The sequence below is a fragment of the Marinococcus luteus genome (assembly GCF_900106595.1).
In the GTDB taxonomy this organism is placed as follows: Bacteria; Bacillota; Bacilli; order Bacillales; family Marinococcaceae; genus Marinococcus; species Marinococcus luteus.
Genome location: NZ_FNNC01000001.1, coordinates 172,657 through 230,039, shown reverse-complemented (window position 1 = coordinate 230,039; position 57,383 = coordinate 172,657). Strand labels below are relative to the sequence as shown.

Annotated in this window: 54 protein-coding genes and 1 pseudogene; 1 reads left to right on the top strand and 54 read right to left on the bottom strand. The window is 51.8% G+C overall.

Translation table 11 applies throughout. The annotated features are described in order from the left end of the window. Nucleotides 1–83 precede the first annotated feature (83 nt). The 45 genes and pseudogenes from BLV22_RS01140 to smc all read right to left on the bottom strand — a co-directional run bounded on the left by BLV22_RS01140 (nucleotide 84) and on the right by smc (nucleotide 47,943). On the bottom strand, nucleotides 84–1,361 hold the full coding sequence (locus BLV22_RS01140) for a M16 family metallopeptidase (protein ID WP_091610335.1): 1,278 nt from the start codon (nucleotides 1,359–1,361) through the stop codon (nucleotides 84–86). A gap of 85 nt (nucleotides 1,362–1,446) precedes the next feature. Beyond that, the gene (locus BLV22_RS01135; RefSeq protein WP_091610334.1) at nucleotides 1,447–3,549 is read right to left on the bottom strand and encodes a polyribonucleotide nucleotidyltransferase; all 2,103 of its coding nucleotides are present in this window, start codon (nucleotides 3,547–3,549) and stop codon (nucleotides 1,447–1,449) included. A 258-nt stretch (nucleotides 3,550–3,807) separates the two neighbouring features. Further along, the gene (gene rpsO / locus BLV22_RS01130) at nucleotides 3,808–4,077 is read right to left on the bottom strand and encodes a 30S ribosomal protein S15 (protein WP_091610332.1); all 270 of its coding nucleotides are present in this window, start codon (nucleotides 4,075–4,077) and stop codon (nucleotides 3,808–3,810) included. A gap of 136 nt (nucleotides 4,078–4,213) precedes the next feature. Continuing rightward, complete coding sequence (ribF, locus tag BLV22_RS01125; protein ID WP_091610330.1) at nucleotides 4,214–5,170, bottom strand: riboflavin biosynthesis protein RibF; 957 nt, start codon at nucleotides 5,168–5,170, stop codon at nucleotides 4,214–4,216. Between the two features lie 35 nt (nucleotides 5,171–5,205). Further along, a complete protein-coding gene (truB, locus tag BLV22_RS01120; RefSeq protein WP_342706655.1) occupies nucleotides 5,206–6,108 on the bottom strand; it encodes a tRNA pseudouridine(55) synthase TruB in 903 nt (300 codons plus the stop codon). A gap of 99 nt (nucleotides 6,109–6,207) precedes the next feature. After that, nucleotides 6,208–6,558 carry a 30S ribosome-binding factor RbfA gene (gene rbfA, locus BLV22_RS01115; RefSeq protein WP_091610329.1) on the bottom strand — a complete coding sequence of 117 codons (351 nt, stop codon included), beginning with the start codon at nucleotides 6,556–6,558 and terminating at the stop codon, nucleotides 6,208–6,210. Nucleotides 6,559–6,569: 11 nt separating this feature from the next. Then, complete coding sequence (locus tag BLV22_RS01110) at nucleotides 6,570–6,845, bottom strand: DUF503 domain-containing protein (protein WP_022792810.1); 276 nt, start codon at nucleotides 6,843–6,845, stop codon at nucleotides 6,570–6,572. After that, nucleotides 6,842–8,599: pseudogene (gene infB / locus BLV22_RS01105) on the bottom strand (translation initiation factor IF-2); the annotation flags it as partial. The gene BLV22_RS01110 and the pseudogene infB, both read right to left, overlap by 4 nt. A 180-nt stretch (nucleotides 8,600–8,779) precedes the next feature. After that, complete coding sequence (locus BLV22_RS01100; RefSeq protein WP_091610326.1) at nucleotides 8,780–9,091, bottom strand: L7Ae/L30e/S12e/Gadd45 family ribosomal protein; 312 nt, start codon at nucleotides 9,089–9,091, stop codon at nucleotides 8,780–8,782. After that, entirely contained in the window at nucleotides 9,081–9,356 is a 276-nt protein-coding gene (rnpM, locus tag BLV22_RS01095) for an RNase P modulator RnpM (protein WP_091610324.1), read from the bottom strand. The genes BLV22_RS01100 and rnpM overlap by 11 nt, the downstream gene beginning before the upstream one ends. Nucleotides 9,357–9,374: 18 nt before the next feature. After that, nucleotides 9,375–10,490 carry a transcription termination factor NusA gene (gene nusA, locus BLV22_RS01090; RefSeq protein ID WP_022792806.1) on the bottom strand — a complete coding sequence of 372 codons (1,116 nt, stop codon included), beginning with the start codon at nucleotides 10,488–10,490 and terminating at the stop codon, nucleotides 9,375–9,377. Nucleotides 10,491–10,530: 40 nt separating this feature from the next. Continuing rightward, nucleotides 10,531–11,001 carry a ribosome maturation factor RimP gene (rimP, locus tag BLV22_RS01085; protein ID WP_091610323.1) on the bottom strand — a complete coding sequence of 157 codons (471 nt, stop codon included), beginning with the start codon at nucleotides 10,999–11,001 and terminating at the stop codon, nucleotides 10,531–10,533. A gap of 189 nt (nucleotides 11,002–11,190) precedes the next feature. After that, nucleotides 11,191–15,486: a PolC-type DNA polymerase III gene (locus BLV22_RS01080; RefSeq protein WP_091610321.1), complete on the bottom strand. Its 4,296-nt coding sequence runs from the start codon at nucleotides 15,484–15,486 to the stop codon at nucleotides 11,191–11,193. Between the two features lie 107 nt (nucleotides 15,487–15,593). Continuing rightward, nucleotides 15,594–17,306 carry a proline--tRNA ligase gene (locus tag BLV22_RS01075; RefSeq protein WP_091610320.1) on the bottom strand — a complete coding sequence of 571 codons (1,713 nt, stop codon included), beginning with the start codon at nucleotides 17,304–17,306 and terminating at the stop codon, nucleotides 15,594–15,596. Between the two features lie 101 nt (nucleotides 17,307–17,407). Beyond that, complete coding sequence (gene rseP, locus BLV22_RS01070) at nucleotides 17,408–18,676, bottom strand: RIP metalloprotease RseP (protein ID WP_091610318.1); 1,269 nt, start codon at nucleotides 18,674–18,676, stop codon at nucleotides 17,408–17,410. A gap of 60 nt (nucleotides 18,677–18,736) precedes the next feature. Next, a complete protein-coding gene (locus tag BLV22_RS01065) occupies nucleotides 18,737–19,882 on the bottom strand; it encodes a 1-deoxy-D-xylulose-5-phosphate reductoisomerase (RefSeq protein ID WP_091610317.1) in 1,146 nt (381 codons plus the stop codon). 40 nt (nucleotides 19,883–19,922) lie between these two features. Then, nucleotides 19,923–20,723 (bottom strand): phosphatidate cytidylyltransferase, encoded by an 801-nt coding sequence (locus tag BLV22_RS01060; RefSeq protein ID WP_091610315.1) that lies wholly within the window; start codon nucleotides 20,721–20,723, stop codon nucleotides 19,923–19,925. A 21-nt stretch (nucleotides 20,724–20,744) separates the two neighbouring features. Next, nucleotides 20,745–21,506, bottom strand: a complete 762-nt coding sequence (locus BLV22_RS01055; RefSeq protein ID WP_091612218.1) for an undecaprenyl pyrophosphate synthase — start codon at nucleotides 21,504–21,506, stop codon at nucleotides 20,745–20,747. Nucleotides 21,507–21,733: 227 nt separating this feature from the next. Then, on the bottom strand, nucleotides 21,734–22,288 hold the full coding sequence (gene frr / locus BLV22_RS01050) for a ribosome recycling factor (RefSeq protein ID WP_091610313.1): 555 nt from the start codon (nucleotides 22,286–22,288) through the stop codon (nucleotides 21,734–21,736). Beyond that, on the bottom strand, nucleotides 22,278–23,012 hold the full coding sequence (gene pyrH, locus BLV22_RS01045; RefSeq protein WP_091610312.1) for a UMP kinase: 735 nt from the start codon (nucleotides 23,010–23,012) through the stop codon (nucleotides 22,278–22,280). Before pyrH ends, frr begins: the two co-directional genes overlap by 11 nt. 123 nt (nucleotides 23,013–23,135) lie before the next feature. Next, a complete protein-coding gene (gene tsf, locus BLV22_RS01040) occupies nucleotides 23,136–24,017 on the bottom strand; it encodes a translation elongation factor Ts (protein ID WP_091610310.1) in 882 nt (293 codons plus the stop codon). A 132-nt stretch (nucleotides 24,018–24,149) separates the two neighbouring features. Next, complete coding sequence (gene rpsB, locus BLV22_RS01035) at nucleotides 24,150–24,938, bottom strand: 30S ribosomal protein S2 (protein WP_091610308.1); 789 nt, start codon at nucleotides 24,936–24,938, stop codon at nucleotides 24,150–24,152. Between the two features lie 155 nt (nucleotides 24,939–25,093). Further along, nucleotides 25,094–25,210 carry a DUF6115 domain-containing protein gene (locus BLV22_RS15275; RefSeq protein WP_425433771.1) on the bottom strand — a complete coding sequence of 39 codons (117 nt, stop codon included), beginning with the start codon at nucleotides 25,208–25,210 and terminating at the stop codon, nucleotides 25,094–25,096. Nucleotides 25,211–25,380: 170 nt separating this feature from the next. Further along, a complete protein-coding gene (gene codY, locus BLV22_RS01030; protein WP_091610307.1) occupies nucleotides 25,381–26,163 on the bottom strand; it encodes a GTP-sensing pleiotropic transcriptional regulator CodY in 783 nt (260 codons plus the stop codon). A gap of 23 nt (nucleotides 26,164–26,186) precedes the next feature. After that, nucleotides 26,187–27,599 (bottom strand): ATP-dependent protease ATPase subunit HslU, encoded by a 1,413-nt coding sequence (hslU, locus tag BLV22_RS01025; RefSeq protein ID WP_091610305.1) that lies wholly within the window; start codon nucleotides 27,597–27,599, stop codon nucleotides 26,187–26,189. A 27-nt stretch (nucleotides 27,600–27,626) separates the two neighbouring features. Then, nucleotides 27,627–28,175: an ATP-dependent protease subunit HslV gene (gene hslV, locus BLV22_RS01020; RefSeq protein WP_091610303.1), complete on the bottom strand. Its 549-nt coding sequence runs from the start codon at nucleotides 28,173–28,175 to the stop codon at nucleotides 27,627–27,629. Between the two features lie 3 nt (nucleotides 28,176–28,178). Continuing rightward, entirely contained in the window at nucleotides 28,179–29,096 is a 918-nt protein-coding gene (gene xerC / locus BLV22_RS01015; protein ID WP_091610301.1) for a tyrosine recombinase XerC, read from the bottom strand. A gap of 104 nt (nucleotides 29,097–29,200) precedes the next feature. Beyond that, nucleotides 29,201–30,514: an FADH(2)-oxidizing methylenetetrahydrofolate--tRNA-(uracil(54)-C(5))-methyltransferase TrmFO gene (gene trmFO, locus BLV22_RS01010; protein ID WP_091610300.1), complete on the bottom strand. Its 1,314-nt coding sequence runs from the start codon at nucleotides 30,512–30,514 to the stop codon at nucleotides 29,201–29,203. Nucleotides 30,515–30,596: 82 nt separating this feature from the next. Next, nucleotides 30,597–32,672, bottom strand: a complete 2,076-nt coding sequence (gene topA, locus BLV22_RS01005) for a type I DNA topoisomerase (protein WP_091610298.1) — start codon at nucleotides 32,670–32,672, stop codon at nucleotides 30,597–30,599. Nucleotides 32,673–32,864: 192 nt separating this feature from the next. Continuing rightward, complete coding sequence (gene dprA / locus BLV22_RS01000) at nucleotides 32,865–33,740, bottom strand: DNA-processing protein DprA (protein ID WP_091610296.1); 876 nt, start codon at nucleotides 33,738–33,740, stop codon at nucleotides 32,865–32,867. Between the two features lie 102 nt (nucleotides 33,741–33,842). Beyond that, nucleotides 33,843–34,757: a succinate--CoA ligase subunit alpha gene (gene sucD, locus BLV22_RS00995; protein WP_091610295.1), complete on the bottom strand. Its 915-nt coding sequence runs from the start codon at nucleotides 34,755–34,757 to the stop codon at nucleotides 33,843–33,845. A gap of 21 nt (nucleotides 34,758–34,778) precedes the next feature. Then, nucleotides 34,779–35,939 (bottom strand): ADP-forming succinate--CoA ligase subunit beta, encoded by a 1,161-nt coding sequence (gene sucC / locus BLV22_RS00990; RefSeq protein ID WP_091610293.1) that lies wholly within the window; start codon nucleotides 35,937–35,939, stop codon nucleotides 34,779–34,781. A 313-nt stretch (nucleotides 35,940–36,252) separates the two neighbouring features. Then, on the bottom strand, nucleotides 36,253–37,035 hold the full coding sequence (locus BLV22_RS00985; RefSeq protein WP_425433770.1) for a ribonuclease HII: 783 nt from the start codon (nucleotides 37,033–37,035) through the stop codon (nucleotides 36,253–36,255). A gap of 13 nt (nucleotides 37,036–37,048) precedes the next feature. Further along, a complete protein-coding gene (gene ylqF / locus BLV22_RS00980; RefSeq protein WP_091610290.1) occupies nucleotides 37,049–37,912 on the bottom strand; it encodes a ribosome biogenesis GTPase YlqF in 864 nt (287 codons plus the stop codon). 19 nt (nucleotides 37,913–37,931) lie between these two features. Then, entirely contained in the window at nucleotides 37,932–38,492 is a 561-nt protein-coding gene (gene lepB / locus BLV22_RS00975) for a signal peptidase I (RefSeq protein ID WP_091610288.1), read from the bottom strand. Between the two features lie 84 nt (nucleotides 38,493–38,576). Beyond that, nucleotides 38,577–38,921, bottom strand: coding sequence for a 50S ribosomal protein L19 (rplS, locus tag BLV22_RS00970; protein WP_022792749.1), 345 nt, complete (start codon nucleotides 38,919–38,921; stop codon nucleotides 38,577–38,579). 125 nt (nucleotides 38,922–39,046) lie between these two features. Continuing rightward, on the bottom strand, nucleotides 39,047–39,745 hold the full coding sequence (gene trmD, locus BLV22_RS00965; protein ID WP_091610286.1) for a tRNA (guanosine(37)-N1)-methyltransferase TrmD: 699 nt from the start codon (nucleotides 39,743–39,745) through the stop codon (nucleotides 39,047–39,049). Next, nucleotides 39,742–40,266 (bottom strand): ribosome maturation factor RimM, encoded by a 525-nt coding sequence (gene rimM / locus BLV22_RS00960; protein ID WP_091610284.1) that lies wholly within the window; start codon nucleotides 40,264–40,266, stop codon nucleotides 39,742–39,744. The genes trmD and rimM overlap by 4 nt, the downstream gene beginning before the upstream one ends. Then, the gene (locus BLV22_RS00955) at nucleotides 40,253–40,672 is read right to left on the bottom strand and encodes a YlqD family protein (protein WP_143030936.1); all 420 of its coding nucleotides are present in this window, start codon (nucleotides 40,670–40,672) and stop codon (nucleotides 40,253–40,255) included. The genes rimM and BLV22_RS00955 overlap by 14 nt, the downstream gene beginning before the upstream one ends. A gap of 54 nt (nucleotides 40,673–40,726) precedes the next feature. Next, on the bottom strand, nucleotides 40,727–40,966 hold the full coding sequence (locus BLV22_RS00950) for a KH domain-containing protein (RefSeq protein ID WP_091610281.1): 240 nt from the start codon (nucleotides 40,964–40,966) through the stop codon (nucleotides 40,727–40,729). 166 nt (nucleotides 40,967–41,132) lie between these two features. Then, entirely contained in the window at nucleotides 41,133–41,405 is a 273-nt protein-coding gene (gene rpsP / locus BLV22_RS00945; protein WP_079476141.1) for a 30S ribosomal protein S16, read from the bottom strand. A gap of 90 nt (nucleotides 41,406–41,495) precedes the next feature. Next, entirely contained in the window at nucleotides 41,496–42,839 is a 1,344-nt protein-coding gene (gene ffh, locus BLV22_RS00940; RefSeq protein ID WP_091610280.1) for a signal recognition particle protein, read from the bottom strand. After that, on the bottom strand, nucleotides 42,839–43,186 hold the full coding sequence (locus tag BLV22_RS00935; RefSeq protein WP_091610278.1) for a putative DNA-binding protein: 348 nt from the start codon (nucleotides 43,184–43,186) through the stop codon (nucleotides 42,839–42,841). The genes ffh and BLV22_RS00935 overlap by 1 nt, the downstream gene beginning before the upstream one ends. A gap of 89 nt (nucleotides 43,187–43,275) precedes the next feature. Then, complete coding sequence (gene ftsY / locus BLV22_RS00930) at nucleotides 43,276–44,367, bottom strand: signal recognition particle-docking protein FtsY (protein ID WP_091610276.1); 1,092 nt, start codon at nucleotides 44,365–44,367, stop codon at nucleotides 43,276–43,278. Nucleotides 44,368–44,379: 12 nt separating this feature from the next. Next, nucleotides 44,380–47,943 (bottom strand): chromosome segregation protein SMC, encoded by a 3,564-nt coding sequence (gene smc / locus BLV22_RS00925; RefSeq protein ID WP_176967581.1) that lies wholly within the window; start codon nucleotides 47,941–47,943, stop codon nucleotides 44,380–44,382. Between the two features lie 235 nt (nucleotides 47,944–48,178). Between smc and BLV22_RS00920 the strand changes: the two genes are divergently transcribed. Further along, the gene (locus BLV22_RS00920) at nucleotides 48,179–48,403 is read left to right on the top strand and encodes a DUF1128 domain-containing protein (protein ID WP_091610273.1); all 225 of its coding nucleotides are present in this window, start codon (nucleotides 48,179–48,181) and stop codon (nucleotides 48,401–48,403) included. Between the two features lie 52 nt (nucleotides 48,404–48,455). On the opposite strand, the gene rnc is transcribed toward BLV22_RS00920, so the two are convergent. The 9 genes from rnc to BLV22_RS00875 all read right to left on the bottom strand — a co-directional run bounded on the left by rnc (nucleotide 48,456) and on the right by BLV22_RS00875 (nucleotide 57,175). After that, nucleotides 48,456–49,139, bottom strand: a complete 684-nt coding sequence (gene rnc / locus BLV22_RS00915; protein WP_091612215.1) for a ribonuclease III — start codon at nucleotides 49,137–49,139, stop codon at nucleotides 48,456–48,458. Between the two features lie 154 nt (nucleotides 49,140–49,293). After that, nucleotides 49,294–49,524, bottom strand: coding sequence for an acyl carrier protein (acpP, locus tag BLV22_RS00910; protein ID WP_027847178.1), 231 nt, complete (start codon nucleotides 49,522–49,524; stop codon nucleotides 49,294–49,296). Between the two features lie 88 nt (nucleotides 49,525–49,612). Further along, the gene (fabG, locus tag BLV22_RS00905) at nucleotides 49,613–50,359 is read right to left on the bottom strand and encodes a 3-oxoacyl-[acyl-carrier-protein] reductase (RefSeq protein WP_091610271.1); all 747 of its coding nucleotides are present in this window, start codon (nucleotides 50,357–50,359) and stop codon (nucleotides 49,613–49,615) included. Then, the gene (gene fabD / locus BLV22_RS00900) at nucleotides 50,356–51,303 is read right to left on the bottom strand and encodes an ACP S-malonyltransferase (protein WP_091610270.1); all 948 of its coding nucleotides are present in this window, start codon (nucleotides 51,301–51,303) and stop codon (nucleotides 50,356–50,358) included. Before fabD ends, fabG begins: the two co-directional genes overlap by 4 nt. Nucleotides 51,304–51,314: 11 nt before the next feature. Next, nucleotides 51,315–52,295, bottom strand: a complete 981-nt coding sequence (gene plsX, locus BLV22_RS00895; RefSeq protein WP_091610268.1) for a phosphate acyltransferase PlsX — start codon at nucleotides 52,293–52,295, stop codon at nucleotides 51,315–51,317. Nucleotides 52,296–52,307: 12 nt separating this feature from the next. Then, nucleotides 52,308–52,880 carry a transcription factor FapR gene (fapR, locus tag BLV22_RS00890; protein ID WP_091610266.1) on the bottom strand — a complete coding sequence of 191 codons (573 nt, stop codon included), beginning with the start codon at nucleotides 52,878–52,880 and terminating at the stop codon, nucleotides 52,308–52,310. Nucleotides 52,881–52,948: 68 nt separating this feature from the next. After that, the gene (gene recG, locus BLV22_RS00885) at nucleotides 52,949–54,994 is read right to left on the bottom strand and encodes an ATP-dependent DNA helicase RecG (RefSeq protein WP_091610265.1); all 2,046 of its coding nucleotides are present in this window, start codon (nucleotides 54,992–54,994) and stop codon (nucleotides 52,949–52,951) included. Nucleotides 54,995–55,126: 132 nt separating this feature from the next. After that, the gene (locus BLV22_RS00880) at nucleotides 55,127–56,779 is read right to left on the bottom strand and encodes a DAK2 domain-containing protein (RefSeq protein ID WP_091610264.1); all 1,653 of its coding nucleotides are present in this window, start codon (nucleotides 56,777–56,779) and stop codon (nucleotides 55,127–55,129) included. Nucleotides 56,780–56,806: 27 nt separating this feature from the next. Beyond that, nucleotides 56,807–57,175 (bottom strand): Asp23/Gls24 family envelope stress response protein, encoded by a 369-nt coding sequence (locus BLV22_RS00875; RefSeq protein ID WP_091610262.1) that lies wholly within the window; start codon nucleotides 57,173–57,175, stop codon nucleotides 56,807–56,809. Between the last annotated feature and the right edge of the window lie 208 nt (nucleotides 57,176–57,383).

Here is a 57,383-nt window from a genome sequence, read left to right as displayed (position 1 = left end):
CTGGTTCATCCATTTCACATTTATTAAAACAAACTTTGCTTTATTTTACCACACTTGTCAGCACTGAAAAGGGCAATTCTGGCTTATTCTTCGATACTCACGCTGAAATTGGAGCTGTTTTTCTTCAATAGCTCCGGCAGATGGCCATTTGGCTGGATAAGTGAGGCGCTCGGCGGCGTCTGCATCATCGCCCGTCCCCGCTCCTCGACGTGTTCGAGCTGCACACGGCTGAGCCTGTCCAGGGTTTCATCGATGCCGGGGTGCCGGCCAAACAGCATTTCATTTCGTGCGTTCCGGGCCATGCGGGCTGCTGACGACTCCAGCCCCAGTACAAAAGCCGATTTCAGCTGCGACCGGTGGTTTTCAATCTCCGTTTCTTTAATGTTTCCGGCGGATAAACGTTCAAACAGTCCATCAATTGTCTCGAGCAGCTCTTCCACCCGCTCTGGAGCCGCCGCGCTGTAAATCGTATGAAAGCCAGTACGTTCAAAGGCTTCAAACGAAGAAAAAATGGAATATGCCAGCCCCCGGTCCTCCCGGACTTCCTGAAACAGGCGGCTGCTCATGGAACCGCCGAGCAGGTTATTCCAGAGTACTTCCGCAAAATAATGGTCATGAAAGCGGGAAACACCCGGGAAGCCCAGACACAGGTGGGCCTGTTCGGTTTCCCTGTGTTTCACTTCTCTTCCCGGCACAAACACAGCCCGCTCCTCCCGGTTTGCCGCCCGGCGCCCATGGCCCCAGCCGGCAAATAAACGTTCAAGGCAGGCTAGCAGCTCCCCGCTCACATTACCCGCAGCCGAAATAACAATTCGCTCCGGCGTGTAATGATCATGAAAAAAATCAAGCAGGCGCTCCCGGGTTATCTCACGGAGCACCGGCCTCGTGCCGAGAATCGGGCGGGCCAGCGGATGACTGCCGTAGGAAGCCTGCCAGAGCATATCGTGAATGATGTCATCCGGCGTATCCTCCACCATGCTGATTTCCTCCAAAATCACGTTCCGTTCTTTTTCCACGTCCTCCGGATCAAAGCGGGAATGAAAAAACATATCGGCAAACACTTCGGCCGTCTGTTCCGCGTGTTCATCGAGCACCGTTGCCTGCAGGCAGGTGGTGTCCTTCGCCGTAAAGGCTTCCATTTCTCCGCCGATACGATCAAAATAGCCGGCAATATCTGCCGCACTCCGTTCGGATGTACCTTTAAACAGCATATGTTCAATAAAATGAGCCATGCCGTTTTCATCTGCCCGTTCCTGTCTCGACCCTGCATCTATCCACAGGCCGAGCGACACCGAGCGCACGTGTGGAATCTGCTCTGACACCAGCCGCACTCCGTTCGGAAGATATTTCGTTTCCACCATCTGCTTGAGCCTCCTTCTTTTATTCTCTCTATATTTATAAAAAAAAGGACCTGGAAATCCAAGTCCCTGCTGATCTATAGCTGGATTACTGAGAAGATGTGTCGGAGCTTTCTTTCGCAAGCAACGCTTTTCTCGATAAGTTAATCCGTCCCTGATTGTCTATTTCTGTTACTTTGACCATAACTTCGTCCCCGATAGAGACAACGTCTTCCACTTTGTTCACACGCTCGTGGTTCAGCTGGGAAATGTGGACGAGGCCTTCTTTTCCTTTAAACAGCTCCACGAAGGCGCCAAACTTCTCGACGCGTTTGACCTTTCCTAAATACGTCTCGCCCGGCTCTACTTCACGAATTAAATCTTCAATGACTTTTTTCGCTTCCTCGTTCTTATCCTGCTCGGTCGAGGAAATAAAGACAGTGCCGTCCTGCTCGATATCAATTTTCACGCCGGTATCTTCAATAATCTGATTGATCGTTTTCCCGCTCGGGCCGATCACATCACGGATTTTATCCGGCTTGATTTGCATGGACATAATTTTTGGCGCATACGGGGAAAGCTCGCCGCGTGTCTCGCTGATCGTAGCGAGCATGTTTTCGAGTACTTTCATGCGTGCAACCTTTGCCCGTTTGAGGGCAAATTCGAGCACTTCGCGGTCAATACCCGCCAGTTTGATATCCATTTGCAGCGCCGTTACGCCGTCTGCCGTTCCGGCTACTTTAAAGTCCATGTCGCCGAGAGCGTCTTCCATGCCCTGAATGTCGGTTAACACGGCCAGGTCGTCGCCTTCTTTCACAAGACCCATCGCAATACCGGCAACCGGCGATTTGATCGGCACACCGGCGTCCATCATGGCAAGCGTGCTCGCGCAGATGCTCGCCTGGGAGGTGGAACCGTTGGACTCAAGCACTTCGGACACCAGGCGGATCGTGTACGGGAATTCCTCCTCGGAGGGCACGACCTTTTCCAGGGCGCGTTCGCCGAGAGCACCGTGTCCGATTTCCCGCCGGCCCGGCCCGCGGATCGGACCGGTTTCCCCGACACTGAAGTTCGGGAAGTTATAGTGGTGCAAAAACCGCTTCGATGTTTCGGTGCCGAGGCCGTCGATGATCTGCACCTCTCCGAGAGCGCCGAGCGTGCAGATGCTGAGCGCCTGCGTCTGGCCGCGGGTGAACAGACCGGAGCCGTGCGTGCGCGGCAGAATGTCCACCTCGGACGTCAACTGACGGATGTCATCCGGACCGCGTCCGTCCGGGCGTATATGCTCTTCCGTAATCAGGCGGCGGAATTCTGCTTTGACAAGCTTTTCAAAGATGTCTTTTACTTCGCTATGCTGTTCCTCATCTTCATACGGCTCGGAGATCTGCGTTTTCAGCTCCTGGATGGCCACGTCGCGTTCTTTTTTATCCTTGACCATTACTGCTTCCTTCACGGAGTCCTGAAACTGGCTGCGGATCGTTTCTTCGAGGTCTTTATCCGTCTGGGACAGCTGTACTTCCATTTTCTCCTGGCCGAGTTCACTGATGATGCCTTCCTGGAATTCCACCAGGCGCTTGATTTCTTCATGGCCGAACATAATGCCTTCAAGCATCGTTTCCTCCGGCACTTCGTCCGCTCCGGCTTCCACCATGTTGATGGCGTCTTTCGTGCCGGCAACCGTCAGTTCAATATCGCTTCTCGCCGCTTCGGATTCCGAAGGATTGACGACAAATTCGCCGTCGACCCGACCGATCACAGCACCCGAAACCGGACCGTAAAACGGAATGTCCGACAGGGAGAGAGCGAGCGACGAGCCGACCATAGCCGCAATTTCCGGGGAGGCGGACTGGTCCACGCTCATCACCATGTTGATTACCTGCACATCATTACGGAAGCCGTCCGGGAAAAGCGGGCGGATCGGACGGTCAATCAGACGGCTGGTTAAAACCGCTGTTTCGCTTGGCCGTCCTTCGCGCTTAATAAAACCGCCGGGAATTTTCCCTGCCGCATACAGCCGCTCTTCGTAATTTACCGTAAGAGGGAAGAACGGAAGATCCTTTGGTTCCTTTGAAGCCGTCACGGTGGAGAGCACCACGGTGTCTCCGTAGCGGATCATGACCGCTCCGTTTGCCTGTTTCGCAATGTGGCCTGTTTCGACGGTCAGCGTCTGCCCCGCCCATTCAATTGAGTATGTTTTCTTTTCTTGTTCCAAATTTCAGGACCTCCTATACGTTTTTTCACGTATACGTCTGCCTGTCCGGATATAAATATTCCATCCCGCCGGTACTGCCTCCTGGCAGGAAACCCTTTCGTGCGCACAAGCTTAGCGCGGAAGCCTCCGCTGCTTACGCGCTAAGCTTGTGAGATGTGCGTAAGGGATCATTCATACCGCACAGACGCATACGTTATGCACATGGTTGTTTTTAGGTAAGAGAAAAAGCGGGAGATACCTCCCGCTTCCCAGTCATTCTTAACGGCGCAAGCCGAGTTTATTAATGATATCGCGGTAACGCGTAACATCCTGATTACGAACGTACGTTAACAGGTTACGGCGCTTACCAACCATTTTTAAAAGCCCGCGGCGGGAATGGTGGTCCTTTTTATGCTCACGCAGGTGTTCGTTCAACGAAACGATCTGCTCCGTCAAAATAGCGATCTGCACTTCCGGGGAACCGGTGTCGCCTTCATGTGTTTTGTACTCTTCGATCAACTCTGATTTACGCTCTGGTGTTAAAGCCATTCAGTCGACCTCCTTTTGTTATTTTGTTTCAACCATTTCCTCGCAAGCCGCAGGAGGCGCGTGCAAGCCAAGAAGTGGTTTCCATACATCAACCATCTTACCTTTTGAGCAGGAAAAACGCAAGAGAAAACGGGTTTTAGTCCCTGATTTCCTGCTGAAGCACCTGCTCGGCGGAACGTTTGTCCTCATGCAGCTGCGAAACAAGCGCGTCGAGAGAAGGAAATTTCACTTCCCCGCGCAGCCGGTCCCGCCACTCAATCCGGACAGTTTTACCGTAAATATCTCCGCTGAACTCAAACAGATGAACTTCAATTTCCGGAGGACCGTCCCGTTCGTCGTGAAACGTCGGCTTGTAGCCGATATTGCACATCCCCCGGTACCAGCGGCCATCGATCAGCGCACGCACGGCGTACACACCGTCGTTTGGAAGCAGGTACGGCTCTTCAGACTGAATGTTGGCAGTTGGAAAGCCGATCGTCCGTCCACGTTTTTCGCCTTCGACGACGGTGCCTTCAAATGTATACCAGCGTCCTAGCAGATGGGCGGCTTTGACCATTTCCCCCTCTTCCACCATCCGGCGGATCCAGGTGGAGCTCACCTTCTCTCCGTCTTCGGTATATGGGGATACGGTGGAAAATGTAAAGACGTCCCTTGAATGATACGGGAGCGTCTCCATTGTGCCGCGCCCGAACTTACCGTACGAAAAATCAAATCCAGCCACCGCGTGCTTTACGCCAAGATCAATAATATAGGCATCAACAAAAGCCTGAGGGTCGAGGGCCGCAAAATTCTGGTCAAACCGCACAATGTACAGCTCTTTCACCCCGAGTGATTCGAGCACGCGCTGCTTTTCCTGCAGCGGGGTTAAATAGAACATATCTTCTTCCGTCTGCTTCGAGAGTACCACCTTCGGATGCGGATGGAAGGTCATGACAGCGAGCGGCAGTCCCCTGTCCTCTGCCGTCTGACGGGCCTTTTCAATCACTTCTGTGTGGCCGCGGTGAACCCCGTCGAAGTAGCCCAGCGCCATCACTTTCGGTTTTGAGAGCGAAGCCGTTAACGTATGTGGATGTACAAGATGATGAACTTCCATTATTTTCACCTGCCGATATTCTTTCATTCACGCTATCAAAGAAGCATTGTTTTTGGTTTGAAAATGCCGGGCTTATCTGGATGCGCCGTATATACGGCCAGCAGCTTTCCGCTCTCTGCCTTCACTGCCATCGTCTGCTCCTGAAACCATTCCGCCGGCAGCACGCGCCCGTGGCTGATCTGCTCTGCCGTCTCCTCCGACACTGTAATCGCGGGAAGATGGTCCACAGCCCAGTCCACAGGGTACACGGCGTCTCCGGGACGGCCTTCGGCAACCAGGGCTTCGAGTTCTTCCCATGTGGAGCTGTGCTCCGGACCAAACCCGCCGGACGCCGTCCGGACGAGCTGCTGCAGGTGCGCCGGATACCCGAGCTTCTCCCCGGCGTCGACGGCCAGGGTGCGCACGTAGGTTCCTTTGCTGCAGCTTACATGCACTTTAAAGGAAAACTCTCCGTCCTGCGGAGCCGCATCCATCCCAAGCAGCCGGAAATCATAAATTTGGGCTTCGCGCACAGGGCGCTCGACCTCTATGCCTTCGCGGGCGTACTCATACAGCTTGCGTCCCCGGACTTTGACGGCTGAATACATCGGCGGCACCTGGGTCACCGTACCGGTCAGCGCTTCAAGCGCTGCTTCGATGCGCTGCTTTGCCGGAGCCTTTTCCACCGGAAGAACTGCCACCGGTTCCCCGTCGGCATCTTCAGTCGTCGTTGTTTTCCCGAGAGTGATGATTCCTTCATATGCTTTGGGAGCTTCGTGCAGGTAATCCACCACTTTGGTGGCTTTTCCGACACAAAGCGGGAGCACCCCGGTCACCGATGGATCAAGCGTGCCGGAATGGCCGACTTTTTTTGTTTTCAGCAGCCGGCGTGCACGCACTACACAATCATGGGACGTAACCCCTGCTTCTTTCCACAAAGGAATGATTCCATCAATCATAGGGCTGTTTCGCTCACTTCCGTTACAGAATTCATATACATAGGAAAAGCTGTTTCAAAGTCAGCACAGCTTTTCCAACTTTAAAACAGCTTCTTTCTTCTACTTCTCCCGCTCATTCAAATCGCGCAGAAGCGATTCAATGCGGTTGCCGTATTCGATCGATTCATCGAAAGAAAAGAAGATTTCCGGCGTTTTGCGAAGCTGGATTCGTTTTCCGATTTCACTGCGGATGAATCCCCGGGCTTTTTCGAGGCCCTGAAACGCTTCCTCTTTGTCTTTTTCTTCTCCGAGAACCGTTATAAAGATTGTTGCCTGCTGCAGATCCCCAGTCACCTCTACGTCGGTCACCGTCACAAACTGCACCCGCGGATCTTTGATTCCGCGCGAAAAAATATCTGATACTTCTTTTTTAATCTGCTCTCCTACACGCTGAGCACGTATATTAGCCATCACTGTTCCTCCTATAACCATTCATAGTGTACGGAGGTTATTTCCCATTCCGTATAACTTTCAATCATATGAATGGCACGCTGCAGCTCTTTTTCCGCCCCGGCCTTTTCGTTATGCACGGTGACGATCGAAAGAGCTGCCCGCTGCCAAAGCTCCTGGTAATCCGTTTCCGCCACGGAGAGATTGCGCTGCTTCAGCTTTGTTTTTACGCTCTGAAGCACCGCCCGTTTCTGCTTTAAGTGACTCGCTTCATAAAGCATGCACTCTACATGGACCACGCCGATCATGTGCGTTTAACTTCCTCCATGATATACGGCTCCATAATGTCGCCTTCTTTAAGGTCGTTAAAGTTTTCAAGGGTCACACCGCACTCGTAGCCGGCTGCAACTTCCTTGGCATCGTCTTTATAACGCTTCAGATCCTTAATGCCGCCGTCGAAAATCACAACGCCATCGCGCACGACACGCACTTTGGAGTTCCGGGTGATTTTGCCTTCGAGCACATAGCTTCCGGCAATTGTACCAACGCGGGAAACTTTAAACAACTGGCGCACCTCAACCTGTCCGAGCACGCGCTCTTCATAGACTGGGTCGAGCATGCCTTTCATGGCTGTTTCAATTTCTTCAATCGCATTGTAGATAACCTGGTGGAGACGAAGATCCACATTTTCTGCATCTGCCGTACGCTTGGCGTTTACGTCCGGACGGACGTTAAAGCCGATAATGATCGCGTTGGAGGCCGAAGCGAGGATAACGTCTGATTCTGCAATCGCTCCGGCACCGGCGTGTACGATATTGATTTTGCAGCCTTCCACTTCTATTTTTTCAAGTGATCCGCGAAGCGCTTCAACAGAGCCCTGAACATCTGCTTTGACGATCACATTGATCTCTTTCATGTCGTTTTCCTGAATCTGACTGAACAGATCGTCCAGGTTGATCTTCGAGGTTTGGGCACGCTCGGCGTCCTTTGCCCGGCTCTTACGCGCGTCGGCAATCTGGCGGGCTTTTTTCTCTTCTTCAAAGACGACAAACGGGTCGCCTGCCTGAGGCACATCGTTCAGGCCGATAATTTCCACCGGCTTGGACGGCCCTGCGCTTTTCACCTGGCGCCCGAGATCATCCACCATTGCCCGGATCCGGCCAAAGGCGTTGCCGACTACAATCGGCTCGCCGACATGCAGCGTACCGTTTTGAACGAGCAGAGTGGCAACCGGGCCGCGTCCTTTATCAAGCTCTGCTTCTACGACGCTGCCGCGCGCCCGTTTGTCCGGGTTCGCTTTGAAGTCTTCCACTTCAGCAACGAGCAGAATCATTTCAAGCAGCTCATCGATGCCTTCCCCGTTAATTGCAGAAAGGTTCACAAAGATCGTGTCCCCGCCGTAAGATTCCGGCACTAACTGAAATTCCATCAGTTCCTGCATCACCCGGTCAGGGTTCGCGCCTTCCTTGTCCATTTTGTTTACCGCGACAATGATTGGCACCTCGGCCGCCTTGGCGTGGTTGATGGCTTCTCTTGTCTGCGGCATGACACCGTCATCAGCCGCGACAACCAGAATCGTAATATCAGTTACTTCAGCACCGCGCGCACGCATGGTCGTAAATGCTGCGTGGCCAGGCGTATCGAGGAAGGTAATCAGCTTGTTGTTTTCTTCCACCTGATAGGCACCGATGTGCTGGGTAATGCCGCCGGCTTCCCCGGAGGTTACCTTCGTGTGGCGGATGGAGTCGAGAAGTGTCGTTTTGCCGTGGTCGACGTGTCCCATAATGGTTACTACCGGCGGGCGTTCCTGCAGCTTTGCAGGATCGTCCTGCTCGACATAGTTATCGATATCGAGTTCATCCACCACTTCTTCCTGCTCCACCGCTACGCCGTAATCCGTGGCGATCAGTTCAATGGTTTCTGCCTCGAGCGTTTCGTTGATGGTCGCCATCACGCCGAGATTCATCAATTTTTTGATGATTTCAGAGCTTTCCTTGTTCAGCTTATCTGCCAGTTCCCCGACGGAAAGACTGCCGGCAAACGTGATTTTTTCCGGTGTGGCCTGCTGCTCTTTACGGCCGCCGCCCGGGCGTTTCTGGGTGGTCTTTTTCTTGCTCGGACCTCTGTTTCCCTGGGTGTTTCTTGTTTTATTGCTTCTCACTTTACTCATAGTGACATCACTTTCCTTCCAAAGATATCGTTCCTGAATATTGTTCGTTTTTCGTCCATCTACACGTCCTTCTTAATTTATTTCTTCATCTATCAATTTTATCAGCTTTTTGGCAAAACCGCGTTCTGTGACGGATAAAATAGTTCTTGATTCTTTTCCAATTGCCGCGCCGAGGTCGGCTTTCGTGCCGGCAACACGAAAAGGGCATGAATAAAAGTCCGTTTTATCCGTGAACTTTTTAATCGTATTGGCAGAAGCATCTCCGGCGACGATGACCAGCTGTGCTTTTTTGGTCTGCACGGTTTTAAGAACGGTGTCATCGCCGCTTTTCAGCTCTCCTGCCCGCGCGGCAAGTCCGAGAAAGGACAATGCTTTATCGTTCATGAGCCGCGCCTCTGCGCTCTTCGAGGAGACGGTCATAGTCTTCGTTTGAGACTTTCACCTTCAGATGGCGGCTCAGCGAATCCTTTGCTTTCGCCTGTAAAAACACATCGTCACTGTCTGTTAAATACGCGCCCCGGCCGTTCTTTTTGCCGGAGCGGTCGACAAAAACGGTGTTATCCGGGTCCCGAACGACTCGCACCAACTCTTTCTTGGGCTTTTCTTCTCCAGTAATAATGCATTTTCTCATGGGAATTTTTTTAACCATAGCCGTTCACCCTCATTTTTACAAATCTTCTGTGTCTAAATCAATGCTTGTGCTTGTCACCGGGATCTCTTCCGCATCCTCCGGCGAGAAGATACCGAGGTCTTCGGCTTCGGTTTCACTTTTAATGTCGATCTTCCAGCCGGTGAGCTTGGCGGCCAGGCGGGCGTTCTGCCCGCGCTTGCCGATAGCCAGGGAAAGCTGGTAGTCCGGCACCACCACAAGCGTGCTTTTTTCCTCTTCATTTACCTGAACATCAAGGGCTTTCGCCGGGCTAAGCGAGTTGGCCACGTACTCCACCGGATTATCTGACCACTGCACGATGTCGATCTTTTCGCCCTTCAGCTCTTTCACGATCGTCTGCACGCGCTGGCCGTTCGGGCCTACGCAGGAACCGACCGGATCCACTTCCGGATCGTCAGCATACACCGAAATTTTCGAGCGGTCGCCCGCTTCCCGTGCCACTGAAATAATTTCCACCGTGCCGTCATAAATCTCCGGCACCTCCAGCTCAAACAGCCGCTTCAACAAGCCCGGATGCGTACGGGAAATAACGATCTGCGGTCCCTTGGTCGTTTTTTCCACTTTGGTGATGTATGCTTTCAGACGGTCGTTATGATTGTACGTTTCATTCTGCATCTGTTCACTCTGCGGCAGCAGCGCCTCTACTTTCCCGAGGTCCACGTAGATAAAGCGGTGGTCCTGACGCTGCACGATGCCGGTCATAATATCTTCTTCGCGGTCGATAAAATCGGAATAGATAATGCCGCGCTCAGCTTCGCGCACGCGCTGGGTCACGACCTGCTTCGCCGTCTGCGCAGCGATGCGCCCGAAGTTTTTCGGGGTGACTTCCATTTCCACTACGTCGTCGAGCTCGTACGACGGGCTGATCGCTTGCGCTTCCTCCTGAGAGATTTCAAGCCGTGGATCAAATACCTCTTCAACCACTTCTTTGCGGGCAAATACGTGAATCGATCCGGTATCACGGTTGACGTCCACCCGGACGTTCTGCGCCTGGTTGAAGTTTCGCTTGTAGGCGGAAATCAACGCGGCCTCGATTGCTTCGAGCACTATTTCTTTATCGATACCCTTGTCATTTTCCAGTACGTCCAATGCTTCCATAAAGTCTGCATTCATGGAATTCAGATCCTCCTTTTTCTCGATGCCCGCCGCACCGTTAAAAAATGATGGCGAGCCTTGCTTTAGCTACTTTACTGTACGGTACATGCACCGTGCGTTCCGTCTGTTTCTGTTTGGTGGAAATCAAAAGCTCTCCGTCTTTGAAGTCACTCAGCTTTCCTTCGAACGCTTTTTCTCCTTCAACGGGTTCATACGTGGTAATGTACACGTTTTTTCCGACTGAACGTCGGATATCTGCTTCGTTATTCAGCGGACGCTCCGCGCCCGGCGAAGAAACCTCCAGATAATAAGCCTCCTGGACAGGGTCCATTTCGTCGAGCTGTTCACTCAGCCGTTCGCTCACCCGTCCGCAGTCTTCAAGATGCACACCGGAGGGGCTGTCCACAAATACCCGAAGGTACCAGTTTTTTCCTTCTTTCTTATATTCTGTATCCACGAGTTCCAGGTCCAGTTCTTCAGCAATCGGCCGCGCCAGACGTGCTGCGAGGTCTTTAATACTTTCTTTCATTACGTACCTCCCTGCTGCTTTGTCATCATCTTCATTTCTTCCAATGATAGTATATAGTTTATTTTATGCAGAAAGCTTCAACCATAAATGAAAGAGTGGGTATCCACCCACTCTTTCGCCGTCTCGATATACCTCTCACTGCCCATTATCATAGCACGATTTGTGCATTTTCGCAAGTCTCGCTGCTGTTTAGAACAGAGAAAGTTGGTTTGTATCCGGCAGGCCGTCGAGGCATCCGTGCAGGTCGAGGTGCTCGATCACTGTTTTGGTTGCCTTGCTGCGCTGCTGCAGGTCTTCCTTGGATAAAAATTCTCCATTGGCGCGCGCTTTCACCACGTTGACCGCTGCGTTCGTCCCTACGCCTTCAAGAGCGTTGAACGGCGGAATCAGCTGGTCGCCGTCGACGACAAATTCACTTGCTTCCGAACGGTACAGGTCCACCTTCTGGAAACGGTAGCCCCGCTCGGTCATTTCAAGCGCAAGCTCCAGCACGGTCACAAGGCTTTTTTCCTTCGGAGAGGCGTCAAAGCCCTTCGCCTGAATTTCATCAAGCTTCGCGCGGATCGAGGTGCTGCCGTTGATCATCGTCGGCAGATCAAAGTCGTCCGCCCGGACCGTAAAGTACGCTGCATAAAACAGGATCGGATGGTGCACTTTAAAGTAGGCAATCCGGACTGCCATCAGCACGTAGGCAGTGGCGTGCGCTTTCGGGAACATATATTTAATTTTCAGGCACGACTGGATGTACCACTCCGGTACGCCGTGGTTTTTCATTTCTTCAATCCATTCCGGATCAAGGCCGCGTCCCTTACGGACGAATTCCATGATTTTAAAGGCGAGCGAATGCTCGATGCCTTTATAGATCAAATACACCATAATGTCGTCCCGGCAGCCGATAACGTCCTTCAGTTCGCATGTGCCGTTCTGAATCAGCTCTTGGGCGTTTCCGACCCAGACGTCCGCGCCGTGGGAAAGCCCGGAAATCTGAACCAGCTCGGAAAACGTGGACGGCTTCGTGTCTTCAAGCATCTGGCGCACAAACCGGGTGCCGAACTCTGGAATGCCGTACGTTCCCGTTTTGCAGTTAATCTGCTCCGGCGTCACACCGAGCACTTCCGGGCCGCCGAAGATTTTCATGACTTCCGCGTCATCGGTCGGAATCGTCTGCGGATCAATGCCGCTTAAATCCTGAAGCATGCGTATGACTGTCGGGTCATCGTGGCCGAGAATATCAAGCTTCAGCAGGTTATCGTGGATGGAATGAAAGTCAAAGTGCGTCGTTTTCCATTCCGACGTTTTGTCGTCTGCCGGAAACTGAATCGGACAGAAATCGTGAATGTCATACTCATCCGGGACGACGATAATTCCGCCCGGGTGCTGCCCGGTCGTCCGTTTAACACCGGTACACCCGCTGACGAGCCGGTCGATCTCCGCTCCGCGCAGATGCAGCTCGTGGTCGCTCTGATAGCCCTTCACAAATCCGTACGCCGTTTTGTCCGCCACGGTACCGATTGTTCCTGCCCGATACACTTTTTCCTCGCCGAACAGTTCTTTCGTGTAATTATGGGCCCGCGGCTGATAGTCGCCGGAGAAGTTCAGGTCAATATCGGGCACTTTATCGCCTTTGAATCCGAGAAACGTTTCAAACGGGATATCGTGGCCGTCTTTAATCATGTCCACGCCGCAGCTGTCGCACAGCTTATCCGGAAGGTCGAATCCGGAGCCGACCGAGCCGTCGTCAAAAAACGTCGACTGCCTGCATTCCGGACAAACGTAATGCGGCGGCAACGGGTTTACTTCGGTAATTTCTGTCATCGTGGCAACAAACGATGAGCCGACCGAGCCACGCGAGCCGACAAGATAGCCGTCCTCGAGGGATTTTTTTACGAGCTTCTGCGAAATCAGGTAGATGACATCAAAACCGTTGCCGATGATGCTGTCGAGCTCTTTATCAAGCCTGGTTTTCACAAGCTCCGGTATCGGGGAGCCGTAAATGCTCTCCGCCCGGCGGTAGCACATTTCCCGTATTTCTTTATCCGAGCCTTCGATGTTTGGCGTATACAGGTCGCTCGGCACCGGGTGGATCGTTTCCACCTGGTCTGCAATTGCCTGGGTGTTTTCCACTACAATCTTTTCTGCGGTACGGTCATCCAGAAAATCAAAGCAGGAGAGCATTTCCCCGGTTGTGCGGAAATGCACCTGCGGAAGCGTCTGGTTGTTCAGCGGGTTCGCCCCGCCCTGCGACGCAATCAGAATCTGCCGGTAGTTGTAGTCGTGCTCATCCATGTAGTGGGCGTTACCGGTGGCAACGACCGGGAGGTTCAGTTCCTCCCCGGTGCGGATGATTTTCTGAATCACATCCTTAACGTCGTCGTGGCTTTTCAGAAGCTCCTTTTCCACCAGGTGCGCATAGTTTTCCGGCGGCTGCACCTCGAGGTAGTCGTAAAATTCAGCGGCTTTTTTCGCTTCATCCTCCGACTTCTGCATCATCGTTTCAAACACTTCGCCTTTGTCACACGCCGAGCCGACGAGTATGCCTTCGCGGTACTTCTGCAGCTTCGAACGCGGGATTCTCGGCGTGCGGAAAAAATACTCCAGATGCGAAAGCGTGACGAGGTGATACAGGTTTTTCAGCCCTTCCTGCGTCTGGGCGATCAGCGTGCAGTGCGACGGGCGCAGCCGGTGAAAGCCGGACTGGCCCATGTTATCGTTCAGCTGTTTATGGTTCGTGATGTCCTGAGCGAGCGCATCCTTCATCATTTTCCAAAGCAGGTACCCGGTCGCTTCCGCATCGTATATCGCCCGGTGATGGCTTACGAGTTCGATATCAAACGTTTTACAGAGCGTATTCAGCCGGTGGTTTTTTAAATTCGGATACAAAAAGCGGCCGAATTCGAGCGTATCGATTACCGGCATGTCTGCCGTTTTACCGATTTTTTTGTATCCCTCCCGGAGAAAGCCCATGTCAAAGCTTGCGTTATGGGCGACAAGCACCGAATCCTTGGAAAAGGCGTAGAAATCTTCAAGCACCGGTTCAATTTCCGGCGCATCGACGAGCATGTCATCTGTGATGCCGGTCAGGTTAATAATGGTGTCGGTCAGGTTTTCATGCGGGTTTGAAAAGCGTTCAAACCGGTCGATAATCTCGCCGTCTTTTACCTTCACCGCTGCGAGCTCGATGATGGAGTCGTACACGACTGATAAGCCGGTCGTTTCCACGTCAAAGACGACATAGGTTCCTGTTTCAAGATCCACGTCCGCCTCGTTGTATGCGATCGGAACGCCGTCATCTACGAGGTTCGCCTCCATGCCGTACAGCACCTTAATATCGTGCTTTTTGCCGGCATTGTATGCTTCCGGAAACGACTGCACGACGCCGTGGTCCGTGATGGTGACCGCCGGGTGGCCCCATTCGGCTGCCCGGGCCACGTATTCCCCGGCGGAAACCGTCGCATCCATCTGACTCATATTCGTGTGGGCGTGCAGCTCGACGCGCTTCTCTTCGGCGTCGTCGGTTTTGGACGCTCCCTGCACCTGGATCACGTCGTTTGCGATCATGACCAGGTCCCGGACGAACGTATCGTCCTGGACGCCGCCCCGGGCCTTTACCCAGATGCCTTTCTGCACCGCTTCAAGCAGCGGCACCTGTTCTTTATCCTTGGAGAACATTTTGATCATAATCGAATCGGTGTAGTCGGTAATTTTAAACGTTAACAGCGTCCGGCCGCTGCGGAGCTCCTTCGTTTCCGCTTCAAAAATGTAGCCTTCCACCGTAATGCGGCGCTCTTCTTCGCGGATATCTTTAAGCGGCACGGCTTCGTCCTTGATCGGATAACCGATCTGAATCGACTGGGACGCACGCTTGGAGTCGGCTTCGGTTTCCTTTTTCTTGCGCTCCATCATCGCTTCAATTACTTTGGAGTGTTCTTCCTGCTTTTTCTTTTCTTCGAACTGTTCCTTTTCTTCATCGCTCGTTTTGGCTTCCATCGTAAAGGCGGCAGCCGGCAGCCCGAACAGCGGCAGGACATCGTTCATCGCCTGCTGCAGCTTCGGCCCGAGCGAATTCATTTCAATATCGCTTTTACACGGGAAAATCAGCTCCCCCTCCCGCAAAAACGGCGCTCCTCCGTTCAGCCTCATGCGCAGGTGGGGGTCATAGCCTTCAAGCTTCTGCATAATCAGCGGCCAGTAGTCCGGGATCGCGTCCACCGGAACAGTCGTGCCTTCTTCGTAATGAAGCGTAAAATCAACAGCGGCAATGCTTTCAAACGCGGACTGCAGTTTTTCTTTCAGCAGCGCATATACCGTAAACGGCAGCGGCGCTGCAAGCGTCAGGTGAAAATGCCACTGCTTCTGTTCTTTATGAATCACAAGCTTTTCGAGGCGGCCTTCTGTAAAATAACGGTTGGTTTCTTCTTCCGGCATGCCAATCTGCTCGAGTAGCAACTCAAAACGTTCCTGTTGGATGTGACGGTCGGTCTGCACGTTTCTCGCCTCACTTCTTCGTTCTTTTGTAATTCATTTTATCAAAAAAATTCATTTCCGGCAGGCTCAGGGAAGAGGGAAACCCCTCCTGGAGTCACCAGAAAGGGTTAATGGATTTCAGCCCACAGCTTTTCTAAATACTGCGGAAGTTCACTGACAGCGACTTCCACGTTTTCACCGGCTGTGCGGGATTTTACTTCCACAATCTGCTCGCCTGCTTTTTTGCCGCAGGCGATACGCACAGGCAGACCGTAAAGGTCCGCATCCTTAAACTTCACGCCCGGCCGCTCCTTCCGGTCATCGAGCAGCACGGACCAACCGCTTTTCTGCAGGCTCTCGTACAGTTCGTCGCCGAGCTGCTGCTGCTCGTCCTGCTTCGGATTGAGCACCAGCAGATGCAGATCAAACGGGGCGGCTGCTTTCGGCCAGCAGATGCCGCTCTCGTCATGGTTCTGCTCAATAACAGCCGCAATCGTCCGGCTCACGCCGACGCCGTAGCTGCCCATAATGATCGGACGGGCTTTGCCGTTTTCATCCAAAAACGTCGCCCCGAGCGCTTCGCTGTACTTCGTGCCAAGCTTAAACACGTGCCCGACCTCAATACCCTTGGCGAAACGGACCGTCCCCCGGCCGTCCGGAGACGGTTCACCTTCCTGGATGAAACGCAGATCTGCGTACTGCCCGACAGGGAAGTCCCTTTCCGGCACCGCGTTCTGATAGTGCCGGCCGTTTTCGTTGGCTCCGCATACGGCGCCTGTCATGCCGCGCACCGCGTAATCGGCAAGCACTTCAACGTCTTCAGGCAGACCGGCAGGACCGATAAAGCCGGGCTCTGCTCCAAATGCTTCTTCTATCCGCTCGGCGGATGCGGGCTCAAGCACTTCAGCGCCCACCGCGTTTGCCACCTTCACTTCGTTAACGTCGTGATCGCCGCGCATAAGCACGGCCACCAGGCGGCCGTCTGCGTCAAATGAGACAGTTTTCAGGCACTCCTCACGCTTGATCCCTAGTTTTGCAGCCACTTCTTCAATCGTGCGCTCCTCCGGTGTATCGACCATGGACATTTCTTCCGCGGCCGGCTCCGGCTTTGAGACGTTATCCGGTATGGCGGCTATTTCAATATTTGCCGCAAAATCGCTTTCGTCGGAATACACGATAGTGTCCTCCCCGACATCGGAAAGCACGGTGAATTCATGGGTTTCGCCCTGTCCGCCCATCGCTCCGGCATCAGCCTGCACCGCCCGGTAGTCCAGCCCCAGACGGGTAAAAATCCGCTCGTAGGCGCGGTACATCGCCCAGTAGCTTTCGTTCTGCGCCTCGTAGGACGTATCAAACGAGTACGCATCCTTCATAATAAATTCGCGTGCGCGAAGCACCCCAAAGCGTGGACGCGCTTCGTCGCGATATTTAGTCTGAATCTGGTACAAAATCGCAGGCATGCGTTTGTATGTATTCATCTCATCCTTTACAAGGGCGGCAATGTTTTCTTCATGCGTAGGGCCGAGCACAAAATCACGCTGGTGGCGGTCCTTGAAGCGCATCAGTGCCGGCCCGTAATTGTCATAGCGGCCCGACGCCTGCCATACCTCTGCCGGCTGCATGGCAGGAAGCAGTACTTCCTGGCCGCTTGCTGCATCCATTTCCTCGCGGACAATGCCTTCAATCTTACGGAGCACCTTGTGGCCGAGTGGAAGGTAGGAATAAACTCCGGCTGCACTCTGGCGAATCAGACCGGCCCGAAGCATCAGCTGGTGGCTCGCAATGTCCGCTCCCTGCGGCACATCCCGGAGAGTGGGACTGAATAAAAATTGTTGTCGCATACTATATCAACCTCTTTCTCTTATACATCTGCGTCTGTAAGCTCTTTGGTTATTTTAACATAAGAACGGTGACGGGGCTTTGGCTCCGTCACCGTTTTTTATTACGTGAATAAGCGGTTAATATCGTTCCACGTCACTGCAATCATCAACAGCAGCAGAAGCGCGAAGCCGAGCAGGTGGATCATGCCTTCCTTCTGCGGTTCGATCGGCTTGCCGCGGACCGCTTCGGCAATGATAAACAGCAGCCGTCCTCCGTCAAGCGCCGGCAGCGGAAGAAGGTTGACGATCCCAAGGTTGACGCTGATCATGGCAGACCACGCAATAAGGGTGAGAAGCCCTGTCGCGATCACCTGATCCGTCGCATCATAAATACCTACCGGACCGGCCAGGTCATCGAGGGAAAATTCGCCGGTCACAATCGTGCCGAGCGTCTGGAAAATCAGCGTGGACACCTCATACAGCTGCGTGCCGCCGTACTGCAGCGATTCTGTGAAGGACCGTTCCGTTTCGGCATAAACACCGATCTGGCCGACTTCCTCACTCGAGCCTTCCTGCACCGGAACGCCGTCGATGGTGACCGTGTCTTCAATTGTCTCTCCGCCGCGTTCAGCGGTGACCGTGACTTCTTCTCCCGGGCGCTCCTGGACAACGCCGGTCATTTCATTCCATGAGTTCACGGACTCGCCGTCCACGGTGGTGATAACATCGCCTTCTTCAAACGTGGATTCACTCAGCGGCGAACCGCCGGCAATCCCCCCGATAGCCGGGGTATCCTGCGGAAGTCCGTTGGCGAGAGCGTAAATAACAAACAGCACGAACGCGAGCACAAAGTTCATGAACGGGCCGGCAAAAATGGCCACTGCTTTTTTCCAAGGCCGCTTGGAGCCGAACTGCCGGTCCCACGGCGCAATCTGTTCACGCTTCTCATCAACAATCAGGTCACACGTCCGGTCGATGTCGTACCGCTTCAGTCCGGATTCTTCTTCATCCTCCACCGCTTCAATATAAAGCTCGCGCTCCATATCGATCGATTCCACGGATACAACTTTTGCTTCCGGGTGCTTGGATTTATTGTTTACGATAATTTCTTTTACTTTTCCTGCATCGTTAAACGTCAGGCCGATTTCATAGCCTGGTTTAATATTGACCGGGTCCGGATCGTCCCCGGCCATTCGCACGTAACCGCCAAGCGGCAGCAGCCGGATGGTATAAACCGTTTCATTGCGCTTCGTCGAAAATATCTTCGGCCCGAATCCAATCGCAAACTCCCGGCACAAAATGCCGACTTTTTTGGCAAAATACAAATGGCCCCACTCGTGTATGGCCACCAATAAGCCGAACATGACAATTACCGCTATCAGCGTATCCAAAGCTTATTCACCTTCTTCTTTTGCTCTTTCTTACCATTATAGAGTGTTTGTGAAAGAACGTCACGTTAAAAGCGTCTGCACGTGTTCTCTAGTTTCCCGGTCCACGCGTAAAATCGTGTCGAGGTCCGGATGTTCAATGCGCTCGTGGCGCAAAAGTGCCTCTTCCACAGCAGTTTCAATTTCAAGGAAAGCACACTGGCTGTTTAAAAACATAGCCACCGCCTGTTCATTGGCTGCGTTCAGGACCGTTCCCATGGAGCCTCCGGCCCTGCCGGCATCGTAGGCCAGCCGGAGGCTGCGGTAGCGTTCAAAATCCGGCGGCTGAAAATGCAGAGTGCCTATTTCCCACAGATTCAGCGATTCCTTGGCCGGATAGTCAAGCCGCTCCGGGTAGGTCATGGCGTACTGAATCGGCACGCGCATGTCCGGCAGCCCGAGCTGGGCAATCACACTTGTATCCTGATACTCCACGAGCGAATGAATGATGCTTTCTTTATGCAGCAGCACATCAATACGATCGTAAGGAATACCAAACAGCCAGTGAGCTTCGATCACTTCAAAGCCTTTGTTCATCATCGTGGCCGAGTCGATCGTAATTTTGGCCCCCATGCTCCAGTTTGGGTGGTTTAAGGCGTCCTCCACCGTGACTCCGTCAAGGTCGCTGCGTGAATAGTCACGGAAGCTGCCTCCCGAAGCAGTCAAAATCAGGCGGCTCACTTCCTTTAACTCATTTCCTTCAAGGCACTGGGCAATCGCCGAATGCTCGCTGTCGACCGGCAGCAGGCGTACGCCGTGCTCCTGTGCTTTTTCCATCACAAGATGGCCGGCAGTGACGAGCGTCTCTTTATTCGCAATCCCGATATCCACCCGGTTTTCGATCGCCCGCAGCGTCGGTTCAAGCCCCATGCTCCCACTGACCGCATTCATCAGAAAATCACAGGAGCTGCCCGCAATTTCCATCAGGCCATCGTGGCCCCAGACGGTGCGAATACGCCCGCCGTATTCCGCCTGAAGCGTTTCGGCATCTTCTTTTGTATGAACCGCCACAATTTCAGGGGAGAATTCTTCAATCTGCTTTCGTACGAGGTCTACGTTTCTGCCGGCAGCAATCGCCGTTATCCGGAACCGTTCCGGATGCAGACGAACAACGTCGAGCGTTTGTGTACCGATGGATCCGGTGGACCCAATCAATGCTATTCGTTTCATGGTTTAAACTCCTTTAGGTTGGCAACCTGCATCTGAGGTATTAACCAAAAAAATAGAAAAAATGAAGCAGGGGCATAACGAAAATCAAGCTGTCGAACCGGTCCAAAATACCGCCGTGACCGGGAAGGATATTCCCGGAATCCTTCACAGCGTAGTGCCGTTTCAGCGCCGATTCCACCAGATCCCCGAGCTGGCCGAAGATGGATGTCACGACGATAAAAGCACTCATTATCAGGTAGGAATTAAATACCGGATAGACCGCCTCAAAGATGAAGCCGACAATAAATGCCGCAACAAGTCCCCCGACAAATCCTTCGATGGTTTTTTTCGGGCTGATCTCCGGCCACGGCCGGTGGCGCCCGAAATTCTTCCCGATGAAATATGCCCCGGAATCGGTTGCCCAGATTAAAAATAAAATCAAAATGACAACGGCAAGGCCGATGTCCGGCAGCTGGCGGATCATAATCAAACTGTGAAACCCGTACCCTATGTACACAGAGGATAAAATGACGAACCCTGCTTCATCAAAGGTGAAGGAATTTTTAGTAACTACTGTTAATGCAAGCAGGCCCAGAATCATCGTTAAAAAAATCTCTGTTTTCGTTATATGCTGCAAAAACGGAAAGTCCATCCATTCTGTGGGCACGAGCAGTATCCACATAAAGCCCATGCTGATTAAACCCCGGAAGGACAGCAGCGGGATCCGTTTCATACGCATTATTTCAAACATGGCGACAGAAGCAAGCAAAGCGATCAAAAGAGTAAACCATTCGCGGCCCACAAATACAATCGCCAAGACGAGTACTGCTCCGATAAGACCGGTAATCGCCCGCAATCCCATACAAGACCTCCCCTTCAGTCGTTAAACGCCCCCGTACCTGCGTTTTCTCTGCTGATATTCTATGACAGCCTCTGCCAGGCCATCTTCGTTAAAATCCGGCCAGAGTGTTTCGGTAAACCAAAATTCCGCATAAGCTAACTGCCACAGCATAAAATTACTCAGCCGGATTTCGCCGCTCGTGCGAATAAGCAGGTCGGGGTCCGGGATCTGGTTCGTGTACAGCCGGCTGGTGATTAACTCTTCATCGATGGCCTCTGCCTTCATCCGCCCCTCTTCCACGTCCCGGGCGAGCTCCTGCACGACATGGACAAGCTCATGCCGGCCGCCGTAGTTAAGGGCAAAGTTTAGCACGATGCCGGTGTTTTCAGCTGTGGCATCCACAGCCTCCTGCACGGCCTGCAGCGTATGGTCCGGCAATTTATCCGCATCACCCATCATCCGCACCTGGACGTTGTTTTTCATTAATTTCGGCAGTTCCTTGGCCAAAAACCGCTCCGGCAGCTGCATAAGAAAATTCACTTCTGATTTCGGCCGCTTCCAGTTTTCGGTGGAAAAAGCGTAGAGCGTTAAATACTTTATACCGAGCTCGTGCGCTTTTTCCACTACCTTCGTGATCGCCTTCATACCTTCGCGGTGGCCGGCTACACGGGGCAGGCCTCTTTTTTTTGCCCAACGGCCGTTGCCATCCATAATAATAGCCACATGGGCAGGCGTATTCACCTTCACTGCCGTGGCGTTCGCCTCCGCCCATGGATTTATTTGATTAAATAGTCGATCGTTCATAACGAGGGCACCAGCCTTTTCCCCTTTGTATAATTTATATGGCGCGTGTTCAATCAATTCCATATAAAAACCGTTCCTGCCTCAGCATTGTTGAAGAACGGAAAGCAGTATATCTGTTTATGTTTTCTTCCCGGCAGCACAAATGACTCCTGCCGGTTTTGTTCTTACAAAAAAACCCTCTTGAGTGCAGAGGGTTCCAGTCTGTTCCTATTGTAACTCGATTCGCATCAAACTTCCATAACTTCTTTTTCTTTTTGTTCCGCTGCCTGATCCACCTGGGCGATGTATTTGTCAGTTGCTTTTTGCACCTGCTCCTGCTCGCGCTTCAAATCATCTTCGGTGATTTCATTACTTTTTTCATCTTTTTTCAGCGTATCATTGGCGTCGCGGCGGATGTTGCGGATAGCCACCCGTGCCTCTTCCGCGTACTTGTTAATCAGTTTGGTCATTTCCTTGCGGCGGTCTTCCGTCATCGCCGGAATCGGAATGCGGATTATTTCGCCGTCGTTACTCGGATTCAGGCCGAGTTCCGCCTTCTGGATTCCTTTTTCCACGTCCTTGATGGAGCTTTTGTCAAACGGCGTCACAACCAGCAGGCGTCCTTCCGGCACTGTAATCGTGGCAAGCTGCTGAAGCGGCACCTCGGCACCGTAGTAGTCAACTACCACCCGGTCGAGCATGGAAGCGTTTGCCCTTCCTGTCCGCAGCGTGGCAAGCTCCCGGCTTAAAGAGTCCACTGATTTTTTCATCTTTTCTTCTGTTGCTTTTATATCATGAGCCATCGTTGTTCCTCCTTATGATTGTTCCAATGTCTTCTCCCATTACTGCTTTCTTGATGTTTCCTTCTTCCATAATCGAAAATACGAGAAGCGGGATGTTGTTGTCCATACAAAGTGTTGACGCCGTCGAATCCATCACTTTCAGGTCATGATTTAAAATGTCCAGGTAAGTGAGCGACTGATACTTTTTAGCGTCCGCATTTGCGGATGGATCTGAGTCATATACCCCGTCCACTTTGTTTTTAGCCATCAAAATGATGTCAGCTTCGATTTCTGCCGCACGCAGCGCCGCCGTCGTATCGGTCGAAAAGTACGGATTGCCGGTCCCTGCCGCAAAAATGACTACACGCTTTTTCTCTAAATGACGGATGGCCTTCCGGCGGATATACGGCTCGGCTACCTGTCTCATTTCTATGGACGTCTGCACTCTGGTAGGAATCTCGATGTCTTCGAGGCTGTCCTGGAGCGCAAGCGAATTCATGACCGTGGCGAGCATGCCCATATAGTCAGCAGTGGCCCGATCCATGCCTTTCGAGCTTCCGGCCATGCCTCTCCATATGTTTCCGCCGCCGACGACAATCACTACCTCTGTTCCCAATTCTACTATCTCACCGATTTGAGAAGCAATAGACTGAATGACTTCCGGATCAATACCGTAGCCCTGCTGTCCTGCTAATGCCTCTCCGCTCAACTTCAACACAACGCGATTGTATCTCTCCATCGTCATGAACCCCGCCTTTATATTATGTATCGCAGAAGCACTGCGGCTTCTGCCCTGATTCTGCTTTCAGAAAAAAGGAGAGCCTACGGACCCTAGAGGATTCGATATGGACTCTCCCATACTGCCGATTTATTTCTTCACTTGGTTCATTACTTCATCTGCAAAGTTTTCGTCGCGTTTTTCCATGCCTTCGCCTACTTCATAGCGGGCAAATGTACGCACGGTAGCGCCTTTGCTTTTCAGGTAGTCGCCTACTTTTTGCTCAGTATCTTTTACAAATTCCTGATCGAGCAGGCAGATTTGTTCAAAGTACTTGCCAATACGGCCTTCCACCATTTTTTCAACAATGTTTTCCGGCTTGCCTTCGTTCAGCGCCTGCTGCTTCAACAGTTCACGCTCGCTGTCCGCTTCTTCCTTCGGAACGTCTTCGCGGGAAACGTATTTCGGGCTGATAGCCGCTACGTGCATCGCAACGTCTTTGGCGAGATCGCTGTCTTCCGTGTTTTCAAGAACCGTCAGCACGCCGATGCGTCCGCCCATGTGAAGATAAGCGCCGAATGCGTCACCGTCGTTTTTCTCTGCAAGCAGAAAACGGCGCAGGGAAATTTTCTCCCCGATGCGGGCAATCTGGTCGTTGATGTAACGATCAAGCGTTACTCCGCTTTCGATTTCACCGGCAAGTGCTGCGTCAACGTCAGCCGGCTGTTCTTTCAACAGGTACGTGGAAACATCTGCAACGAGCTGCTTAAACAATTCGTTTTTCGCGACGAAGTCTGTTTCTGCGTTCACTTCCACGATCACTGCTTTGTTTCCTTCGTACGTTGCGTACGTAAGGCCTTCCGCTGCTACACGGTCAGATTTTTTTGCTGCTTTGGAGATGCCTTTTTCCCGCAGGTAGTTGACCGCTTCTTCCATGTCGCCGTCTGTTTCGTTGAGTGCTTTTTTGCAGTCCATCATACCTGCACCTGTTTTTTCACGCAGTTCTTTTACCATGCTTGCTGTTACAGCCATTTAAATTCCTCCTTCGATTTTTCCATGCACAAACGCTTGAGCGCTATTTTTCAAGAAAAAGGGTGATAAAGGGTTTTTCCCTTTTACCACCCTTCGCGTCAGGCCTGGGCCCGTTATATTTATGCAGAGAGCTTACTGGTTTGAAACGCTCTCTTCTTCTGTGTTTCCTTCTTCTTCCGCTGCGGCTGCTTCCTGTTCTTTTTCCTGGGCAGCTGCCTGCTCGCGGGCTTTTTCTTCTGCACCCTGAGTAGCTTCGATGACGGCATCGGCCATTTTTCCTGTAAGGAGACGAACGGCACGGATAGCGTCGTCGTTACCCGGGATGAGCTTGTCGATCTCGTCCGGATCACAGTTAGTGTCCACGATCGAGATGATCGGAATGTTCAATTTGTGAGCTTCTGCCACCGCGATGCGCTCTTTGCGCGGATCGATAATAAACAGGGCATCCGGCAGCTTGTTCATATCTTTAATGCCGCCAAGTACTTTTTCGAGACGGTCTTTTTCTTTGTTTAACAGCATAACTTCTTTTTTCGGAAGAATGTCAAAGGTACCGTCTTCTTCCATTTTTTCAAGGTCTTTCAAGCGGGCAATCCGTTTACGGATCGTTGCGAAGTTCGTTAACGTACCGCCTAACCAACGCTGGTTAATGTAGTACATGTTCGAACGGATCGCTTCATCGCGAACAGAGTCCTGCGCCTGTTTTTTCGTTCCGACGAAAAGGATTTTGCCTCCGTCTTCTGCAATGCTGCGTACGTATTTGTACGCTTCTTCTACTTTACGTACCGTTTTTTGAAGGTCAATGATATAAATACCATTACGCTCCGTGAAAATATAACGGCTCATTTTAGGGTTCCAGCGACGAGTCTGGTGACCGAAGTGCACCCCTGCTTCAAGCAACTGTTTCATAGAAATAACAGCCATAAAATAATTCCTCCTTAGGTTTTTTCCACCGCAAGCGTCATGTCTGTACAAAACTTTCCAAGCGGAAAGCACCTCTGTACAAATCAGCTGTTGCGTGTGTTTTTAACACCAACACGTAATATACCATACGTATCCGCAGGACGCAATGTTAAAGCTTACTTTTCCTGCATCTGCAAAACCAGATGCACCTCCCGCTGGCCGATCGACAGCGTCTTCGCGATATCCTTTTCCTTCCATCCGTCTTTGTATAACATTATAACACGGTTCATCATCGATTCCTTCGGCGCCGCTTCGGCACAGCTGTAAAGGACATTGGAATCTGCGTGTATTTTTATACTCTACCCCAACAAATATTATAGAATCAAAAAGAAGCCGGAAAATATCATCCAGCTTCTGCTTAAAAGAGTGGTCATTCGGTGTTTTGGACAGACCCCTAAAACCGTTAATCGTTATTTTTAATTTTCTCCAGTTCGTACAAAAACTTATTGTTTAATACTTTAATGTACGTTCCTTTCATGCCGAGGGATCTCGATTCGATGACGCCGGCGCTTTCAAGCTTGCGCAGGGCGTTGACGATCACGGAACGGGTGATGCCGACACGGTCGGCAATTTTACTCGCTACAAGCAGTCCTTCCTTGCCGTCGAGCTCTTCGAAAATATGCTCTACCGCTTCGAGTTCGCTGTAGGAAAGGGAACTGATGGCCATCTGGACAACCGCTTTGCTTCTCGCTTCCTCTTCGATCTCCTGCGTTTTTTCATGAAGGATTTCCATACCGACAACAGTCGCCCCGTATTCGGCAAGGATCAGATCATCATCATCGAACGTTTCGCTTAACCGTGCCAGTACGAGCGTGCCAAGACGCTGGCCGCCCCCCACGATCGGTACAATCGTTGTGAGGCCGGACGCAAATAATTCGGCGCTTTCCTGCGGAAATGCCGTGTACTCGCTCTGCACATCCAAATTCGGCGAGGTTTCATTGATGCCGAACAGGCCGGAGGTGTATTCCTGCGGGAACTGACGCTCCTCTAAAATCCGCTGCATTTTTTCGTGCTCGATTTCCTGCTCGATCGAGTAGCCGAGCAGCTTCCCGCGGCGGCTGACCACAAACACATTGGCTCCGATAATTTCCTGGAGGGTTTCGGCCATGTCTTTAAAATTGACGTGGTCTCCCTGTGTTTTCTGTAACATTTCATTAATTCTTCTGCTTCTCGTTAACAAATCCATGCTGATTCTCCTCCTGATTTATGCTACAAAATATAACGGCTGACGTCCCGGTCCCTGGCGATCGTTGCCAGTTTATCATTGACGTACTCCGGCGTAATGGTGATAGCGTCCATAGTAATTTCTGGAGCCTCGAAGGACAGATCTTCGAGCAGTCTTTCAAGCAGCGTGTGCAGCCGTCGTGCGCCGATGTTTTCTGTCTGCTGATTGACCGCTTCCGCTAATTCCGCAATAGTATCGACAGCTTCGTCTGTAAATGTCACTTCAATACCTTCGGTGCGGATGAGTGCCTGGTACTGCTTGGTAAGCGCCTGATCCGGCTCCCGCAGAATCCGGGCAAAATCTGCTGCTCCTAAGTTATCTAATTCGACACGCACCGGAAATCTTCCTTGCAGCTCAGGAATTAAATCGGAAGGCTTGGCCGTATGAAAAGCACCGGCGGCGATAAACAGCATATGGTCGGTGCGTACAGGACCATACTTGGTATTGACTGTGGAGCCCTCCACAATCGGCAGAATGTCCCGCTGTACGCCTTCGCGCGACACGTCCGCACTGCTGCTTTCCTTTTTACCGGTCACTTTATCAATCTCGTCCAGAAACACAATTCCCAACTGCTCCGCGCGGTAAACAGCTTCTGTGCTCACTTCGTCCATATCAATCATTTTCTGGGCTTCCTGTTCGGTCAGCACCTTGCGTGCTTCGCGCACAGGGAGCGTGCGGCTGCTCGATTTCTTTGGCATCATGTTCCCGAGCATCTCCTGCATGTTCATGCCCATCTGTTCCATGCCGCCGCCCTGAAACATGTCTCCCATCGAGCCGGACTGCTGCTCGACCTCAATGGTTACTTTGCGGTCTTCAAGCTCGCCCATTTCCAGCTGCTTCTGCAGCTGACGGCGCTGCTCGCGCAGATCACTGTTGTCCGGGGCGTCTGTCTCTTCTTCTTCATCGTTGTCATCATTCTGCTGAAAAAGCATTCCGAACGGGTTGCCGGTGTTGTTGTCCGCCTGACGATTTTTGCGTTTTCTCGGAGCGAGCAGCCGGACGATTTTTTTATTCGCAGCTTTTTCCGCCTTCTCCTGCACGGAGGCTGTTTTTTCTTCCTTTACAATACGTACGGCGACCTCCACCAGATCCCGGATCATCGATTCCACGTCGCGGCCGACATAGCCGACTTCCGTAAATTTTGTGGCTTCCACCTTCGAAAACGGGGCGCCGACAAGCTTCGCAATCCGGCGGGCAATTTCCGTTTTACCTACGCCCGTCGGTCCGATCATCAGAATATTTTTCGGGGTTACTTCCTCCTGAAGCTGTTCAGGCAGTTTGCTTCTGCGGTACCGGTTGCGAAGAGCTACCGCCACAGACCGTTTCGCTTCATTCTGGCCGATAATATATTGATCGAGCCGTTCTACAATCTGTTTGGGTGTCATCGAAATTTCCATTAATAAGCCCCCTTAGCGGACTATGTTTTAAGATTCCAAATCTTCAACAATGATTTCATGGTTGGTGAAAACACATATATCTGCTGCTGTCTCAAGCGAAGCTTCGGCCATTTCCCGGGCGGTCAGATGCGTGGCATGCTTTTTAAGCGCCCGTCCGGCGCTGAGCGCAAAATTCCCTCCGGAGCCGATGGCAAGCATGTTGTCATCAGGCTCGATCACTTCTCCCGTGCCAGCCACCAAAAGCATGGTGGATTTGTCCATGACAATGAGCATTGCTTCAAGACGCCGCAGCGTTTTATCGCTGCGCCAGTCCTTTGCAAGCTCGACGGCAGCCCGCTGCAGATTGCCGCTCCACTGCTCGAGTTTTTCTTCAAACAAGTCAAACAGGGTAAACGCGTCAGCTACCGACCCGGCAAAGCCGGCGAGAACTTTCCCGTTGTACAGCCGTCTCACTTTTCGTGCGGTATGCTTCATGACCACCTGCTGACCGAGCGTCACCTGGCCGTCGCCGGCCATCGCTCCTTTGCCGTCGTGATGGACAGCGTATATCGTTGTGGCGTGAAAGGATGGTTCCATGTGTTATTCACGCTTCCTTTCTGCTCTTGGATGCGATTGTCGGTACACATCCTGAAGCCGTTCTTTAGTTACGTGGGTGTAGATCTGGGTTGTTGATAAATTGGCATGGCCGAGCAGGTCCTGCACGACCCGGAGGTCCGCCCCGTGATTGAGCAGATGTGTCGCAAATGTATGCCTCAGATCATGAGGGGAAATACGGAGCGTGCTTGAGACCTTTTTCACCCGTTCGTTGAGGACATGGCGGAACCCGCGGTCGGTCAGCGGGCCGCCCCGGGCGTTTAAAAACAGCTGGCCGGTCGGCACTTTGCTTTTGGCTGAAAGCTCCGGCCGCACGTTCGATTTGTACAGCTCAACAGCTTCCTGGGCAAAGCTTCCTACCGGCACATACCTCTCCTTCCGGCCTTTTCCCTTCACGAGAATGGTGCCAAGATAATCGTCGAGGTCATCAGCCTGCAGCTGCTGGCATTCACTGATGCGCATGCCTGTCGCATAAAGCAGCTCCATAATGGCTTTATCCCTGATATCAAGCGGCTTGCTCATATCAAACGAAGCAAACAGCGATTCAATTTCTTCTTCATATAAAAAATGGGGGAGCGGCCGCTCTTTTTTGGGGTGGCTCGCACCAATGAACGGATTTTGTTCAATATATTCCTCGCGCTGCAGATAGCGGAAATACGCACGCAGCGCGGAGATTTTCCGTGCTACTGTCGCCCTTGCATACGAGCGGTCGTACATGCTGCTGTAGTAGAGGCGGACGAGCGTTGGATCAACCTCCTCCACGTGCTTCCAGCCCTCCTGCTGCATAAACGCTTCAAATTCAATCAAGTCCTGTTCGTAAGCTGTTTTCGTATAGGAGGAAATGTTTTTTTCGAGTTCCAGATAGCGGAAAAATTCTTCCCTCCAGGTTAATAACGGGTTCATCAGCTTTTTGCTCCTTTGCGCTTTCAGCTTCCTTCTGCGGGACTGTTACCGCCTTATGAAGACAAAAGCTAGTAAATCGTATCATAAACCCTGCAGCCTAGCAATCATATTTGTACTTTTTTCTTAAAATTCTGAATGGAAGCCAAAGCCCGTTCTGCGTAGTATTCATTGCGCTCCCGCTTGTTTTTGATTTTTTGCTCCGGGGCCGGCAACAGGCCGAAGTTGGCGTTCATCGGCTGAAAGTTTTTGGCTCCGGCCGTCGTAATATAGTGACTCATGGCCCCGATCACCGTTTCTTTCGGGAAGGTGTCCGTTTCTTCCTGTAAATATTGTTTAGCCGCGTTCCATCCGGCGACCAGTCCGGAAGCAGCTGATTCCACGTATCCTTCCACACCGGTAATCTGTCCGGCGAAGAACAAATCACTGCGGCTCTTCGTCTGGTAGGTCGGGTTCAGGAAGTTCGGGGAATTTAAAAACGTGTTCCGGTGCATCACGCCGTAGCGGACGATGTCGGCATTTTCGAGTCCCGGGATCAAACGGATCACTTCTTTCTGCGGCCCCCATTTAAGGTGAGTCTGGAAGCCGACAATGTTGAAAAGCGTCCCTTCCTGGTTGTCCTGGCGCAGCTGCACGACGGCGTGCGGAATCTCCCCTGTTTCCGGATGCTCCAGCCCGACCGGCTTCATCGGGCCGAACAGCAGGGTCTTTTTGCCTCTGCGGGCAATTTCTTCGACCGGCATGCACCCTTCAAAAAAGATGTTTTTCTCAAATTCACGCAGCGGCACGACTTCTGCTTCCACCAGCGCGTCGTAAAAACGGTCAAATTCCTCTTCGGTCATCGGGCAGTTGATGTACGCGGCTTCCCCTTTATCGTACCGGGATTTCACATACGCTTTATCCATATCGATGCTGTCTGTTTCCACAATCGGCGCGGCTGCGTCATAAAAGTACAAATGCTCTTCGCCGGTCAGTTTAAAAATATCCTCAGAGAGCGACTCGGCGGTCAGAGGACCCGTGGCAATAATCGCCGGTTCATCCGGTATGTGGGTCACTTCTTCCGATACGACTTCCACGAGCGGGTGGTTTTTTACTTTTTCCGTGACCTTCGCGGCAAATTCATGCCGGTCGACAGCAAGGGCGCCGCCTGCCGGCACCGAGGCCGCGTCCGCTGCCTCGATAATCACGCTGTCGAGGTGTCTCATTTCTTCCTTTAATACGCCGACGGCATTTGTAAGGTTGTTGGCCCGCAGGGAATTGCTGCAGACGAGCTCCGCAAATTTATCGGTATGGTGGGCGGCCGTCTGTTTGTTCGGACGCATCTCGTGAAGCATGACCGGCACGCCCTGTTTGGCAAGCTGCCATGCCGCTTCGCTTCCGGCGAGTCCTGCACCGACGATATGAACAGGTGTACTTTTCATGATAAAAACTCCTTTCCCTTTTGAAAGCGCAGGCAACTATTCCTTTCGGAAGCAGTCAGACCTGCGCTGTAACCAGTCATTTTTAATTTGGTTCTTCCTTATAATCACATTCAGAGCATTGGACGTGGACGCCTTTTTTCGTCTTTTTCTCCACGAGCATATTTTCGCATTTCGGACACGGGCGGGCAATCGGCTTATCCCAGGAAACAAATTCACAGTCCGGGTACCGGTCGCAGCCGTAAAAGATCCGCTTTTTCTTACTTCGGCGTTCAACGACATTTCCCTCTTTACATTTCGGGCATTTTACGCCGATATCTTTGACAATCGCTTTCGTATTACGGCATTCCGGGAAATTGGAGCAGGCCATAAACTTTCCGTAACGGCCCATTTTGTAAACCATAGGATGGCCGCACTGCTCACAGTCTTCGCCTGCCGGCTCATCTTTGATTTCGACTTCTTCCATTTCTTCCTCGGCTTTTTTCAGCCTTGGCTCAAATCCCTGGTAAAATTCGTCGATAATCTCAATCCAATTTTGTTTTCCCTCTTCAATATAGTCAAGATCGTTTTCCATCTTTGCGGTAAATTCCACATCGAGAATCTCCGGGAAGAATTCCACGACCAGATCCATGACGATTTCGCCGAGCTCGGTCGGCACGAAACGCTTTTCTTCAAGCGCTACGTAGTTCCGGCGCTGCACTGTATCGAGCGTCGGGGCATACGTTGACGGCCGGCCGATGCCCATCTCTTCCATTGTCCGAACGAGCCGGGCTTCTGTGTAACGTGGCGGCGGCTGGGTAAAATGCTGATTTTCTTCCATATCCGTCCGGGTGACCATCTGGCCCTCCTGCAGGTCCGGAAGCATTTTATCCTCTTCTTTTTTCCCGTCATCCTGGCCTTCCACGTACACCTTCATAAAGCCGGGAAATTTCACTTTGGAGCCGGTGGCCCGGAACAGCACGCCTTCATTATCAAGGTCCACCGACATTGTATCCATCACGGCCGGGGCCATCTCGCTCGCCACCAGACGTTCCCAGATGAGCTTGTACAGCCGGTACTGGTCTCTTGAAAGCGAGCTTTTTACCTGTTTTGGTTCATACATAATCGACGTCGGCCGGATCGCCTCGTGGGCGTCCTGGCTGTTGCTGTTTTTAGAATTTTTGCGTTCTCCATGGCGGATGTATTCTTCGCCGTACTTCTCCGTAATAAACGTCCGGGCTTCCTCTTTGGCGGTTTGAGAAACCCTGGTGGAGTCTGTCCGCATGTAGGTGATCAAACCGACAGTGCCGGCCGGTTTGCCTAAATCAATACCCTCATACAGCTGCTGGGCGACCATCATCGTCTTCTTCGCCCGGAAATTCAGCTTTCTTGCTGCCTCCTGCTGCAGGGACGAGGTGGTGAACGGCTGAACCGGGTTACGTTTACGTTCTTTTCTCGTGACCTTTGTTACTTCAAACTGATCGCCTTTCATCTTTTGAAGTACGCCGTCGACGTCTTCCCGGGAGGCAAGCGCCTGCTTTTCTTTCGCGGTGCCGTAAAATTTCGCCTCAAATTCCGCATCCCCGTCCGAAAACGTTCCATTAATACTCCAGTATTCTTCCGGAATAAACGCCTTGATTTCTTTTTCCCGGTCAATGATCATCTTCACGGCAATCGACTGTACCCGTCCGGCACTCAACCCTTTTTTCACTTTCTTCCATAGTAATGGACTGATGTTGTAGCCGACGAGCCGGTCAAGTATCCGGCGGGCCTGCTGGGCATCCACCAGATCCATATTGATGGAACGGGGGTGCTTAAACGCATCCTTTACCGCCGTTTTTGTAATTTCGTTAAAAACGACCCGGCATTCCGAATCTTCATCAATGTTTAGGCTGTGCGCCAGGTGCCAGGCGATAGCTTCACCCTCTCTGTCAGGGTCGGCTGCGAGATATACTTTTTTCGCTTTCTTTGCAGCCGTTTTTAATTCTTTTAAAACTGGACCTTTCCCGCGTATCGTTATATATTTCGGGTCATAATTGTTTTCAGTGTCGACTCCCATCTGGCTTTTCGGCAGGTCTCTTACGTGCCCCATTGAAGCTTTCACTGCATATTTTTTCCCTAAATACTTTTCGATTGTTTTTGCTTTTGCGGGAGACTCCACGATGACTAAATAGTCGGCCATTCCTCTTCTCCCCTTTGTCTCGATGAAATATTACCATTATTAACGTGAATAAATTACGCTGTCAAATAGTGATTCTTTTACGTTCTTATTGGTTCAGTCCCTTTTGTGCCTGAAATCACAATTATTCTTTCACAGTTTACGGAACGTGTCTAGCATAACATACGGAAAATTTAAAATTCCGTTTCAATTCGGTCAATGGTTATGAGACGCTGTCCAACTACCGGCTATGCTTAAATCCTCCGGCTGGAGGACCGGGAGTGCACCGTCATAAATCAGCTGGTTCGTGCCCGCACTCTGCCTGGAAAATACGGGCCCCGGCAGCGCGCAGACCTCCCTGCCCTGTTCAAGCGCAAGCGATGCCGTGATGAGAGATCCGCTGTTCACATCCGCTTCCACCACAAATATTTTATCGGCCAGGCCGCTGATAATACGGTTTCTGGCCGGAAAGTGCCACTTTCTTGGCGGTCTGTCCGGGGGATATTCGCTCAAAAGCAGTCCCGAGGCAGCGATATTTTTTGCCAGAGTGAGGTGTTCCTTTGGATAAATACGGCCAAACCCGGAGCCGAGCACCGCAATAGCCGGGGCTCCCATTTTTAATGCCTGCCGGTGGGCGTGCCCGTCCACGCCCCTCGCCAGGCCGCTGACAATCTGCACCTGCCCGGGAGGAAGAAGCGCTTCCACAGCTGCTTTGCCGTAAGGAGTCATGCTCCGGGAGCCGACTACCGCCAGCCGGGGGCTGTCCTGCAGCAGCTCCGTATTCCCCTTCGTGTAAAGCACCCACGGCGCGTCATAAATTGATTTTAAAGACGATGGATAACGGTCGTCAAAATATGTAATCCATCCGGTGCCCTGCTCGCGGCACCACGCGAGCCGCCGCTGCATGGCAAGCTGGGACAAGTATTCCCGCCAGGCCGTCAGATGGGCGCTGTTTACGGGCAGAAGATGAGGGTGCGTAAAAGGGAGAAGCAATTCGCGGTCGCGGCGTAGCAGCTCTGCTACATGCTTCCATTGAAAATGGGGAAATTCGTGGACAGCCAGAAGTCGTTCATTAAAGGAGAGATTTTGCATGAGGGAGAGTCCTTTCCTGGGGGATGATGGTTGCTGGGGGAAGTACAGGGGAGAAAAAGAAAACCTCCGCCTGCCCGAAAGAGGCAGCGGAGGGCGGTTGGTTTATACTTGTGGTTCGTGGGTGAGGCATTTTTCGTGCAGTCCGCGTTCTTTCAGAACGTTGATCATCGTATCACCGATTTCTGCCGGTGTCGCTGCTACCTGCACGCCGCATTCGTTTAACGTTTTGATTTTTTCCTCTGCGGTACCTTTACCGCCGGAAATAATCGCACCGGCGTGGCCCATCCGTTTTCCTGGAGGGGCTGTCGCACCGCCGATGAAGCCGACTACTGGCTTGGTCATGTTCTGCTTGACCCATTCAGCTGCTTCTTCCTCAGCTGTGCCGCCGATTTCACCGATCATGATCACAGCTTCTGTGTCCGGATCGTCATTAAAGGCCTGCAGCACGTCGGTAAAGCTTGTGCCGTTTACCGGGTCGCCGCCGATACCGACAGCTGTCGACTGGCCGATGCCTGCTTTGGTAAGCTGGTCTACCGCTTCATACGTCAGGGTACCCGAACGGGAAACAACACCTACGTGTCCTTTTTTATGAATATAGCCCGGCATAATGCCGATTTTGCACTCGTCCGGTGTAATAACGCCCGGGCAGTTTGGACCGACAAGGCGGGTGCGCTTGCCTTCCATAAAGCGTTTCACTTTAATCATATCAAGAACCGGAATGCCTTCAGTGATGCAGATGGCAAGATCAAGATCTGCATCCACTGCTTCAATGATCGCGTCCGCTGCAAAAGCAGGCGGAACGTAAATAACCGAAACCGTAGCACCGGTTGCTTCTACCGCATCATCAAGCGTGTTGAAAACCGGCACGCCTTCAACTTCCGTGCCGCCTTTACCCGGCGTCACGCCGCCGACGATTTTCGTACCGTACTCTAGCGCCTGCTGAGTGTGAAAGAGGCCGGTAGATCCTGTAATTCCTTGAACAACTACTTTTGTGTCCTGATTAATATAAATGCTCATAGGTCGATGGTCCCTGCCTTTCTATTGAACTAACGAAACAATTTTTTGCGCACCGTCTGCCATAGAGTCCGCTGCCGTAATATTCAATCCGGATTTTTCCAGAATTTCTTTGCCTTTTTCTACGTTCGTGCCTTCCAAACGTACAACAAGCGGAATCTCTAATCCAGTCTGCTTCGTAGCTTCCACTACCCCGTCAGCGATGATGTCGCACTTCATGATTCCACCGAAGATGTTAACGTAAATGCCTTTAACAGCATCATCTTCAAGGATAATTTTAAATGCTTCCGTTACTTTTTCAGCGGTCGCACCGCCACCGACATCCAGGAAGTTCGCCGGATCGCCGCTGTAGTGCTTAATGATGTCCATCGTAGCCATCGCAAGACCGGCACCATTAACCATGCAGCCGATATTGCCGTCGAGGGCAATGTAGCTCAAGTCATATTTGGAAGCTTCGATTTCCTTTGGATCCTCTTCATCGAGGTCACGGTAATCAAGTATTTCCTTCTGGCGGTAAAGTGCGTTGGAATCGAAATTGAATTTCGCATCAAGTGCCATGACTTTCCCGTCTCCGGTCGTTACAAGCGGGTTAATTTCTGCGATAGAGCAGTCGTTGTCGATAAATACTTTGGACAGGCCAAGCATAAACTTCACTGCTTCTTTCAGAAGGTCTGTCGGTATATTCATGTTAAATGCCATACGACGGGCCTGGTAAGGCTGCATACCGATAGCTGGATCAATGTATTCGCGGAAGATTTTTTCCGGATTTTCTTCAGCTACTTCTTCGATTTCTGTTCCGCCTTCTTCAGAGCCCATCATCACAATGCGGGATGATACACGGTCAAGCACAACACCTAAGTAGTATTCCTTCTTGATGTCGCTTCCCTCTTCGATGTAAAGACGCTTCACTTCTTTACCTTCCGGGCCGGTCTGGTGGGTAACCAGTGTTTTGCCAAGGATTTCGTCAGCATATTTGCGGACGTCATCGAGGTTTTTAGCGAGTTTTACCCCGCCGGCTTTCCCTCTTCCACCTGCGTGGATCTGGGCTTTTACCACTGTTACGTCAGAACCCAGTTCTTTTGCGGCTGCTTCTGCTTCATCTACCGTAAATGCAACTTTTCCATTAGGGACTGCTACCCCGTATTTACGAAGGAGCTCTTTTCCCTGGTACTCATGAATATTCATGCTTTTTCCCCCTCACCGTTACAATACGAATCCTTCTATCGACTGTGTAAGTGATTACAAAATCGAATCTGGGCAGAGCGAAAGCCTCTAAACGGCCTCGCTCTCTCCCACACATCCTTTATCGTATAGAAATTTAGAAAAAAATTCAACATTTCCGTGAAAGTTTCTGCTGCGCGGTTTAGTTTTCATTTTTACCGGCTGTGTTTTTATCCATCCGGTAGATAAAGGCGAAGATTTCTGCCACCACTTCTTGGCCTGTATGGTTTCCGGCATACGTGGATGGCAGCGACAGCTTCATCGATTTTCTCTCCTTTTACGAACGGCGGTACCCGGCTACCGGCTGAAACGAGTACCGGTGGATGGCACACCCGCCGAGACGCTTTAAGCCGTCCAGATGATTCTGGGTGCCGTAGCCCTTGTTGCTGGCAAAATCGTAATCCGGGTAGAGCGTATGATAATACTGCATGTAACGGTCCCGTTCCACCTTTGCCAGAATAGAAGCAGCCGCAATCGATACGCTCCGGCTGTCTCCCTGCACCAGCGACTGCTGTTCAATATGTAATGGAAGGGTCATCGCGTCTACGAGCAGAGCGTCCGGAGCAGGTTCAAGGTCCGCCACCGCTGTCCGCATCGCTTTTTTGGTTGCCTGATATATATTCAGACGGTCGATTTCGTCCGCCTCGATATGAACAACGCTCCAGGCGACCGCCACCTCTTTGATTTTTGTTTCGAGCTCTTCTCGTTTCCTGGCGGAAAGCATTTTGGAGTCATTTACTTCTACCAGACTGATGTCCTTTGGCAGCACAACAGCAGCAGTAGTCACCGGCCCGGCAAGCGGCCCGCGCCCGACTTCATCCACTCCAGCCACCGCCTGGAAACCCCGGCCCCAATAGTCCTGCTCAAACGAAAGCCGGCGGCAGAAGTCTTCGTACTTTTCCTCCTTCTGCTTCTGTCGTTTGGCATACCGCTGCAGTTCCTTCTGGACGCCGGCCCTGGAGTCCTCCTTCCAGGCCTCCAGAAGTGCCGCGTCCGGCTCTTCATGTGTTTGCAAATACTCCTTTACAGCTGTTATCGTCCATTTCTCCAATATTTTCACCTCTGCTGCTCAATTATTCGCTTATTTCATCGTCCGGACGTTCGAGACTGATGCGGCCGAGCAGCCCGCCACGGAACTCGCGTACGACCATTTCCCCTGCTTTTTCGTAATCGATTTCCGCACCTGCAAGCAGTGCTCCCCGCTTGCGGCCGATGTCTTCAAACCATTCCAGCGACGTTTCTCTCGGCTTATCCTCAAGTCCGAAACGCTGAAGCAGCTTTTCGGGGTAATATTCCTGGCAGATACCGATAATAAAATAAGCAATATCCTGCAGATCCAACAGTTCATCTTTGATGGCGCCCGTCGCTGCGAGACGTTCACCAACGTAAGGGTCTTCAAACTTCGGCCAGAGAATGCCCGGGGTGTCGAGCAGGTCCATTTCTTTACCCATTTTCAGCCACTGCTGGTTTTTCGTAATTCCCGGACGATCGCCGATTTTAGCCGTCTTCTTGCCAATCCACTGATTGATGAGCGTCGATTTGCCGACGTTCGGGATGCCGATAATCATTGCCCGTATGGCCCTTGGCTTAATGCCTTTTCTTTTCCATCTGGCCTGAAGCCGTTCCGTCTGCTGAAGCGCCGCTTCTTTAATCACATGCAGGCCCTTCTTATGCTTGGAATCCACGTCTACTGCCTCGATCCCCTGGTCGCGGTAATACTGCTTCCATTCTTCCGTTACTTTCGGGTCGGCCAGGTCGGCTTTGGTTAATACGATAACCGAGGGCTTATCCTGAATAATCGTTTCAAGCAGCGGATTTCGCGATGAGCGGGGGATTCTTGCATCTGCGAGCTCGATGACCACATCGACCTGCTTTAGTTTGCTCTGCACTTCTTTTTGTGCTTTGTCCATATGTCCGGGATACCATTGAATGTCCATACCTCTGCCTCCTCTCAAATTAAAATGACGATGTCCACATATGATTGAACGGCCAGAACGTTATTACCGCTTCGCCGACAATCTCATCTTCCTCTACGAGTCCGATAGCCCGGGAATCATAGCTGTTCGGCCGGTTGTCCCCCATGACAAACACCTGTCCCTCAGGGATACGGCTCCGGCCCGTTTTTTCCTTCAGTGTGAAATCAGTAGTTGCCGGGGGCGGGCCTGCCGCCAGGGCCTTTTTATCGAGAAACGGCTCATCCACCTGCTTCCCGTTAATAAAAAGCGTATCGTTCCTGTATTCGAGCGTATCACCCGGCAGTCCGATGATTCGTTTAATGTAATCATCTTTATCATTAGCGTGGAAAACGACCACATCAAACCGGTCCCACTCGTGCAGCCATTTGCTTGATTTATTCAACAGCATCCGGTCTTCATCATGAATGGTCGGCTCCATCGACTCGCCTTTCACAACGACTGGAGCTACAAACAGCCAGCGTGCTGCCAATGCAATAAGTAATGCAATCATAATTACTGTCAGAAGATGCAGCCAATTGATGGGAAAGCGGCGTTCATTCATGCGGTCGATTCCTTTCTATATATAGTTTATCCGTATGAAAAAAGCTGCAGACGGAATACTCCGCTGCAGCTTTTTTCCTGTGTCTTATCGAAGTTCTTTGATACGCGCAGCTTTTCCACGCAGGTTACGGAGATAGTACAATCTAGCTTGACGTACTTTACCGCGGCGTTTCACTTCAATCTTATCGATTCTTGGGGAATGAAGCGGAAGAGTTCTCTCTACGCCAATTCCGTAGGAAACTTTACGCACGGTGAAAGACTCGCTGATGCCTCCGCCGCGACGTTTAATAACGACGCCCTGAAACACCTGTACACGTTCACGGGAGCCCTCGACAACTTTCAAGTGCACTGCTACAGTGTCACCTGGGCGAAAGTCCGGGAGATCCGATTTTAACTGTTCCTTCGTTATGTCGCGAATAAGTTGTTGCATTTGTATTCGCCTCCTTCTCTCGCATGCTCTTGTCCACGATGAAAACAGCGGAGCACCGTAATTGATGACTATTTAGTCACAAAATGAATCATAGCACATTCCACGGATGGAATCAACCGCCGGATTTACGTCTGATCGGTATATTTTTCCCAAAGATCCGGCCGGCGTTCTTTTGTTCTCTTCCTTGCCTGGTTTTGCCGCCACTCAGCGATTTTTCCGTGGTCACCCGACAGCAGAATGTCCGGCACCTTCATGCCGCGGAAGTCCGCTGGACGGGTATACTGCGGATACTCCAGCAGCCCGTCTTCAAACGAGTCTGTATGAGCGGACTGTTCATTGCCGAGCACTCCGGGCAAAAGGCGCGTAATGCTGTCTGCCATGACCATGGCGCCGAGTTCGCCGCCGGTCAGCACAAAATCGCCGATCGAGTATTCATCCGTAATCAAATGCTCCCGGATCCGTTCGTCATAGCCTTCATAATGACCGCATATAAACATCAGCCGCTCCTCCCCGGCAAGCTCCCGGGCGTCTTCCTGCTTAAACGGCTTTCCCTGCGGGCAGAGAAGAATGACGCGGTCCGGCGGAGCATCGCCTGCGCTTTTCACCTGTGCTGCGGCGTCAAACACCGGCTGCGGCTTCAACACGAGACCGGCGCCCCCGCCGTACGGGTAGTCATCCACCTTGTTATGCTTGTCGTCTGTATAGTCCCGGATGTCATGGGTATGAAAGGAGACGTGTCCTCTTTCAGCGGCCCGGGCAAGAATGGAGTGGCTGAACACACTTTCAAACATACCCGGAAACAGGGTTAAAAAATCCATTCTCATTCCGGCAGCATTCCTTTCATTACCCGTACGGTAATACGTTTTTCGGCGACATCCACTTGCTGGACGACTTCTTCAATATAAGGAATCAGAATGTCCTGCCGCCCTTCCGCCGGCTCCACCACCCACACGTCATTGGCCCCCGGGGTCAGGATCTCTTTCACATAACCAAGGTGGGAGCCTTCTTCCGTGTAGACATCTGCATCAATGATTTCATGAAAATAATATTCTGTTTCTTCAAGCGGCGCCAGCGCCGTTTCCGGTACGGAAAGCGCCGCATTTTTCATCCAGTCCACGTCATCAATCGAGTGAAACCCTTCGAATGTGAGCAGAATAAACTGCTTGTGCGGCCGTGAGCTTTTAATGACCAGCGGTTCATAGCCGGTTTCTGTCTCCGGCTTCTCCACGTATACCTCCTGCCCGGGCTGGAAACGGTCCTCCTCAAAGTCACTGACGGATTTCACCCTGACTTCCCCCCGTACGCCGTGTGTGTTTACAATCGTGCCTACATTAAACCATTCCATCTTCGTCACTCGCTTTATGTTTTGATCTGATTTCTTTTACAATGCCCTCTTCAACAACAATGGTTCCCCAGTGCTCGCCTTCATGCCACGGGCTTCCCACCTCGATATCAAACATCACTTCCGTCGTGCCAAATAACAGCTCCGAGCCGATCGGAAGATGCTCGAGCTGGTTCTGCAGAAAATAGAGCTGCTGCAGCTCCTCTTTTCGTTTTTCAATTTCTTTGTTGAATTTATCCATGGCCGACCAGCGGCCGTTCTCGGTCTCGCGTTCCTTGTTCTGCTTTTGTTTTTGAAAACGAAGCTGTTCCGTTTCCTCCAGCAGCCGGGCTTTCTGCTGCTCGTATTTTTCCTGCAGCTCCTCTTTTAATGTTTCCGTCAGAATATGGTGAACGTTCATTTTTTTCATTACACGCACTCTATCACCTCTACCAGGGCCCCGAAGCAGCAGCTGAACAGGGAGCTATTTTTGGTCATTCAACAGGGTAAGACGGACGTTTTTCCCTTCAGCCGAGGCTTTCGCCTGCAGGAGTGTCCTCACCGCCTGAATCGTTTTGCCCTGCCTGCCGATCACTTTCCCTGCATCCTCCGGATGAACCCTCACTTCAATAAGCAACCGGCCGTTTTCTTCCGATTCCGTCATATTTATATCATCCGGATAATCCACGATCCGCTCCAATATTATGTAGGCAAAAGATTTCATCCACTCATCCTTTCCTGATATGTATTATTTTATCACAAACAAGGGCGCCCCGGTGCTTTCTCTGCAGACAGAAGCCATGCAGGCATGCCGAATACATAAAAAAAGACCGCCTCTCCCCTGCTCATTTCATAAGGAAATGACGGGCACAGACGATCTTTTTATCTTATTACTTTGCGTGCTTTTCGTTGTGAAGACGGGTCATAAGACCTTCCTGCGAAAACAGGTTACGAACAGTATCCGATGGTTTAGCACCGTCGAGCATCCACTTAAGAGCTTTCTCTTCGTTCACGTGGAACTCGGCAGGGTTAGTCAGCGGGTTGTACGTACCGATTTCTTCGATAAAACGTCCATCACGTGGAGCCCGGGAATCCGCTACTACCAAACGGTAGAAAGGACGCTTGTTCGAGCCCATGCGCTTTAATCTGATGCGCGTTGCCATATGCAAACACCTCCATTTTTTTCTCACATTTGCTTATTATAATAGCTTCTTTGCGTGCTGTAAAGTGTTTTTCCTTGCCATATAAAAATTTTACATGAATGGCATCGAGAAATTGCCTTTTTTCTTGCCCTTCTGCTGCGAAGTCATCTGCTTCATCATTTTTTTCATGTCTTCAAACTGCTTAAGCAGACGGTTTACATCCTGGATGGTTGTGCCGCTTCCTTTGGCAATCCGGCGCTTGCGGCTTGCGTTCATCAAAGACGGCTGCTGGCGTTCCTCCCTGGTCATGGAACGCACGATGGCTTCCACCCGCGTAATCTGACTGTCGTCCATCTGGGCGTTTTTGAGGCCTTTCATTTTGCCGGCGCCCGGAATCATGCTCATGATGTCTTCCATCGATCCCATGTTACGCACCTGGCCGAGCTGTTCCAGAAAATCGTCAAACGTCAGATCCTGCGACCGCATTTTCTTTTCAAGCTCTTTGGCTTTGTCTTCATCCACATCGGTTTGTGCTTTTTCAATCAGGGAGAGCATATCGCCCATACCGAGAATCCTTGAAGCCATCCGTTCCGGATGAAACGGTTCAATGGCGTCAATTTTCTCTCCGGTACCGGCGAATTTGATCGGTTTATCCGTTACCGATTTAACCGACAGCGCCGCCCCGCCGCGGGTGTCCCCGTCAAGCTTCGTCAGCGTCACTCCGGTAATGCCGAGCTGTTCGTTAAAGCTTTCTGCCACGTTGACAGCATCCTGCCCGGTCATCGAATCCACTACGAGCATGATTTCATCCGGATTGACTGCTTCTTTCATGCGCTGCAGCTCGTCCATCAAAGAATCATCCACGTGCAGACGTCCGGCCGTATCAATAAACAGATAATCGTAATGCTCTTCTTTAGCTTTTGCGAGCGACTGTTTGGCAATATCAACCGGATCCGCCTCGGTGCCAAGAGAGAACACAGGCATGTTCAGCTGCCGGCCGAGCGTTTCGAGCTGATCAATCGCTGCCGGCCGGTAGACGTCGGCTGCCGCCATCAGAGGCTGGCGGTTTTTGTTTTTTCGTAAATAATTCGCAATTTTCGCGGACGTCGTCGTTTTCCCGGCACCCTGCAGGCCGACCATCATTACTACCGTCGGCCCTTTAGCCGCTTTTGCGATTTCAGCCTGTTCGCCGCCCATCAGCTGGGTGAGCTCTTCGCTGACCACCTTGACCACCTGCTGGCCGGGCGTTAAGCTTTTCATTACTTCCTGGCCGGTCGCACGGTCTTTTACGCTGTTGACGAACTGCTTTACGACTTTGTAGTTGACGTCTGCTTCAAGCAGCGCGAGCCGTACTTCGCGCATCATTGCTTTAACGTCTTCATCCGTAACTTTCCCACGGCTCTTCATATGGTCAAACGTGGACTGCAGACGTTCGCCTAATCCTTCAAATGCCATTACGAAACCCCTTCCTCTTCTAAATTTTCCAGCGTTTCTATCGCTTCAAGCAGCTGCGTCCTCCCCGGGAAGTCATCCGGGGCCAGCGCTTTTAACTGCTCATACAGCGCCAGGCGCTCCTGGTATTTTTTATATAATCCAAGCTTTTCTTCGTATTCCTCAAGCATCGTTTCAGTGCGGCGGATATTGTCGTAAACAGCCTGGCGGCTGACGTTAAATTCCTCCGAAATTTCACCCAGCGAAAAGTCGTCTAAATAATACCTTTCCAAATAGAGCCGCTGCTTGTTTGTCAGCAGCGGCTGATAAAAATCAAACAGTGAATTCATGCGAACTGTTTTTTCGAGCATGCAGACCACCTCTGGCGTTAAGTGCAATTACTTTACAGTTCATCTTACGAACCACAGCGGTTCTTGTCAAGAAATTGCATGACCGAATGCTACCGCTCCTCTGCATCGGCCGGCGTCTGTTCAATCATATCCTTAAACAGCCCGTAAACGAAATCCTCCGCTTCGAAGGGCTGCAGATCATCCAGCTTTTCCCCGAGCCCGACCATTTTTACCGGAATGTTCAATTCGTTGCGGATCGCCATCACGATACCGCCCTTCGCGGTCCCGTCGAGCTTCGTTAAGATGATGCCGGAAACCTCCGTCGCTTCCCGGAAGGTTTTTGCCTGGCTCATGGCATTCTGACCGGTGGTGGCGTCCAGGACAAGAAGCACTTCATGAGGCGCCTCGGGAATTTCCCGCGTAATTACACGTTTTACTTTCGCAAGCTCATTCATTAGATTGACCTTGTTCTGCAGACGGCCTGCCGTATCGCAGAGAAGCACATCTGCCTGTCTCGATTTGGCTGACTTGATCGCATCGTAAATGACCGCAGCCGGATCACTGCCGGCCTGCTGCTTGATAACGTCCACTCCGGCACGCTCTCCCCAGCCCTCGAGCTGCTCAATCGCCCCGGCACGGAACGTGTCCCCGGCTGCGAGAACAACTTTTTTTCCTTCTGCTTTCATCTGATGGGCCATTTTTCCGATCGTTGTCGTTTTCCCGACGCCGTTCACGCCGACAAAAAGCATGACCGTCATTCCATCCGGATTCATGTTCAGTTTAGAATCTTCTCCGGTGCGGTCCAGCTTTTCCGCCATTTTTTCGGTGATCAGCGGGGTGAGTTTTTCCGTCGTACGGATATTTTTCAGCAGCGATTCGTTTCGCAGCTCGTCGATGATTTCCATCACGGTTTCCACTCCGACGTCTGAGCTGATCAAAATTTCCTCGAGTTCTTCAAAGAAATCTTCATTGACTTCGCGGTACTGGGCGAACAGTTCATTCATCGCTTCGGAAAACGAGGATCTTGTTTTTGCCAGCCCTTCACGGAAGCGGCTTGAAAGCGAGACGCGCTGTTCTTCTTCAGCCTCTTCTTTGCCTGCTTCCTGCGCTTCCTGCTGCGCTTCCTGCTTCGCTTCCTCTCTGGCTTCTTCTTCCGCCGCTTCTCCGGCCATTCGTTTTTTTAATCGTTGAAATAGACTCATGCTTTTCACTCCTTACACTTCCAGTAGCTCATCCGCTTCTTCCAGGCGGACAGATACCATTTTTGATACGCCTGATTCTTCCATCGTAATTCCGTAAAGCACGTCGGCTTCCTCCATGGTCGCCTTGCGGTGGCTGATCACAATAAACTGGGTCGTTTCGCTGAACGAGCGCAGGTATTTCGCAAAGCGTACAAGATTCGCTTCATCAAGAGCAGCTTCCACTTCGTCGAGCACGCAGAACGGAGCCGGCTTCACTTTAATAATGGCAAACAGCAGCGCGATGGCTGTCAAGGCCTTCTCCCCGCCGGAGAGCAGGGACAAATGCTGCCTTTTTTTGCCGGGCGGCCGGGCGGAAATATCCACTCCCGTATGAAGCAGATTCTCCGGATCCGTAAGCACCAAGTCTGCTTCCCCGCCGCCGAACAGCTTCGCAAAGACGTGCTGAAATTCTTCGCGGATGGCATGGTACGTAGCGGCAAAACGCTCCGTGACTTCTTTGTCCATTTCATCGATGACATTCTGCAGCGACTGTCTCGCCTCCATCAGATCCTCCTGCTGGCTGCTTAAAAAGCGGTGACGTTCCGTAACCCGCTCGCACTCTTCAATCGCCCCGAGATTCACAGTTCCGAGCTCTTCGATGCCAAGCTGGAGCAGGTGCACTTCATCTTTGGCCTGCTCCGGGCTTACAGACAGCGTATGCTTCTCTTTCGCCCGCTCAAACGACAGTTCATATTCCGACTGCAGGTAGGTGATTTTATTTTCAAGCGCCACGTCGAGGCGGTTCATGCGCACCGTTGTTTCATGAAGACGGTCCCGGCTCTCCTGAAAGCGGTCGTTCTGCACCGAAGCTGTGGCCTCGATCTGTTCTGCAGCGCGGGCTGCACGCGCCTTTTGTTCATTCAGCCGAGCCTGCAGCCGTTCGACCTCTTCTTTGGCGGCTCCTGCTTCTTCGACTAACTCGTCCCAGTTCTGGCCGCTGCGGTCGTTGTTTAAATGTTCTTCCCAGCCAGCTGCCCGCTCTTTACGCCCGGCCACTGCCTGTTCGAGTTCTTCTTTTTCCCTGTGCAGACGCTCTTTTTCTTTATGCTGGGCAGAAACATTTTCCCGGAGCGCTGCCGTCTGCACTTTTCCTTCTGTCTCCTGCTCCCGGAGTGCCGCTTCTTCCTCGCCGCGCCTGGAGTATTCCTGCTCGAGCGCATCGATCGATGCTTTCAGTTCTGTAATCGTTTTTTCGACTCTCGTCCGGTTGTCTTCAAGCACCTGCAGGCGTTCATCGAGACGTTTTTTCTCTTCCTCAAGCGAGGAATATTCCCGGTCAAACATACCGAGGCGGGAATCAAGACGGTCGTGCTCCTGCTCACTTTTACGGCGAGCTTCCTTTTTCTCCTCAAGCTCTCCGGAGTAGTCCCGGGCTTTCTGCTGCTTGTCGCTGGCAGTCGCTTTCTGCTTTTTCACAGCCTCTTTTGTGTTCTCCACTGTTTTCTCCCAGGCTGCGGTCTTTTCTTCTATTTCTGATAAATTATTTCTTAACTCCCGCAGTTCACGCTGTTTTTCGAGAAGCGTTCCCTTTTGGTTCTGCGTTTTCCCGCCGCTCATTGAGCCTCCGGGGTTTACGACGTCTCCTTCGATAGTTACGATGCGAATTTTATAGCTGCACGCCACTGCCAGGCGGTTCGCCGTTTCCAGCTGGTCCACCACAAAAATATGACCGAGCAGCTGGTCGCGGACATGCTCATACCCCTGGCGGACATGCACAAGCTCTCCGGCTGTTCCGATAAAACCGGTAAATGTTCGGGCTTTGTCATAGCTGGTCCGGTCGGCCCGTCTCGGCCGCACCGTTTCGGATGGGAGCAGCGTCGCCCGGCCCTTCTGATGCTTGCGCAAATAAGCAATCGCCTCGCGTGCGTCTTTTTCGGTACGGGTCACAATATGCTGCAGCGACGCACCGAGTGCCGTTTCCATCGCCTCCACGTATTCCCCCGGCACATCCATCAGCTCCGCCACCGAGCCGATAATGCCCGACAGCTTCTGTTCCCGGGCTTTTAAAATTTCTTTGGCCCCCTGGTAATAGCCGGCGTACTCCTCCTGCATTTCTTCAAGCATACGGATTTTTGATTTTTTTTCGTCGACGTACCGGTACGCTTTATACAGCTTATCTTCCTGCTCCTTCAATTTTTCTTCCAGGCGCTGTTCTTCTTTGCTGGCTGCTTCAGCTTCTGCGCGCGCGTTTTCCGTTTGGAGGGAGAGCGCTTCTTCTTCTTTTTTCTGCTCTTCAACGAGCTGCCCGGAATCCTCGCGTTCTTCAAGAAACGATTGATTGTCCTCTTTCAGTGCTTTCATGCGTCGTTCGAGAGAAGCTTTCTGGTCTGTCACATAACGTGTCTCGTTGCCTACGGACGCCTGTTCGTTGAGTTTTTCAATGTATTCGCTTTTTTCTTCTTCAAGGTCTTTTCCGTTCATTTCCTGGTAGGAGCGCAGCTGTTTTTGCACCGACCGCAGCTCGTTCATACCGCTCGTGAGCGCTTCGTTTTCTTTTTCATACCGTTTCTTTTGTTCCCGGTAAGCGTCTGTTACCTCGCTCAGCTTTGCCTCGTCTTCCTGGAGAGCCTTTTTTTCTGCTTCGAGTTTTTCGGCCGCATGTTTTCCCTGTTCATTTGAAAGGTTGCGGTCCCCTTCGCGTTTTTCGAGATTTCTGGCCGCTTCCACATAGCCGCTCTGCACCTGCTGGTGGAACCGGGCAAGCAGGGCTTCGAAAGCCCGGGCTTTCCGCGAGAGCGCCTCCGTCTGTTCTTTTTTCTGTTTCCAGCGCCTGTTGTGCTGCTCTTCTTTTTTCTCCTGCTCCTGGGCTGCTTTCCAATCGGAATGCAGCTCTTCAATTTCATGTACGAGCAGCGCCGATTCCAGCGCTTCAAGCTCTTCACGCTTGGCCAGGTAGTCCTTCGCTGCCGAGGCCTGCATCTGCAGCGGCTCCATCTGCTCATTCAATTCATGCAGAATGTCTTTTACCCGGTGCAGATTCGCCTCTGTTGATTCAAATTTCCTTTCGGCTTCCTGCTTGCGCTGCTTGTATTTCAACACTCCGGAGGCTTCTTCAAACATCGCCCGCCGTTCTTCCGGACGGCTGTTTAACACCTCTTCGACCCGGCCCTGGCCGATAATCGAAAACGATTCTTTTCCCATGCCGGAATCCATAAACAGATCAATAATATCCCTGCGTCGGCATTTTGTCCGGTTGAGCAGATACTCGCTTTCTCCGGAGCGGTACAAACGGCGCGTCACGCTTATTTCACTGTATTCATATGGAAGGCTTCCGTCTTCATTATCAAGCACGAGCGTGACTTCCGCAATATTCAGTCCCCGGCGGGTATCGCTTCCGGAAAAAATCACGTCCTCCATACGGGCGCCGCGCAGCGACCGGGCCGACTGTTCTCCGAGTACCCAGCGGATGCTGTCGGAAATATTGCTTTTGCCGCTGCCGTTCGGGCCGACGACGGTCGTAATGCCGGGGTTAAAATCAATATGTAAACGATCGGCAAACGATTTAAACCCTTTAATTTCTATTCGTTTCAGGAACAAAGGTATGCCCCCTCTTATTTTATAGTATGTGCTGACAGCTCCCGCCGCTGTCCTCCGCTGTTTATATTTTATCACAACACGCACGCCGGCAGAACTCGACCTAAATCCCCCTTTGTCAAACGCAGGAAAAACCACTACAATAATATTAACGTTGTCATAAAAACACCGCGGAAGCCTTACAAAGAGATGAACCACGGGTTTTTAAACTGGACGGAGTGGAGGAGAAGAAATTCGCATGAGTTTAGAACAAGCAAACCGTGATAACCTGGATTACATGATCACCGATCTGCAGAAAAAATTACAGATCGTCAATGTTTCTGTTATGAAGCCGGAGCATTTCGATGTCGATCAATACCATGAGATTAAAGAAATCTACGACATGGTGGATTCCAAAAATAATATCAGCGTCAGCGAGATGCAGGCCATCGTTTCCGAGCTTGGCCATCTACGCAAAGGCTGAGCCGCACATTTAAACAACCGCCAGCGATTGGCGGTTGTTTTTTTGACTTCTTTTATTCGCGGCGCTGCAGCTGTTCGAGGGTAGCCTGGGCTGCCCGCTGCTCCGCTTCTTTTTTTGAGCGTCCACGGCCGGTACCGGCGCGCGCCTCGTTTAAAGAGACCGCAGAATGAAATTCCCTGTTGTGGGCAGGCCCCTGTTCATCGGTGATTTCGTAGGAAATAACGCCCAGGTTTTCCTTTTGAACGAATTCCTGCAGCTGGCTTTTGTAATCGGCTGTCACGGAAAACGCCCCTTCGTCGAGCTTAGGAAAGACGAAACGCTCCAAAAACTGTTCGACGTTTGAAAGTCCCTGATCGAGATACATTGCTCCGACAAACGATTCGAATACGTCTGCGAGCAGCGCCGGCCGGGTGCGGCCGCCGGTCATTTCTTCGCCTTTGCCCATCAGGACCACGTTTCCAAATTGCAATTCCTCGGCCAAGCTAGCTAGCGATGCTTCACATACCATTGCGGCGCGGAGTTTTGTCATATCGCCTTCCGACATGGAAGGGAATTCGCGGAACAAATGATTGGAAACCGCCAGCTCCAATACAGCATCGCCGAGAAATTCCAAACGTTCGTTATCCCTTACGTGCTTCATACGATGTTCATTTACATAGGAAGAGTGGGTGAAAGCCTGCCGCAGCAGCTGTTCGTCTGCAAACGAAACCTGCAGTTCACGGAGAATGGACTGCATGAGTTCATGCTGTCTGATCGTAAATACCGCTTTCTCCCTGGACTGGCTTTTGGACGATGTAGGTTTTGGCACAAATGAACCTCCCTTAAAATAATTTCGGCATATTACATAGAAAAGCCCAGCCCGCTTGCACAGGACGTGGGCTTGCTTTCTACTACTGCTTCTCTATGTAATTGATTACATCACCGACTGTCTGAATTTTTTCTGCTTCTTCATCAGAAATTTCCAGATCAAATTCATCTTCCAGTTCCATGACTAATTCTACTACATCGAGAGAATCGGCGCCGAGATCTTCCTTAAAGGTCGCGTCTTTATTGACGTTCGCCTCATCCACACCGAGGTGGTCTGCAACGATTTTTTTCACACGTTCCAACGTGTCTGCCATTCCTTTCACCTCCTTTAAAGAATCGTTCCGGCTTCTTTGCATTCATTCCACTTCTGAACGCGAATGAAACCGCTGTGTCACCGATATTTTATGGCATTACCATGCCGCCGTCAACATGAAGCGTCTGGCCGGTCATATATTTAGCGCTGTCTGAAGCGAGAAATAACACCGTATTGGCCACGTCTTCCGTGTCCCCGAGCTTTTGCAGAGGAATCTGCTGCATCATTTGTTCCTTGGTGCCTTCTTCGAGTTCATCGGTCATTTCCGTGGAGATAAAGCCTGGGGCGACAGCATTCACCCGGATATTTCTCGAAGCAAGCTCGCGGGCGAGCGTTTTCGTGAGCCCGACAACCCCTGCTTTCGATGCCGTGTAGTTCGCCTGCCCGGGGTTCCCGGTCGTGCCGACGACAGAAGCCATATTGATGATCGTTCCGCCCCGTTTCTTCATCATCGGACGGGCTGCTGCCCGGGATGTTAAAAACACGCTTTTTAAATTCGTATCAATGACGTCATCCCATTCGTCTTCTTTCATGCGCATTAACAGGTTATCCTTCGTGATGCCGGCGTTATTTACAAGCACGTCAATACCGCCGAATTCCTCTGTTACTTGCTTGAGCATTTCCTTGACATCCGACTCACTCGACACGTCAGCCTGGATAACAAGTGTTTTCACACCGTGCTTCCCGCACTGCGAAGCAGTTTCCTCGGCTTTTTCCCGGCTGCCGGCATAATTGATCGCAACGTTCGCTCCCTGAGCGGCAAAACCGAGGGCAATGGCTTTGCCAATGCCTCTGGACGCTCCGGTTACAAGCACGCTTTGTCCTTCAAAATTCATGACGATGCACTCCTTTTTTCGAGCCATTTATCTAACGATGCTTCGTCCTGAACTGCATGTACATCCAGGCCGCGGCGCTGAATCCGCCGGATCGTTCCACTCAGGACATTGCCCGGGCCGATTTCCACAAATTCCGTTACGCCGAGTTCAATCAGCCGGCGTACCGAGTCTTCCCAGTGGACCGGAGAGGTCACCTGGGCAATCAAGTGCTGACGGATGGCGGATGGGTCCGAGGTTTCCTTCGCATCCACATTTGCTATGAGCGGGCGGCGCGGCCCGCGGATCTCAACGTTTTGCAGAGCCTCCGCCAGCTTTTCCTCCGCCGGCTTCATAAACGAGGAATGGAACGGGCCACTCACCTGAAGCGGCACCACTTTTTTCGCTCCGCGGTCCGGGGCTTGTTCCTCCACATAACGCACGCCTTCCCGGCTCCCGGAAATAACAATCTGGCCGGGAGCATTCAGGTTGGCCAGCTGCACTTTATCAGCGGCTTCTGTCGCTTCATCCGCGAGCTCCTGCAGATCTTCACGCTCCATGCCCATGACTGCGGCCATGGTCCCTTTACCGTCGGGGTCTGCTTCAGCCATCCATTTTCCCCGTTTGGCCACCACAGCAGCGGCGTCTGCAAATTTAAGCGCACCGTTAGCCACCAGCGCCGAATATTCCCCAAGGCTGTGGCCGGCGGTGTAATCCGCCTGCACGCCGCGCTTCTCCACAAGCGCATGAAGGGCGGAGCTCATCGTGAGCAGCGCCGGCTGAGTGTACTCCGTCTGGGTTAATGTTTCTTCCGGGCCGTTAAACATAATGTCGGTCAGGCTGTATCCAAGCGCTTCATCTGCTTCCTGAAACACCGTACGGGCCGTCGGAGCGTTGTCATATAACTCTTTTCCCATTCCAACAAACTGAGATCCCTGTCCGGGAAAGATAAAAGCCGTTTTTCCCATTGTGATGCCTCCTACTCTTCTAAATGCTGCTGCATAAGATGTGTCACGTTTTCCTGGACCATCTGCCGGGCCTGGCGGATCGAGTGATACACGGAAATATGGTCGGACGAGCCGTGGCACTTAATCAGCGGCGCCTGAAGTCCCACAAGCGTAGCTCCGCCGTGATTGGAGTAATTCATTTTCTCGCGCAAATGCATCAGCCCTGTTTTCATCATGGCAGCAGCCAGTTTTGTCCGCAGGCTTGCCATAAATTCTTTTTTCAGCAGGGAAAACAGGGTGGACGCGGTGCCTTCGATGGCTTTTAACACGAGGTTCCCGGAGAAGCCGTCGCATACCGCTACGTCACAGACACCATCGAGCAGATCCCTTGATTCTACATTTCCGACAAAATTGACCGGAGCATGCTCGAGCAACTCGTACGTCTCCTTCATTAAATTATTGCCCTTGCCCTTTTCCGTGCCAATATTAACAAGTCCGACCCGCGGGTTTTCAATGCCACGCACCAGCTGCATATATGTACTGCCTAAAATCGCGTGCTGGTACAGATGATTCGCTTTTGCATCCATATTGGCTCCGGCATCAAGCAGCAGAAAACCTGTGCCGTCCACTGTCGGGAGTGTCGGAGCAAGTGCCGGCCGCTCCACGCCGTGTATTCTGCCGATATGCAGGAGACCTGCCGTCATAAAAGCACCGGTATTGCCGCATGAAATACCTGCCGCTGCCCGGCCCTCTTTCACTTCCTGCACGGAAAGAACCATCGAGGACTGCTTTTTGCGACGGATGGCTTTGGTCGGGGACTCGTCCCCGTCAATCACTTCATCAGTATGCAAAATATCAATACGTTCTGTCTTGGATAAATGCTTTTTTATTTGAGGCTCAGAGCCCACCAGTGTGATCTCGATATCTTTAAAAGCTTGAACAGCAGCCATTGCTCCAGCCACCTGGGCTTTAGGAGAATGATCGCCGCCCATTGCATCGACTACAATTCTCATTTTTTAGTCTCCTTATTCGTTCACCGAAGCAGCGTGGGAACGGTACATGACGAAATCGCCCTGAAACACTTCTTCCCCCTGCACGCGGCTTGTTACCGTAACATATGTTTTTCTTTCGGTCTTTTTTGTGACGACCGCTTTGGCAATAATTCGTTCTCCGAGAAGCACCTGCCGGTTAAATTCAAGCGAGGAGCGCATCGTAAGCGCCAGTTCATCGTTGATCACAGCCACAGCCAGGGAATTCGCCTGCGCAAACAGATAATGACCACGCGCAATGCCGTTCCTTGAGAATACGTGATCCTCCGTAATTTCAAGCATGCTGATTGCTTCGTGGTCCAGATGGAGGTCAATAACCTCTCCGATCACTTCTTCAAGCGGCAGCGCCTTGACTTCGTCGAGCCTTTCCTTGGCTACGTGCTTGATTCTCTCCCGGTGCTCCGGGATCGAAAGCTCCAGGCGGTCCAGACGGACAGTCTGGACGCTCACCTGAAAGGACCGGGCAAGTGCTTCATCGGTAATGAAAGGATTAGAGGCAATAACAGTCTGAAGTTCTTCCTGTCTTGCCTTTTTATTTTTTCGGGCCATATTAATCATCCACTTCTATGAGTAGGTACTAATAGTAGTATATAGACCGATTTCTTTCATTTCAACCACTAATCCAGTTTATCTTTTTGAAAGGCGCCGGCTTGTTCAAGATATTCCCGGAGGGGCCGGTATTTTTCATCCTTCCAGAACACTTCGCTGCGTATTAGTTTCGCTGCATCGTCCCGGGCGGTCTCGAGCGCTTTAAAGTCATGGACCACATCCGCAATTTTAAATTCAGGCAGCCCGCTCTGCTTTTTCCCGAAAAAGTCTCCCGGACCCCGCAGCTCGAGGTCTTTTTCCGAAAGGACAAACCCATCCTCGGTTTCCTGCATGATATTCATCCGCTCCTGGCCAGTTTCAGATTTCGGGTCGGCCAAAAGCACGCAGTAGGACTGGTGCTCTCCGCGTCCGACGCGCCCCCGCAGCTGGTGCAGCTGGGAAAGGCCGAAGCGTTCTGCGTCATAAATAACCATCATCGTGGCGTTCTGCACGTTCACGCCGACTTCCACCACCGTCGTCGAAACGAGAATATCAAGCTCATGGCTGGCAAACCGCTGCATGACGTCCTCTTTTTCCTCTGCCGGGAGCCGCCCGTGCATCAGGCCGACATGATAGCCCGGGAAAAACTGCATCAGCTGGGCATGCACGTCAATCGCATTTTGCACATCGAGCGCTTCTGACTCTTCAATGAGCGGGCAGATGACATAGGCCTGCCGCCCCTGGTCGATTTCTTTCTGCACAAAACGAAGTACCCGCTCAAGCATCTGCGGCTTCGCCCAGTAGGTTTCAATCGGTTTCCGGCCCGGCGGCATTTCGTCAATCACCGACACGTCCATATCCCCGTAGACGCTGATAGCAAGCGTCCGGGGAATCGGGGTGGCGGTCATAAACAAAACATCGGGGTCCTCCCCCTTTTCTTTCAGGATTTGGCGCTGGCCGACCCCAAACCGGTGCTGTTCATCGGTAATGACAAGCTTCAGATTGTGAAACTGCACCGGCTCCTGGATGAGGGCATGGGTGCCGATGATAATATCGATGGTGCCGTCGGTAATGCGCTCATAGGCGTTCCGCTTTTCCTTCTGCCGCATCGAACCGGTCAGCAGTCCAACACTCACCTCCGTTCCTGCAAACAGCTCCTGAAGAGAGTCGTAGTGCTGCTCGGCAAGAATTTCTGTAGGCACCATCAGTGCCGACTGGGCCTTTCCGGTAAATACGGCGTGCATGGCAATGGAGGCCACCACTGTTTTTCCGGAGCCCACATCCCCCTGCAAAAGCCGGTTCATCCGGATGGGGGCTTCAATATCCTCAAGGATTTCCCGCACCACTCTTTTTTGCGCATTCGTGAGCGGAAACGGCAGCTGCTTTTCAAAATCCGCCGTCGCCTCCTTATTATACACAAACGGCTGCGCCGAGGCTGACTGGCGCTCCATTCGTTTAAACATCTGCATTTTCAGCTGAAAAAACAGCAGCTCTTCATAGACGTAGCGCCTTCTTGCATGCTTCAGCTGTTCCCGGCTCTGCGGCTGGTGAAGCGCCTGAAAGGTTTCGGGCTTGCCCGGCAGGCGGTATCGTTCGCGGATTTCTTCGGGCAGATTTTCAGGGACTACCTGCAGGACGTGTTTTGCGGCTTCTGCCTGAATACGCTGCATCTGCTTGACCGTCAGACTCCCGGCCACGCTGTAGATTGGCTCGAGCTGCTTTGCCGGGTCGGGGGCGCCGGCCCGAAAATCCTGCACTGAGATGGTAAGGCGGTGCTTGTCCCATTTTCCGGTGATAGTCACCTGTCTGCCGACTTCTATCTGCTTTTTTAAAAACGCCCGGTTAAAAAACACGGCCGTCACCAGTAAATGATCAATTAATATCCTTACGGTCATCCGGGACTTTTTTTTGCCGAAATAACGCACGGACGGCTCCGACTGCACTTCGCCGGTAATCGTTACTTTTTCCTGATGCTTTAATTCTTCTATAGGAACCACTTCGTGGTTTTCATACCGATAGGGGAAATGATGCAGCAGGTCGTCAATCGTTGTAATACCAAGCTGTTCGAGCTCCCGCTGCTTCTCTTCTCCTACACCTTTTAAGTCAGAGACCGGTGATTGAAGCGTCGAATTCATAAACCGTCCCTTCCTTCCTGCTTTTGCTGTATTATACGAACGGTTGTTCACCTTTCATTATATACGTTTCCTTTTTCGCGCGAAAGAGGTACTCCCGCGCGTTAAACAAAAAAATAAGCCGCCGGGGGCAGCTTATTCCACAGAAACGATATATTGATACAGCGGCTGACCGCCCGTATGCGTTTCTATTTCCACATCCGGGTACGTCTGCTCAAGCTCTGCGGCAAGTTCGCCCGCCAGCTCTTCGCTTACATCTTCTCCGATGATCAGCGTAATAATTTCGCTCTCGCTGTCCACCATCCGTGCAAGCAGTTCCTGAAACGCCTGTTTCATTTCCTGATGGACGGTAACAATGTCTTTTTCCCAGATGCCCATAAAATCGCCTTCCTGAATCTTCTTTCCTTCGATGCTCGTTTCCCTGACGGCGTGGGTTATCTGGCCGGATTTAACGTACCGGGGGGCTTCTTTCATTGCTTCTTCATTTGCCTCAGCGTCTTTCGTTTCGTCAAACGCAAGCATTGCTGCGAGGCCCTGCGGGACCGTTTTGGTCGGGATGACCGTTACCTGCTTGTCGCTGATGTCTGCCGCCTGCTCCGCAGCCATCACTATATTGCCGTTATTCGGCAGTAAAAACACATGCTCCGCCTGCACCCGGGTGACCGCCTCGAGAAGATCCTCGGTACTCGGATTCATCGACTGCCCGCCGTGGACAACCTCCTGCACTCCAAGGCTTTCAAAAAGCGAAGCTACCCCGTCACCAGTAGTCACGGTCACAAAGCCGTAAGGCACAAGAGACGCGGGAGTCCCCGGCCTTTCTGACGGCCCTTCCTGCTGCAGGACACGGTTCTGCTCGCGCATATTTTCAATTTTTATATGAATCAGTTCTCCGTACCGCTGGGATTTTTCCAGAATTTTCCCTGGTTCCTCGGCGTGAATATGAACCTTCAGCAGTTCTTCATCGCAGACAACCAAAAGAGAATCGCCGTGGGCCGAAAGCTCTTCCCGGAACGCTTCTTCCTGAAAGGAGGATTCATTGTCTGCAAAGCGGACCATCACTTCGGTGCAGTAGCCGTACGTAATAGCTTCGGCTCCGCCCTGGGCGGCCGGGTCTTTATGGTGCTCGAGCTTCACAAGCTGGTCAAGCGAAGGCACAGATTCTCCTTCTTCTTCCTCTTCCCCGGTGAGCGCGTGCAGCATACCCTCATATATGTGTACAAGTCCCTGGCCTCCGGAGTCAACTACACCAACCTCCTTCAGGACCGGCAGCTGCTCGGGCGTATACGCAAGCGCTTCTTTTGCCGCTTTCAAAAACCGCCGCATCCATTCTTCAAGCGCAAGCTCACTGGCATTATGTTCTTTTTTCATAGCAAGAGACGCTTCCCTGGCGACCGTGAGGATCGTTCCTTCCACCGGCTTCATCACTGCCCGGTAGGCAGCGTCCACACCCTGCTCAAAAGCTTCTGCCACGTCCGGGGTACGAAGCTCAGCCTTTTTTTCCATGGATTTGGCAAAGCCGCGGAACAGCTGCGACAAAATGACGCCGGAATTCCCCCGTGCTCCCATTAACAATCCTTTGGAAAAGTGTTTGGCTGTTTCCCCGGCGTGCCCGTTCTCCTGGAGATGCTCGACGCCCGAACGGATCGTCAAACTCATATTGGTGCCTGTATCCCCGTCCGGAACTGGAAACACATTCAATGCGTCTACCTCTTTGCTGTGTTTTTGCAATGCAGAAGCTCCCTGCTTCAGCATCCTTCCCAGCTCCGGACCGCGTACTAATTGATCCATTTTTCTCTCTCCTTCATCCGTCTCTTCCTATGGTAAGGCCGATTCAATCTGAACGCCCTGAACATATACATTCACAGCGGCCACGTCCAGCCCGAGCATTTTCTGCAGCTGATACTTCACTTTCCGCTGCACGTTGTGCGCCACTTCAGAAATTTTCGTACCATAGCTTACAATAATATACATATCAATATGGATAAGACCGTCCTCTTCCCGGACGACTACTCCACGGGAATAATTTTCTCTTCGCAGCAGTTCCGACAAATTGTCCTTGAAATGTTTCCTGGACGCCATGCCTACGATGCCGTAGCAGTCCATGGCTGCCGCTCCCACAGCAGTGGCAAGCACTTCGAGTGTGATATCGACTGTTCCGTTTGACGAATATATTTCGAAACTCATGTCTCGTTTCCTTCCTTTCCAGACGCCGGCTGTATGTATCCGGACGCTCCAGCTTCTTTTCAAAGTAACTATGCCATTATCACTATAACCACGTTTGGCTCAAATGAAAAGCATAATTGTATTTTTGGCGAATCAACATTGCGTGTGTACAGGCTCTGTGCTACTATATTTAAGTATGGGTAATTTTGTTTGATATTAATAAGGAGGT

Excerpts from the sequence above, each read along its gene's own strand:
- BLV22_RS01140 (WP_091610335.1), bottom strand. The coding sequence starts at position 1,361 with ATGGTGGAAACGAAATATCTTCCGAACGGAGTGCGGCTGGTGTCAGAG.
- rpsO (WP_091610332.1), bottom strand. The coding sequence starts at position 4,077 with ATGGCTTTAACACCAGAGCGTAAATCAGAGTTGATCGAAGAGTACAAA.
- ribF (WP_091610330.1), bottom strand. The coding sequence starts at position 5,170 with ATGGAAGTTCATCATCTTGTACATCCACATACGTTAACGGCTTCGCTC.
- truB (WP_342706655.1), bottom strand. The coding sequence starts at position 6,108 with ATGATTGATGGAATCATTCCTTTGTGGAAAGAAGCAGGGGTTACGTCC.
- rbfA (WP_091610329.1), bottom strand. The coding sequence starts at position 6,558 with ATGGCTAATATACGTGCTCAGCGTGTAGGAGAGCAGATTAAAAAAGAA.
- BLV22_RS01110 (WP_022792810.1), bottom strand. The coding sequence starts at position 6,845 with ATGATCGGCGTGGTCCATGTAGAGTGCATGCTTTATGAAGCGAGTCAC.
- BLV22_RS01100 (WP_091610326.1), bottom strand. The coding sequence starts at position 9,091 with ATGAACGATAAAGCATTGTCCTTTCTCGGACTTGCCGCGCGGGCAGGA.
- rnpM (WP_091610324.1), bottom strand. The coding sequence starts at position 9,356 with ATGGTTAAAAAAATTCCCATGAGAAAATGCATTATTACTGGAGAAGAA.
- nusA (WP_022792806.1), bottom strand. The coding sequence starts at position 10,490 with ATGAATGCAGACTTTATGGAAGCATTGGACGTACTGGAAAATGACAAG.
- rimP (WP_091610323.1), bottom strand. The coding sequence starts at position 11,001 with ATGAAAGAAAGTATTAAAGACCTCGCAGCACGTCTGGCGCGGCCGATT.
- BLV22_RS01075 (WP_091610320.1), bottom strand. The coding sequence starts at position 17,306 with ATGCGACAACAATTTTTATTCAGTCCCACTCTCCGGGATGTGCCGCAG.
- BLV22_RS01065 (WP_091610317.1), bottom strand. The coding sequence starts at position 19,882 with ATGAAACGAATAGCATTGATTGGGTCCACCGGATCCATCGGTACACAA.
- BLV22_RS01060 (WP_091610315.1), bottom strand. The coding sequence starts at position 20,723 with ATGGGATTGCGGGCGATTACCGGTCTTATCGGAGCAGTACTCGTCTTG.
- BLV22_RS01055 (WP_091612218.1), bottom strand. The coding sequence starts at position 21,506 with ATGAACGATCGACTATTTAATCAAATAAATCCATGGGCGGAGGCGAAC.
- frr (WP_091610313.1), bottom strand. The coding sequence starts at position 22,288 with ATGGCTCATGATATAAAAGCAACAGAAGAAAAGATGAAAAAATCAGTG.
- pyrH (WP_091610312.1), bottom strand. The coding sequence starts at position 23,012 with ATGACGATGGAGAGATACAATCGCGTTGTGTTGAAGTTGAGCGGAGAG.
- tsf (WP_091610310.1), bottom strand. The coding sequence starts at position 24,017 with ATGGCTGTAACAGCAAGCATGGTAAAAGAACTGCGTGAAAAAACAGGT.
- rpsB (WP_091610308.1), bottom strand. The coding sequence starts at position 24,938 with ATGGCTGTTATTTCTATGAAACAGTTGCTTGAAGCAGGGGTGCACTTC.
- BLV22_RS15275 (WP_425433771.1), bottom strand. The coding sequence starts at position 25,210 with ATGATGAACCGTGTTATAATGTTATACAAAGACGGATGGAAGGAAAAG.
- codY (WP_091610307.1), bottom strand. The coding sequence starts at position 26,163 with ATGGATTTGTTAACGAGAAGCAGAAGAATTAATGAAATGTTACAGAAA.
- hslU (WP_091610305.1), bottom strand. The coding sequence starts at position 27,599 with ATGGAAATTTCGATGACACCCAAACAGATTGTAGAACGGCTCGATCAA.
- hslV (WP_091610303.1), bottom strand. The coding sequence starts at position 28,175 with ATGGAACCATCCTTTCACGCCACAACGATATACGCTGTCCATCACGAC.
- xerC (WP_091610301.1), bottom strand. The coding sequence starts at position 29,096 with ATGAACCCGTTATTAACCTGGAGGGAAGAATTTTTCCGCTATCTGGAA.
- trmFO (WP_091610300.1), bottom strand. The coding sequence starts at position 30,514 with ATGAAAAGTACACCTGTTCATATCGTCGGTGCAGGACTCGCCGGAAGC.
- topA (WP_091610298.1), bottom strand. The coding sequence starts at position 32,672 with ATGGCCGACTATTTAGTCATCGTGGAGTCTCCCGCAAAAGCAAAAACA.
- dprA (WP_091610296.1), bottom strand. The coding sequence starts at position 33,740 with ATGCAAAATCTCTCCTTTAATGAACGACTTCTGGCTGTCCACGAATTT.
- sucD (WP_091610295.1), bottom strand. The coding sequence starts at position 34,757 with ATGAGCATTTATATTAATCAGGACACAAAAGTAGTTGTTCAAGGAATT.
- sucC (WP_091610293.1), bottom strand. The coding sequence starts at position 35,939 with ATGAATATTCATGAGTACCAGGGAAAAGAGCTCCTTCGTAAATACGGG.
- ylqF (WP_091610290.1), bottom strand. The coding sequence starts at position 37,912 with ATGGACATTCAATGGTATCCCGGACATATGGACAAAGCACAAAAAGAA.
- lepB (WP_091610288.1), bottom strand. The coding sequence starts at position 38,492 with ATGAATGAACGCCGCTTTCCCATCAATTGGCTGCATCTTCTGACAGTA.
- rplS (WP_022792749.1), bottom strand. The coding sequence starts at position 38,921 with ATGCAACAACTTATTCGCGACATAACGAAGGAACAGTTAAAATCGGAT.
- trmD (WP_091610286.1), bottom strand. The coding sequence starts at position 39,745 with ATGAGAATGGATTTTTTAACCCTGTTTCCGGGTATGTTTGAAAGTGTG.
- rimM (WP_091610284.1), bottom strand. The coding sequence starts at position 40,266 with ATGGAATGGTTTAATGTAGGCACGATTGTAAACACACACGGCGTACGG.
- BLV22_RS00955 (WP_143030936.1), bottom strand. The coding sequence starts at position 40,672 with ATGAAAAAAATGAACGTTCACCATATTCTGACGGAAACATTAAAAGAG.
- BLV22_RS00950 (WP_091610281.1), bottom strand. The coding sequence starts at position 40,966 with ATGAAATCTTTTGCCTACATAATATTGGAGCGGATCGTGGATTATCCG.
- rpsP (WP_079476141.1), bottom strand. The coding sequence starts at position 41,405 with ATGGCAACGCGCATCAGATTAAAGCGCATGGGCTCGAACAAGCGTCCT.
- ffh (WP_091610280.1), bottom strand. The coding sequence starts at position 42,839 with ATGGCATTTGAAGGATTAGGCGAACGTCTGCAGTCCACGTTTGACCAT.
- BLV22_RS00935 (WP_091610278.1), bottom strand. The coding sequence starts at position 43,186 with ATGCTCGAAAAAACAGTTCGCATGAATTCACTGTTTGATTTTTATCAG.
- ftsY (WP_091610276.1), bottom strand. The coding sequence starts at position 44,367 with ATGAGTCTATTTCAACGATTAAAAAAACGAATGGCCGGAGAAGCGGCG.
- BLV22_RS00920 (WP_091610273.1), top strand. The coding sequence starts at position 48,179 with ATGAGTTTAGAACAAGCAAACCGTGATAACCTGGATTACATGATCACC.
- rnc (WP_091612215.1), bottom strand. The coding sequence starts at position 49,139 with ATGCAGTCCATTCTCCGTGAACTGCAGGTTTCGTTTGCAGACGAACAG.
- acpP (WP_027847178.1), bottom strand. The coding sequence starts at position 49,524 with ATGGCAGACACGTTGGAACGTGTGAAAAAAATCGTTGCAGACCACCTC.
- fabG (WP_091610271.1), bottom strand. The coding sequence starts at position 50,359 with ATGAATTTTGAAGGACAAAGCGTGCTTGTAACCGGAGCGTCCAGAGGC.
- fabD (WP_091610270.1), bottom strand. The coding sequence starts at position 51,303 with ATGGGAAAAACGGCTTTTATCTTTCCCGGACAGGGATCTCAGTTTGTT.
- plsX (WP_091610268.1), bottom strand. The coding sequence starts at position 52,295 with ATGAGAATTGTAGTCGATGCAATGGGCGGCGATCATTCTCCTAAAGCC.
- fapR (WP_091610266.1), bottom strand. The coding sequence starts at position 52,880 with ATGGCCCGAAAAAATAAAAAGGCAAGACAGGAAGAACTTCAGACTGTT.
- recG (WP_091610265.1), bottom strand. The coding sequence starts at position 54,994 with ATGAATTCGACGCTTCAATCACCGGTCTCTGACTTAAAAGGTGTAGGA.
- BLV22_RS00880 (WP_091610264.1), bottom strand. The coding sequence starts at position 56,779 with ATGGATCAATTAGTACGCGGTCCGGAGCTGGGAAGGATGCTGAAGCAG.
- BLV22_RS00875 (WP_091610262.1), bottom strand. The coding sequence starts at position 57,175 with ATGAGTTTCGAAATATATTCGTCAAACGGAACAGTCGATATCACACTC.